Origin of the sequence: Vibrio sp. qd031 (assembly GCF_002100145.1) — a bacterium.
Lineage (GTDB): Bacteria > Pseudomonadota > Gammaproteobacteria > Enterobacterales > Vibrionaceae > Vibrio.
The window spans coordinates 1-57,671 of record NZ_JXQD01000030.1; the positions used below are offsets into that span (position 1 = coordinate 1).

The 57,671-nt window shown below is 45.0% G+C and carries 55 protein-coding genes (1 of these 55 running past the window's edge); 24 read left to right on the forward strand and 31 right to left on the reverse strand.

Features of this window, described 5'->3' with window-relative positions; genetic code table 11:
• The 3 genes from ST37_RS16490 to yeiP all read right to left on the reverse strand — a co-directional run.
• The coding region (locus tag ST37_RS16490) for a serine protease (protein ID WP_084888429.1) at positions 1–994 on the reverse strand (994 nt) is incomplete at its 3' end.
• 551 nt (positions 995–1,545) lie between these two features.
• Positions 1,546–2,457: a hypothetical protein gene (locus ST37_RS16495; RefSeq protein ID WP_143698233.1), complete on the reverse strand. Its 912-nt coding sequence runs from the start codon at positions 2,455–2,457 to the stop codon at positions 1,546–1,548.
• 132 nt (positions 2,458–2,589) lie between these two features.
• Complete coding sequence (yeiP, locus tag ST37_RS16500) at positions 2,590–3,156, reverse strand: elongation factor P-like protein YeiP (RefSeq protein ID WP_084888433.1); 567 nt, start codon at positions 3,154–3,156, stop codon at positions 2,590–2,592.
• A 254-nt stretch (positions 3,157–3,410) separates the two neighbouring features.
• On the opposite strand from yeiP, the gene ST37_RS16505 reads away from it, so the two are divergent.
• Positions 3,411–4,457 carry an MBL fold metallo-hydrolase gene (locus ST37_RS16505; RefSeq protein WP_084888739.1) on the forward strand — a complete coding sequence of 349 codons (1,047 nt, stop codon included), beginning with the start codon at positions 3,411–3,413 and terminating at the stop codon, positions 4,455–4,457.
• An 84-nt stretch (positions 4,458–4,541) separates the two neighbouring features.
• Here the strand turns inward: ST37_RS16505 and ST37_RS16510 are convergent, their stop codons facing one another.
• Positions 4,542–5,153: a TetR/AcrR family transcriptional regulator gene (locus tag ST37_RS16510; protein WP_084888435.1), complete on the reverse strand. Its 612-nt coding sequence runs from the start codon at positions 5,151–5,153 to the stop codon at positions 4,542–4,544.
• 113 nt (positions 5,154–5,266) lie between these two features.
• On the opposite strand from ST37_RS16510, the gene ST37_RS16515 reads away from it, so the two are divergent.
• Positions 5,267–6,124 (forward strand): SDR family oxidoreductase, encoded by an 858-nt coding sequence (locus tag ST37_RS16515; RefSeq protein WP_084888437.1) that lies wholly within the window; start codon positions 5,267–5,269, stop codon positions 6,122–6,124.
• Between the two features lie 72 nt (positions 6,125–6,196).
• Here the strand turns inward: ST37_RS16515 and ST37_RS16520 are convergent, their stop codons facing one another.
• The 3 genes from ST37_RS16520 to ST37_RS16530 all read right to left on the reverse strand — a co-directional run bounded on the left by ST37_RS16520 (position 6,197) and on the right by ST37_RS16530 (position 9,596).
• Positions 6,197–7,423, reverse strand: coding sequence for a M20/M25/M40 family metallo-hydrolase (locus ST37_RS16520; RefSeq protein ID WP_084888439.1), 1,227 nt, complete (start codon positions 7,421–7,423; stop codon positions 6,197–6,199).
• 285 nt (positions 7,424–7,708) lie between these two features.
• On the reverse strand, positions 7,709–8,827 hold the full coding sequence (gene gcvT, locus ST37_RS16525; protein ID WP_084888741.1) for a glycine cleavage system aminomethyltransferase GcvT: 1,119 nt from the start codon (positions 8,825–8,827) through the stop codon (positions 7,709–7,711).
• 145 nt (positions 8,828–8,972) lie between these two features.
• Positions 8,973–9,596: an XRE family transcriptional regulator gene (locus tag ST37_RS16530; RefSeq protein WP_084888440.1), complete on the reverse strand. Its 624-nt coding sequence runs from the start codon at positions 9,594–9,596 to the stop codon at positions 8,973–8,975.
• A gap of 217 nt (positions 9,597–9,813) precedes the next feature.
• On the opposite strand from ST37_RS16530, the gene gcvH reads away from it, so the two are divergent.
• Both gcvH and gcvP read left to right on the forward strand, forming a co-directional pair.
• Positions 9,814–10,194, forward strand: coding sequence for a glycine cleavage system protein GcvH (gcvH, locus tag ST37_RS16535; protein WP_084888442.1), 381 nt, complete (start codon positions 9,814–9,816; stop codon positions 10,192–10,194).
• 169 nt (positions 10,195–10,363) lie between these two features.
• Positions 10,364–13,225, forward strand: coding sequence for an aminomethyl-transferring glycine dehydrogenase (gcvP, locus tag ST37_RS16540; RefSeq protein ID WP_084888444.1), 2,862 nt, complete (start codon positions 10,364–10,366; stop codon positions 13,223–13,225).
• 361 nt (positions 13,226–13,586) lie between these two features.
• Here gcvP and ST37_RS16545 read toward each other — a convergent pair whose 3' ends face one another.
• The 3 genes from ST37_RS16545 to ST37_RS16555 all read right to left on the reverse strand — a co-directional run bounded on the left by ST37_RS16545 (position 13,587) and on the right by ST37_RS16555 (position 17,777).
• Positions 13,587–14,549, reverse strand: a complete 963-nt coding sequence (locus ST37_RS16545; protein ID WP_084888446.1) for a hypothetical protein — start codon at positions 14,547–14,549, stop codon at positions 13,587–13,589.
• Positions 14,550–14,582: 33 nt separating this feature from the next.
• Positions 14,583–15,730 (reverse strand): IS3 family transposase gene (locus tag ST37_RS16550; protein ID WP_143698234.1). Its coding sequence is split into 2 segments (ribosomal slippage): positions 14,583–15,493 and positions 15,493–15,730, totalling 1,149 coding nucleotides; the frame shifts between segments, so codons are not numbered across the junction.
• 1,327 nt (positions 15,731–17,057) lie between these two features.
• On the reverse strand, positions 17,058–17,777 hold the full coding sequence (locus ST37_RS16555) for an AAA family ATPase (protein WP_084888449.1): 720 nt from the start codon (positions 17,775–17,777) through the stop codon (positions 17,058–17,060).
• A gap of 5 nt (positions 17,778–17,782) precedes the next feature.
• Between ST37_RS16555 and ST37_RS16560 the strand changes: the two genes are divergently transcribed.
• On the forward strand, positions 17,783–18,115 hold the full coding sequence (locus ST37_RS16560) for a hypothetical protein (RefSeq protein ID WP_084888450.1): 333 nt from the start codon (positions 17,783–17,785) through the stop codon (positions 18,113–18,115).
• Positions 18,116–18,602: 487 nt separating this feature from the next.
• Here the strand turns inward: ST37_RS16560 and ST37_RS16565 are convergent, their stop codons facing one another.
• From ST37_RS16565 to ST37_RS16580, 4 genes are all read right to left on the reverse strand, one after another.
• Complete coding sequence (locus ST37_RS16565; protein WP_084888452.1) at positions 18,603–19,517, reverse strand: phosphotransferase; 915 nt, start codon at positions 19,515–19,517, stop codon at positions 18,603–18,605.
• A 288-nt stretch (positions 19,518–19,805) separates the two neighbouring features.
• Positions 19,806–20,453, reverse strand: a complete 648-nt coding sequence (locus ST37_RS16570; RefSeq protein ID WP_084888743.1) for a glutathione S-transferase — start codon at positions 20,451–20,453, stop codon at positions 19,806–19,808.
• Positions 20,454–20,943: 490 nt separating this feature from the next.
• A complete protein-coding gene (locus tag ST37_RS16575; protein ID WP_084888454.1) occupies positions 20,944–22,215 on the reverse strand; it encodes an OFA family MFS transporter in 1,272 nt (423 codons plus the stop codon).
• 408 nt (positions 22,216–22,623) lie between these two features.
• Positions 22,624–23,364, reverse strand: coding sequence for an RNA methyltransferase (locus ST37_RS16580; protein WP_084888456.1), 741 nt, complete (start codon positions 23,362–23,364; stop codon positions 22,624–22,626).
• Between the two features lie 146 nt (positions 23,365–23,510).
• Between ST37_RS16580 and rlmE the strand changes: the two genes are divergently transcribed.
• Positions 23,511–24,131, forward strand: coding sequence for a 23S rRNA (uridine(2552)-2'-O)-methyltransferase RlmE (gene rlmE / locus ST37_RS16585; protein WP_084888745.1), 621 nt, complete (start codon positions 23,511–23,513; stop codon positions 24,129–24,131).
• A gap of 147 nt (positions 24,132–24,278) precedes the next feature.
• Here rlmE and fdxA read toward each other — a convergent pair whose 3' ends face one another.
• Positions 24,279–24,602 (reverse strand): ferredoxin FdxA, encoded by a 324-nt coding sequence (gene fdxA / locus ST37_RS16590; RefSeq protein ID WP_084888458.1) that lies wholly within the window; start codon positions 24,600–24,602, stop codon positions 24,279–24,281.
• A 176-nt stretch (positions 24,603–24,778) separates the two neighbouring features.
• On the opposite strand from fdxA, the gene ST37_RS16595 reads away from it, so the two are divergent.
• Positions 24,779–26,386 (forward strand): NAD(P)/FAD-dependent oxidoreductase, encoded by a 1,608-nt coding sequence (locus tag ST37_RS16595; protein ID WP_084888460.1) that lies wholly within the window; start codon positions 24,779–24,781, stop codon positions 26,384–26,386.
• 80 nt (positions 26,387–26,466) lie between these two features.
• Here the strand turns inward: ST37_RS16595 and ST37_RS16600 are convergent, their stop codons facing one another.
• Positions 26,467–26,979: a hypothetical protein gene (locus ST37_RS16600; RefSeq protein ID WP_143698235.1), complete on the reverse strand. Its 513-nt coding sequence runs from the start codon at positions 26,977–26,979 to the stop codon at positions 26,467–26,469.
• A gap of 118 nt (positions 26,980–27,097) precedes the next feature.
• Positions 27,098–27,670 (reverse strand): phosphoglycerate mutase family protein, encoded by a 573-nt coding sequence (locus tag ST37_RS16605; protein ID WP_172401021.1) that lies wholly within the window; start codon positions 27,668–27,670, stop codon positions 27,098–27,100.
• A 279-nt stretch (positions 27,671–27,949) separates the two neighbouring features.
• Between ST37_RS16605 and ST37_RS16610 the strand changes: the two genes are divergently transcribed.
• The 3 genes from ST37_RS16610 to ST37_RS16620 are packed head-to-tail and all read left to right on the forward strand — an operon-like array spanning position 27,950 to position 31,606.
• Complete coding sequence (locus ST37_RS16610) at positions 27,950–29,677, forward strand: ATP-grasp domain-containing protein (protein ID WP_084888466.1); 1,728 nt, start codon at positions 27,950–27,952, stop codon at positions 29,675–29,677.
• 8 nt (positions 29,678–29,685) lie between these two features.
• Positions 29,686–30,654, forward strand: a complete 969-nt coding sequence (locus ST37_RS16615) for a hypothetical protein (protein WP_084888468.1) — start codon at positions 29,686–29,688, stop codon at positions 30,652–30,654.
• Entirely contained in the window at positions 30,647–31,606 is a 960-nt protein-coding gene (locus ST37_RS16620) for a glycosyltransferase family 2 protein (protein ID WP_084888470.1), read from the forward strand. Before ST37_RS16615 ends, ST37_RS16620 begins: the two co-directional genes overlap by 8 nt.
• Before the next feature lie 69 nt (positions 31,607–31,675).
• Here ST37_RS16620 and ST37_RS16625 read toward each other — a convergent pair whose 3' ends face one another.
• The 4 genes from ST37_RS16625 to ST37_RS16640 all read right to left on the reverse strand — a co-directional run bounded on the left by ST37_RS16625 (position 31,676) and on the right by ST37_RS16640 (position 36,114).
• The gene (locus ST37_RS16625) at positions 31,676–32,482 is read right to left on the reverse strand and encodes a Cof-type HAD-IIB family hydrolase (protein WP_084888472.1); all 807 of its coding nucleotides are present in this window, start codon (positions 32,480–32,482) and stop codon (positions 31,676–31,678) included.
• A 103-nt stretch (positions 32,483–32,585) separates the two neighbouring features.
• Complete coding sequence (locus ST37_RS16630) at positions 32,586–33,746, reverse strand: GNAT family N-acetyltransferase (protein ID WP_084888474.1); 1,161 nt, start codon at positions 33,744–33,746, stop codon at positions 32,586–32,588.
• Positions 33,747–33,940: 194 nt separating this feature from the next.
• A complete protein-coding gene (locus ST37_RS16635) occupies positions 33,941–34,870 on the reverse strand; it encodes an SRPBCC family protein (protein ID WP_084888476.1) in 930 nt (309 codons plus the stop codon).
• A gap of 125 nt (positions 34,871–34,995) precedes the next feature.
• The gene (locus tag ST37_RS16640; protein WP_084888479.1) at positions 34,996–36,114 is read right to left on the reverse strand and encodes a patatin-like phospholipase family protein; all 1,119 of its coding nucleotides are present in this window, start codon (positions 36,112–36,114) and stop codon (positions 34,996–34,998) included.
• A gap of 129 nt (positions 36,115–36,243) precedes the next feature.
• On the opposite strand from ST37_RS16640, the gene ST37_RS16645 reads away from it, so the two are divergent.
• A complete protein-coding gene (locus ST37_RS16645; protein ID WP_084888481.1) occupies positions 36,244–36,840 on the forward strand; it encodes a TetR/AcrR family transcriptional regulator in 597 nt (198 codons plus the stop codon).
• Between the two features lie 76 nt (positions 36,841–36,916).
• Here ST37_RS16645 and ST37_RS16650 read toward each other — a convergent pair whose 3' ends face one another.
• A complete protein-coding gene (locus ST37_RS16650; RefSeq protein WP_084888483.1) occupies positions 36,917–37,249 on the reverse strand; it encodes a TIGR01244 family sulfur transferase in 333 nt (110 codons plus the stop codon).
• A gap of 37 nt (positions 37,250–37,286) precedes the next feature.
• A complete protein-coding gene (locus tag ST37_RS16655; RefSeq protein ID WP_084888485.1) occupies positions 37,287–38,144 on the reverse strand; it encodes an MBL fold metallo-hydrolase in 858 nt (285 codons plus the stop codon).
• 120 nt (positions 38,145–38,264) lie between these two features.
• On the opposite strand from ST37_RS16655, the gene ST37_RS16660 reads away from it, so the two are divergent.
• Positions 38,265–39,029, forward strand: a complete 765-nt coding sequence (locus tag ST37_RS16660; RefSeq protein WP_084888487.1) for a sulfite exporter TauE/SafE family protein — start codon at positions 38,265–38,267, stop codon at positions 39,027–39,029.
• 67 nt (positions 39,030–39,096) lie between these two features.
• Here the strand turns inward: ST37_RS16660 and ST37_RS16665 are convergent, their stop codons facing one another.
• Together ST37_RS16665 and ST37_RS16670 are read right to left on the reverse strand one after the other, a co-directional pair.
• The gene (locus tag ST37_RS16665) at positions 39,097–39,954 is read right to left on the reverse strand and encodes an alpha/beta fold hydrolase (protein ID WP_084888489.1); all 858 of its coding nucleotides are present in this window, start codon (positions 39,952–39,954) and stop codon (positions 39,097–39,099) included.
• A 111-nt stretch (positions 39,955–40,065) separates the two neighbouring features.
• The gene (locus ST37_RS16670) at positions 40,066–40,500 is read right to left on the reverse strand and encodes a VOC family protein (protein ID WP_084888491.1); all 435 of its coding nucleotides are present in this window, start codon (positions 40,498–40,500) and stop codon (positions 40,066–40,068) included.
• A 184-nt stretch (positions 40,501–40,684) separates the two neighbouring features.
• Between ST37_RS16670 and ST37_RS16675 the strand changes: the two genes are divergently transcribed.
• Genes ST37_RS16675 through ST37_RS16685 form a run of 3 tightly spaced genes read left to right on the forward strand, consistent with a single transcriptional unit; the run spans position 40,685 to position 41,927 of the window.
• Positions 40,685–41,119, forward strand: a complete 435-nt coding sequence (locus ST37_RS16675; protein ID WP_084888493.1) for an Mpo1-like protein — start codon at positions 40,685–40,687, stop codon at positions 41,117–41,119.
• An 8-nt stretch (positions 41,120–41,127) separates the two neighbouring features.
• A complete protein-coding gene (locus ST37_RS16680; RefSeq protein ID WP_084888495.1) occupies positions 41,128–41,502 on the forward strand; it encodes a VOC family protein in 375 nt (124 codons plus the stop codon).
• A complete protein-coding gene (locus tag ST37_RS16685) occupies positions 41,499–41,927 on the forward strand; it encodes a GNAT family N-acetyltransferase (protein WP_084888497.1) in 429 nt (142 codons plus the stop codon). The genes ST37_RS16680 and ST37_RS16685 overlap by 4 nt, the downstream gene beginning before the upstream one ends.
• A 45-nt stretch (positions 41,928–41,972) precedes the next feature.
• Here ST37_RS16685 and chrA read toward each other — a convergent pair whose 3' ends face one another.
• Positions 41,973–43,118 carry a chromate efflux transporter gene (gene chrA / locus ST37_RS16690; protein WP_084888498.1) on the reverse strand — a complete coding sequence of 382 codons (1,146 nt, stop codon included), beginning with the start codon at positions 43,116–43,118 and terminating at the stop codon, positions 41,973–41,975.
• 89 nt (positions 43,119–43,207) lie between these two features.
• Between chrA and ST37_RS16695 the strand changes: the two genes are divergently transcribed.
• Positions 43,208–44,140, forward strand: coding sequence for a LysR family transcriptional regulator (locus tag ST37_RS16695; RefSeq protein WP_084888500.1), 933 nt, complete (start codon positions 43,208–43,210; stop codon positions 44,138–44,140).
• Positions 44,141–44,223: 83 nt separating this feature from the next.
• Positions 44,224–45,024, forward strand: coding sequence for a glycerophosphodiester phosphodiesterase family protein (locus ST37_RS16700; protein ID WP_242426342.1), 801 nt, complete (start codon positions 44,224–44,226; stop codon positions 45,022–45,024).
• 52 nt (positions 45,025–45,076) lie between these two features.
• Here the strand turns inward: ST37_RS16700 and ST37_RS16705 are convergent, their stop codons facing one another.
• Genes ST37_RS16705 through ST37_RS16715 form a run of 3 tightly spaced genes read right to left on the reverse strand, consistent with a single transcriptional unit; the run spans position 45,077 to position 47,151 of the window.
• Complete coding sequence (locus ST37_RS16705) at positions 45,077–45,691, reverse strand: alpha-ketoglutarate-dependent dioxygenase AlkB (protein WP_084888502.1); 615 nt, start codon at positions 45,689–45,691, stop codon at positions 45,077–45,079.
• A 9-nt stretch (positions 45,692–45,700) separates the two neighbouring features.
• Complete coding sequence (locus tag ST37_RS16710) at positions 45,701–46,234, reverse strand: GNAT family N-acetyltransferase (RefSeq protein WP_084888504.1); 534 nt, start codon at positions 46,232–46,234, stop codon at positions 45,701–45,703.
• Between the two features lie 38 nt (positions 46,235–46,272).
• Positions 46,273–47,151, reverse strand: a complete 879-nt coding sequence (locus ST37_RS16715; protein ID WP_084888505.1) for a LysR family transcriptional regulator — start codon at positions 47,149–47,151, stop codon at positions 46,273–46,275.
• Positions 47,152–47,360: 209 nt separating this feature from the next.
• Here ST37_RS16715 and ST37_RS16720 point away from each other — a divergent pair, with 209 nt between their 5' ends.
• Complete coding sequence (locus tag ST37_RS16720; RefSeq protein WP_084888507.1) at positions 47,361–47,834, forward strand: L,D-transpeptidase family protein; 474 nt, start codon at positions 47,361–47,363, stop codon at positions 47,832–47,834.
• A 158-nt stretch (positions 47,835–47,992) separates the two neighbouring features.
• Here ST37_RS16720 and ST37_RS16725 read toward each other — a convergent pair whose 3' ends face one another.
• Entirely contained in the window at positions 47,993–49,648 is a 1,656-nt protein-coding gene (locus ST37_RS16725) for an AMP-binding protein (RefSeq protein WP_143698237.1), read from the reverse strand.
• Positions 49,649–49,898: 250 nt separating this feature from the next.
• Here ST37_RS16725 and ST37_RS16730 point away from each other — a divergent pair, with 250 nt between their 5' ends.
• Positions 49,899–50,723: a LysR family transcriptional regulator gene (locus tag ST37_RS16730; RefSeq protein WP_084888509.1), complete on the forward strand. Its 825-nt coding sequence runs from the start codon at positions 49,899–49,901 to the stop codon at positions 50,721–50,723.
• Here ST37_RS16730 and ST37_RS16735 read toward each other — a convergent pair.
• Positions 50,720–52,429, reverse strand: a complete 1,710-nt coding sequence (locus tag ST37_RS16735) for an alpha-glucosidase (protein ID WP_084888511.1) — start codon at positions 52,427–52,429, stop codon at positions 50,720–50,722. The two genes, ST37_RS16730 and ST37_RS16735, sit on opposite strands and share 4 nt — an antisense overlap.
• A 272-nt stretch (positions 52,430–52,701) precedes the next feature.
• Here ST37_RS16735 and ST37_RS16740 point away from each other — a divergent pair, with 272 nt between their 5' ends.
• The 5 genes from ST37_RS16740 to ST37_RS16760 form a co-directional block, all read left to right on the forward strand.
• Positions 52,702–54,054 carry an ABC transporter substrate-binding protein gene (locus ST37_RS16740; protein WP_084888513.1) on the forward strand — a complete coding sequence of 451 codons (1,353 nt, stop codon included), beginning with the start codon at positions 52,702–52,704 and terminating at the stop codon, positions 54,052–54,054.
• A gap of 91 nt (positions 54,055–54,145) precedes the next feature.
• The gene (locus ST37_RS16745; RefSeq protein ID WP_084888515.1) at positions 54,146–55,156 is read left to right on the forward strand and encodes a sugar ABC transporter permease; all 1,011 of its coding nucleotides are present in this window, start codon (positions 54,146–54,148) and stop codon (positions 55,154–55,156) included.
• Entirely contained in the window at positions 55,156–56,331 is a 1,176-nt protein-coding gene (locus tag ST37_RS16750; protein ID WP_084888517.1) for a carbohydrate ABC transporter permease, read from the forward strand. Before ST37_RS16745 ends, ST37_RS16750 begins: the two co-directional genes overlap by 1 nt.
• 37 nt (positions 56,332–56,368) lie before the next feature.
• Positions 56,369–57,466 (forward strand): sn-glycerol-3-phosphate ABC transporter ATP-binding protein UgpC, encoded by a 1,098-nt coding sequence (gene ugpC / locus ST37_RS16755; protein WP_084888520.1) that lies wholly within the window; start codon positions 56,369–56,371, stop codon positions 57,464–57,466.
• 84 nt (positions 57,467–57,550) lie between these two features.
• A protein-coding gene (locus ST37_RS16760; RefSeq protein ID WP_084888522.1) for a DASS family sodium-coupled anion symporter crosses the window boundary here: on the forward strand, positions 57,551–57,671 show its 5' end (the start). It continues 1,268 nt past the right edge of the window; only the first 121 of its 1,389 coding nucleotides appear in the window; it begins with the start codon at positions 57,551–57,553; its stop codon lies off the right edge, out of view.

Below are 57,671 nucleotides of genomic sequence, written 5' to 3' on the forward strand. Positions count from 1 at the left end.
TCGGCTCTGGCTCTGGCGTCGGCTCTGGCTCTGGCTCTGGCTCTGGCGTCGATGAGCCGGTTGGCGAAACATTTACAATAGTATGATCAGGCGTCATTTTCCCATTCAATACGTCGGCGATCCAACCACGATAATCCGACACTTCAGTGTATGCAGAAGTAAAGCTTGCCGATGTAGAGCCGCACGATGATGGCCCAAAACTCGCTACACCAACTTGGATGTATTCACCGCCATCAAACCAATACAGTGGCCCACCAGAATCACCCGAACAAATAGAGTTCTTAAATCCGCTGTCCGCATCAATCTCTCCATCCATACACAACTGCTTATCGGTCATTCTCGATGTGCAAGATTTTTCATACTTATAGGTTAACGTGGTTTCCATAAGGTCATCGTCGAGCGCGCCACCAGCGCCAACGTACCCGAAACCGACCGCCATAAAATCATATGCATCTGAACGATAGAGTGAAGAATCACTGTTGCTTGCTAATGGTGAGAAATACTGTGATGACAAATCCAATGACTCTCTCAACTGGATAATTGCAATGTCATTTGGCCACGCTAATGACGAGCTATTTACATATTCAGGGTGGATGTAATACTTAGCCACCTTAACTTTTGGTATATACCCTTCCGAGTACTCGCTGCGTCTGCCCAATTGAACAGCGACTGCCGTATTACTACGAACTGAGCTATTGGCTTGAACGCAATGCGCTGCAGTTAATACATGCCAATTATCTAAAATAGTTGCGCCACAATAAAGTTGAAAAGATGAATCATTAATATTCGGGTCATAAGCGATCGCCGCCAATGAAGGGTAATCATTCACCGACGCAATTTGCCCATTAATAATTCTCGTAGAAATATTAGATCTTGATTTTACACTGCTTTCTAGATCAACGACGCTCGGGAAATGAACTAATTCTGAGCTTTCCCCTGCATTCACACCAGCACAAAAGCTAAACGCAAATAGGTGTGGAACATACTTGTACATGACTGTGTTTCCATTAATAGTAATAATTATTTTGTTACAACTTAAATTTTCAACACGCAGCGCTTCGTGTTAGTGACAGCGATACTAGCAACCAACAGCACGGGCTTGCAAACGTGAAAAGGTTGTTTTTCGGTCAGTGAATTGTCGGTTAAATGTCAGGGAATGTATCAATTTGTATCCGCCGGGACATCAACAAATTGGCTACATGACGCTACAAACAGTTTACTTTTATCGGAGGGCGTACCAAAAAAAATTAAGCAAAACAGGGGAATGCGAACGAGCTATTTTGTATTAAAAGTGTTCAAATTTTGCACGCTACTAGTACTAGATCGAATATTAACTAATGGACTGGGTTATTTTTTGAACCTGATATTTTGTGAAAATTCAAGTTTCAAAAATGAGAGATCGAGCAAGTTTATTTTTTCGACAAAAGATAGACGCGATGAATGCATAACTATAGTGCCATAATCGCGACTTTGTGATTTGGCACTATAGTTTATAAATTTAGTGGAGATTAATAATTATAAATTATTAGATGGAAGATGACTTATTTATGAAGTCGACTTATCACTGCTTTCAGCGTCAATCACAGAGTCGAACCATTCGTTACCATGGAGCGGCTCTAAGTCCGGTTCTTCTGCAAGACGCTCTCTAAACGAAGAGGAGTATTCCACAGCCTGTTGTAGATCGTAGATGGCTTGATTTTCAACACCGAGTTGAGCATACGCGCAAGCGCGTTGAAAGAAAGCGTGCGCATTCTTATCATCCACTTCCAATACCTTATTACAAATACTCATTGCCCAGTGGTATTCTCGCATCTCTATGGCGGCATCGGCCTTGTAGGTCAGCGCTTCTAAGTCACCAGGACGGATTTTAAGAAGCTCATCGTAGATGGCAATCTTCTGCTCTGGAGTCGGCGCATTTTGAGAGCGTAACCATAGCTTTTGCACTTCATTAATGATCTCAATTTCACGGTTGTTTTCGGTAATGATCCGAGTCTTTCTACGTAGCTCGCGCTCCAGAGACAAGAACTTTTTCTCATATTCCTGTGTCATTTGAGTTAATCGTTTATCTGCTAGCTCTTTAGTATTGACCTTAATATCCTTGATGGATTGCCAACCAATAACAGCAACAACTGACGCGACTGCGGCAATCAAATAGAAAAAGTAGTTGATAGTTACATTGGCGTAGTTGAGCGATTTATCTGCAACGGACAGCTCACGATCAGTGATCTCAACCACCATTCGACGCTCCAAATCTTGCTGTTCTGTCCGCAACGCCTTGAGTTCATCCAAAATGTAGCGCTCAAGCAAAGGCCTATCTAATAGAGGTTGTTGAGAGTGTATCGGCGAAGCTTGTGTCTGCTCTGGGGAGGCAATAACGGCTTCCTCGGCAAGGACGTTTGGCACCATGAATGTCCACGCTGCCAGTAGCAGCAGTAACGAGTGTATTGGTCGAGTCATACTATGAAATTCCGCAAAGGATTGAATTATTTGAACATATTGAGTGTATCAAGAAAATTATCGAACACCACTTTGAAGGTGCAAAAAAGCCCAGATTAATCTGGGCTTGTTGACGTTATTTTTGTTGGTTTACTAAGCGCGGCCCATAAACTTAGCTTCAACAGTATTAATCTTAATCTTGTCACCAGATGCTATATACTCTGGCACCTGAACGGTTAGACCCGTGCTTAATATCGCGGGTTTTGTACGGGCACTGGCTGATGCGCCTTTAATAGATGGATCGGTTTCTTCAATCACCAGCTCTACCGTTGCCGGCAGTTCTAAGGCTACTGGGCTATCGTCTACCAATACCACTTGTAGACCTTGGGTTTCTTCAGTCACAAATTGCAGCTCTTCTTCAATGGCGTCTTTATTGAAGTTGTATGGCGTGTAATCTTCATTATCCATGAACACGTATTCGTCTCCATCAACGTAAGAGAACATTGCATTGCGACGGCTTACGTCGGCCAGTGAAATAATCTCATCAGCTTTAAAGCTTTCGTCTGCTTTGGCGCCTGTCGCGACATCGTACATGCGCATACGATAAAGACTTGCACCTGCTCGTCCACTTGGAGTGAGCTTACTGATCTCTTTTACGAAGTAGACTTTACCGTTGTGCTCTATTGCGGCACTTTTTTTGATTTCACTTGCCTTTGGCATGGAATGTTCCTTTACAGGGGTAGATTACGTTATGGACAAAAATTATCACGCTAATTGGATAGATCAAGTGAAATCTCCCCTACATGATGCAATTGTCGGTTTTTCACCTCAACGGAGCCAATAGTGGCTAATTTTAACCCAAGGTAAACATCGCTGTTTACTTTCTGTAAGATTGCCTCTAAACTGCACTTGCAAGTTTACTTTTGTAAGGACACTGTGTGAAACGTATTGCTTTAGCTATTGGAGTGCTATTTATGACAAACACCCTGAACGCGACTGAGTCATCAATCAAAGTCGATGGCAAATTTCAAAATCAAGAAGTCAGCTACGACACTAAGCTCAGCCAATTGTGGGATATGACTAAAATGTACGCCAAAGCCAAGCGTAAAGAACCCGCACCGACAAAAGAAGTACCGTTTCTTAGCGTAAGCAAAGAACAGCTCGACAGTATCAACACAGACTCTGTAATTCGTCTTGGCCACTCGACAATGCTCATGAAAGTTGACGGTAAAACCATCATGGCTGATCCAGTGATGAGTGAGCGTGCATCACCTGTTCAATGGGCAGGACCAAAGCGCTTCCACCCTAATCCTATCGATATTGACGCATTACCAGTCATTGATGTGGTTATCATCAGTCACGACCACTACGACCACCTTGACCGTCCTGCGCTTAAGAAGTTAGACAGTAAAGTTACGCAATATATTGTTCCACTCGGTGTTGGTCAACGTATGATCAATTGGGGCGTCGACGCCGATAAAGTGACAGAGTTAGATTGGTGGCAAGAACACCAAGTCGACGGGATCAACTTTGCTGCAACGCCAACTCAGCACTTTTCTGGCCGAGGGTTGTTCGACAAAGACAGCACATTATGGGCTGGCTGGGTGATTCAAGGACAAAACAGTAACCTCTATTTTAGTGGTGATAGCGGCTATTTTGGTGGATTCAAAGCAGTAGGTGAAAAGTACGGACCTTTCGACATTACCATGATCGAAACCGGTGCCTATAACGACATGTGGAAAGAGATCCATATGCTTCCAGAAGAAAGCGTACAGGCTCATATCGACCTTAAAGGTAAAGCCATGATCCCTATTCACAATGGCACCTTCGATCTCGCATTACACGATTGGTACGAACCTTTTGAGCGCGCTCAATCGGCTGCAGTACAACATGATGTTCAATTGCTAACACCAAAATTTGGCGAGCAGGTCGAGATACACAGTCCTGGTATTTATACTGCATGGTGGCGTGAAGTAAGTGAAGCAGAAGAGTTAAAGCTTACCGCCGCTTCTGCTCAATAGTAAAAAGCAAAACCCCGCACATGGCGGGGCTTTGTTTATCCATATATTACTGATTATGCGTGCTGCTTGAGATCGACTTTGTCATCACGCACGGTAAGTATTTAGAAACATCCCAATCGCCGATTCAATTATGGACTTCTCTTCTTCTTCCAAAGGCGCTTTAGCGCGCAGCATAAGTTGAGGCCAATAACCAAACGCCTTGAGTAGTGCCGTAAACTGCTTACACGCTCGTGGGATGTCATCGATGTTCAATGCGCCCGCACTTACCGCTTCTGCCATCCAATCATTTAAGGTACTGTTACTTGCTGCAATGATATCCATAACATCACTCGACAGCTCTGATTGATGGAAGAACTCACCAAACAGCACTCGTGATAGATCAATGAATCGAGGCGCGCGCCACAACTCGAGTTCCATTTGAGCAATGTCAGTAAGTTGAACCGAAACACTCAACGCAGGATTGAAAGGGTAATGAGTGGCTGCCTTCCCCTGCTCCCACGTTTGTAGAGTGATTAGTTTAAAGAGTTCGTCCTTGCTTGAGAAATGATTGTACACGGTACGCTTAGACACGTTTGCTCTGCGTGCAATGGCGTCCATGTTGGCTTTTTGGAATCCTTTATCCAAAAACTCCTCAATGGATGCCTCGATAATAGCTTCACGCTTTAATTCGCTGACCGATTTCTTCTTAATTGTCATTTCTTTACTAAATTTAATTCAATGATTTCCATCTATTTTATACTTGTGAGTTTACTTTTCAATTCATATAAGTAAACTGCACAGTGTAGTTTACTTATGGAAAAGGATTTGTCATGAAAAAAGTCGCTATTGTTACGGGAACATCAACTGGTCTAGGGGCAAGCGTAGCCATCAAACTGGCTCAACAGGGTTACGTTACCTATGCCACGATGCGCAACCTTACAAAAAGCGCGGTGTTGGAAGAGTTGGCCAAAACAGCCAACGTTACCTTAAACATCACTCAACTTGATGTAGAAAGCAGCGAAAGCGTCAACAGCGCCATTGCGAGTATTATTGCGGATGAAGGTCAGGTCGATCTTTTGGTCAACAACGCAGGGGCAGGCTTTGTTAAAACCACAGAGCATGCGTCAGAAGAAGAGATCGAATGGGTAACCGATGTCAATTACCATGGCGTTGTACGCTGCACAAAAGCGGTACTTGGCGCCATGCGAGAGCGCCAAAGTGGTCATGTTATTAATGTCACGTCTGTGGGAGGCTTGGTTGGACAGCCATTTAATGAGCTCTACTGCGCGGCTAAATTTGCTGTCGAAGGCTATACCGAGTCATTAGCCTCGTACGTGACACCCTCTTTTGGAATCAAGTTTACTGCCGTTGAGCCAGGTGGTATTGCTTCAGAGTTTGCCAACAGTGTCCTCAAACAGCTCACATCAACTGGGGGCATGCCAGAAGACCAATACAAACCGATTTTGGAGAACTACATTGCAGGTGCCCAATCCCGAGCAGCGCAGCAAGGTGATGTATATCAAACCGCGGATCAAGTGGCCGATGTGATCATAGACTGTGCAAACATGGACTCTCCGCCAGTAAGAACCAGAACCTCAGCATGGGGTGAGGAATTTACCTCGTTGAAAACTCAAGCCGATCCAGACGGCAGCAAACTGCAAGCGAAGATCAGTTCGCAACTAATTTAAGCAGGCAATAACATTTTGCTCAAATCAAAAAAAACGGAAGCCATGCGGCTCCCGTTTTGTCATTTCTAACGCTTATAGTTGATCAAGTCGAATATGACTGTTCTTTAAATCGTCTTGCGTGATGCCAGTGCCATCGTTCAGTTGGTTGAACTGACGCAAAAGCGCCGCAATGGCATGAATAGACGACAATAAGTCACCGGTGTGCGCCGACTCTGACCCCGTGTGCATGTTGCGGATTGGGTAACCGATGCTAATAGCAGCACTGTCGACACCCGCGAGTGCTGCGGCCATGCCGTCGGTGCCCATATCGCGACCAGAAAAGTCGAGTTGGTACGGAATGTTTTGCTCGCGGCACACGTTCTCGATGCTTTTCACCAAAAACTCAGACGTTACCGAGCCGCGTCCAACGGTAAACCCTTCACCCATTTTCAATGGGTTCATGTTACGGCTGCCAATGCCCGGCGCCGCTTCATAATCGTGGTTAACGTCGGTAGCAATCAGCACGTCAGGTTTCAGCTCACCCACCAACTGCGTGGAGCCAAAGCGACCGATCTCTTCATGAGTTGCAACGGTGTACAACACGCGCACGTTGTCTAGCCCTTCTTTGGCGAGCATGCGGGCAATCTCAGTGACCGAGAAACAGCCTAAGCCGTTATCTAAGTACGCACCATAGAATGTGTCTGGTGATACGCCGCGTTTGATAGGGCGATCCAAAAGAATAGGATCGCCAACACGGATCCCCATCGCTTCCACTTGCGCTTTACGATCGTCACCGTGAGTGTGCAATTCTAAATAGATAGATTCAGGTTTAATGCCTTGCTCACCCGAGCGCTGCGCCGGAGTTGAGAAATGAATTGCACCCAACGCTTCAACGGTACAATGGTTGATCACTTTATATTTTGTGGCGTCGTCTGGATGTTGGCAAAAGACTTGGACTTCGTGTCCGATAAGCGTCGTCGGTAAAAATGAGTCGGTGTTGATCCACACCTTACCGTCACTGTCGATTTTGCGCACTTGCATGCGAATTTTATCGGCATGACCAACAATCATTACGCTAACAAGGTCATCACGGCCTGGGTGTGAGTCAAATACTAACCCTGCGTTTCCTTTAAATTGATGAATGCCCCACTCTTTTGGCATAAAGGATTCGAATTCTGGCTTGATGACGCCGTAAGTCATCGCAGCTTCAAATCCAATTGGGGAAGGTGCGGCTAAGACTTTTTTCATAAACTCAAATTGATCGCTCGGCATTTCTGTTTGCCAAACGGGTTTATTTTCCATGTCATTTGTAGAAGTCATGTTTTGCTCTTTCTCTTTGTGTACAACTGCCTCACACGTCAATAATCCACAAAATGCAGCGTTGCTGGATCATCGGCGGCAAGAGAAGCCGATACGCTATCGCTAGTTGCTATTAACTGCAAGTGCAATTGCCCCTTAGAGCAGCGATTTAGTTAGAATCCGGATAAGTCATTTTGTTTTAATAACTCATTTAATAAGAGAAGAAATACCATCAATCACTTTAGTTATATCAATACGATAGGCATAAAAAAGCCCTCCGAATGGAGGGCTACGTGCTAGTGTATGTTAGCCACGGTAATACCGCTGCGGCACAAACGGCATTTTACTTACTGTCATGGCTAGCATCTTACCGCGAACTTCCGCAAATACTTCGGTTTCAAGGGCTGCAAATTCAGCTTTTACATACCCCATAGAAACAGGCTTGCCCGCATTAGGCCCAGCGGTGCCACTGGTCACAACGCCAATTTCGTTGTTGTCAGCATCAAACAGTTTTGCCCCTTCGCGCACTGGCGCTTTTGTTTGCCCAATCAATCCGACGCGCTTTTTAGAAATGGCTTTGGTGGCAATTTGCTCGAGGATAATGTCAGCACCTGGGAAGCCACCTGGGCGCGCGCCATCTTGACGGCGTACTTTGCTAATGCCCCAAAGCAAACTTGACTCAACCGGTGTCGTCTCTGTATCCAGATCGTGCCCGTACAGACACAATCCACATTCTAAACGCAGCGAATCACGCGCGCCAAGACCAATCCACTCGACTTCATCTTCCGCCGTTAATACGTTGGCTAGCTCAAGTGCCTTGTCTTGTGGAACCGAAATTTCATAGCCGTCTTCGCCCGTATAGCCAGAGCGACTTACAATACAGTCCACACCCATTAGTGACACAGTGTCGACTTGCATAAACACCATATCGGCTACTTGAGGTGCAAGGCGCGATAGCACACTAGACGCTTTTGGCCCTTGTAGCGCAAGCAGCGCACGGTCGGTAATAACGTCTAGTGTGACATCTTCAGGCAGGTTTGCTTGAAGGTGTGCTATGTCTTGCTCTTTACACGCGGCGTTGACGACCACAAACAAATGATCACCCAAATTGGCAACCATCAAATCGTCCATGATCCCGCCTTGTTCGTTCGTGAAAAAGGCATAACGCTGCTGGCCTGCTGGTAAATCGATGATATCGACGGGTACAAGTGCCTCTAGTGCTGCAGCTGCGTTGGACCCTTTTAGTCGTAGCTGACCCATGTGCGATACATCAAACAGACCCGCATTGTCACGAGTGTGTAGATGCTCTTTCTTAACACCCAAACCATATTGCACTGGCATGTCGTAGCCAGCAAATGGCACCATTTTGGCGCCTGCGTCTACATGCGCTTGATATAATGGGGTCTTAAGTAATGTATCCGTCATCTGTTTTTCTCCTAGCGCGGCTTGGCCGCTCTTTTTTATTGTTTGGTTCATGAAGCTCCGCAAGTTTGCATGGGCAAAACCACGACATGCAAACGTTTGCGGACACTATAGGAAACTTTTGTTTTTTACTTTCTTTGGGTAATTGCTATTTCGCTGTCACCCAAAGTATCTGTGCATCTTCTGCACTAGTGGAAACCAGCATGTGCCCCATATTGGCATCGTAGTAGACACTGTCGCCCTCGCGCATCGCGAGCGGTTCGTAAAACTCGCTATAGAAAAGCACTTCACCGTCGAGGATTAAAAGAAACTCTTCACCGTCATGTCTAACCCAGTCTTGGTACTCATCAAACGCCCTTGCATGGATACGACTTTTAAACGGCATCATGCGTTTGTTGGACAGTTGAGTGGCCAAAAGTTCGTGCTCATAAGTGGGGGTTGGATGGGGTTTCCCCTCGCCCTTTAGGGTAATATCTCTGCGACCAGACGCCTGCTTTTTTACTGGCGGTTCAAAGAGTTGCGGCATATTTATACTTAAGCCAGTGGCCAACTTCTGCATAGCTTGAAAGGTCGGTGATATTTGCTCGTTTTCTATTTTACTCAACGTTGACCGAGCAAGACCTGTGCGCTGGCTTGCTTCTTCCAAAGTAATGCCCAATTGGGTGCGGATCTCTTTGATTCGAACCCCAAGTTTTAGCGGTTCTATCGAGGTGTCGTCCGACGCCTTTTCGAGCGTCATCGATGGATACTCATCAAAAATAGATTCAGACATTCATCCCTCTCGCCTGCGATACTTTGACTAAATAAGAAGCAGAATCTTGCCACAGCTTGACTATAAAAGGAAAGCACGAGGTTTATTTTAGTGGAAAATTGCGCCTTAAGTTGGCAAATATATTTCCTATAGGAAATTTTGCTTGAGAAAACGTTTGCTTCGGGCTATTTTACGCTCAATATAAATGAAAACTGTTCTGTTTTTCTGGAGACACACAATGGACATGACTCTTAAATTTACCGAAAGCCACGAGTGGGTTCGCGACAACGGTGATGGCACGGTAACAATTGGTATTTCTGATCACGCACAAGGCCTATTGGGCGACGTAGTATTTGTTGACCTACCGGACGTTGAAGACGAAGTAGAAGCTGGCGAAAGCTTTTCTCTTGTAGAATCGGTAAAAGCCGCCTCTGACATCTACGCACCAGTAACGGGTGAGATTGTCGAAATCAATGAAGAACTAGAAGACAGTCCAGAACTGATCAACGAAGAGCCGTACGAAACAGGCTGGATCGCTAAAGTGAAGCTAAGCGATGCCAGTGAGCTCGACGGACTCAAATCTGCTGAAGATTACCTAAACAGCATCGAAGACGAGTAATCGAAACGATTGAATAAAAGCAGCTTCGGCTGCTTTTTTCACTTTATATACCGCGTTTACCCACGACAAAGTTACGGGTATTCACGCACCGCTTTCCTCAACAAGGACGTATGAAAACACAAGCCCGCAGAGGCGTTTTTCTACTCAGTTGCTCAACAAGATAACGATTATGTCAAAATTACTTTCGCAATTAGGCACCGCCAACGAATTCGTGGCTCGCCACAACGGCCCAAATCAAGCTGATCAAAAAAGCATGCTTGATGTAATTAATGCAGACAGCCTGGATGCGTTAATTGACCAAACTGTTCCAGCTCAAATTCGACTCGAATCGCCAATGTCATTGGACAAGCCAATGAGCGAGTCTGACATGCTGGTCGCATTACGTAAGATTGCTGACAAAAATCAGGTCAAGCGTACCTTTATTGGTCAAGGCTACTACAACACCTTCACACCAAACGTTATCTTGCGTAACGTGTTTGAAAATCCAGGTTGGTATACCGCGTACACGCCTTACCAACCTGAGATCTCTCAAGGCCGTTTAGAGGCATTACTTAATTTCCAACAGATGGTCATGGACCTAACAGGAATGGAAATTGCCAACGCCTCTCTTCTAGATGAAGCGACCGCAGCGGCAGAAGCGATGACCCTTTGTAAGCGTGCCGGTAAAAGCAAAAGTAATGTATTTTTTGTTGCAGACGATGTTCACCCTCAAACACTAGAAGTAGTTAAGACTCGCGCCGAGTTTATAGGCTTTGAAGTGCTTGTTGCCCCAATGGAGTCACTGGCGAAACAAGATGTATTTGGCGCGCTATTACAATACCCAAGCACCACCGGTGATGTGCGCGATCTCACCGAGATTATTGCCGCAGCGCAAGCCAACAAAACACTGGTGACGGTAGCCACAGACCTACTCGCTTGTGCTCTACTTAAGCCAGCAGGTGAAATGGGCGCAGACGTAGTGATTGGTTCAGCGCAGCGTTTTGGCGTGCCTATGGGCTTTGGTGGCCCACACGCGGCGTTTATGGCCACTCGTGAGAAACACAAACGCACCATGCCAGGCCGCGTGATTGGTGTGTCGATTGACACCAACGGCAACCAAGCCTTACGTATGGCGATGCAAACGCGCGAGCAGCACATCCGCCGTGAAAAAGCGACGTCGAACATCTGTACCGCCCAAGCACTACTGGCCAATATGGCCGCGTTTTATGCGGTGTATCATGGCAGCGAAGGCCTTAAAACCATTGCGCGTCGTACTCACCACATGACCGCTATTCTTGCAGCAGGGCTGGCGAAAAAAGGCTTTGAACTTGCACACAACAGCTTCTTTGACACCATCACCGTAAACACAGGTTCAGAGACAGACACCTTGTATGAAAAAGCACTGCGCCTTGATGTGAACCTGCGTAAGTTTGATGAGCAACTAGGTGTGTCTTTTGATGAGACCACCACAGAAGCCGACATTCATATTCTGTTTGAAGTGTTTGATATTCATAACAAAGTCACCGAACTTTCGGATGCGATTTCGGCTAACGAATTTGCCGCTATTCCTGAAGCGTGTCGCCGTGACAGCGCGTTCCTAACGCACCCTGTATTCAACACGCACCACAGCGAAACGCAAATGATGCGTTACCTTAAGCAGCTAGAGAACAAAGATTTCTCGCTCACCCACGGCATGATCCCACTGGGCAGCTGCACCATGAAGTTGAACGCAGCCGCCGAAATGATCCCTGTTTCTTGGCCAGAGTTTGGTGCGATCCACCCGTTCGCTCCAGCGAAGCAAACCCAAGGTTATCAAATTCTCGCCGACGATCTTAAGAAAAAGCTGTGCGAAATTACTGGTTACGACGACTTTTCACTGCAGCCTAACTCTGGCGCATCGGGTGAATATGCAGGTCTTATTGCCATTCAACGCTATCACCAAAGCCGCGGAGAAGGACATCGTAACGTATGTTTGATCCCAAGTTCGGCGCACGGCACAAACCCTGCGACAGCATCAATGGTTTCAATGAAAGTGGTGGTGGTGAAATGTGATAACGATGGCAACATCGACATGGGCGATCTAAACACCAAAATTGAAAAGCACGCTGATAACCTTTCAAGCATCATGATCACCTACCCATCTACTCACGGTGTGTATGAAGAGCAAGTGAAAGAAGTGTGTGAGCTTGTGCATGCCGCTGGCGGTCAAGTATACCTAGATGGCGCTAACATGAACGCTCAGGTGGGCTTAACAAACCCTGGCATCATTGGCTCAGACGTGTCGCACCTTAACTTGCACAAAACCTTCTGTATCCCGCACGGCGGCGGCGGCCCTGGCATGGGACCAATCGGTGTAAAATCACACCTTGCCCCGTTCCTACCAGGACACATTGAAAATGGCGCTCAAGGTGAAGATTACGCCGTTGCCGCAGCCGACCTAGGCAGCGCATCTATCTTGCCAATCTCTTGGGCTTACATCGCCATGATGGGCGAGCGCGGCCTAACAGACGCCACCAAAGTGGCCATCCTAAACGCTAACTACCTCATGGAGCGTTTGCGCCCACACTACCCGGTACTTTACCGCGGCAGCAACGGACGCGTAGCCCACGAATGCATCATCGACATTCGCCCATTGAAAGAAGAAACCGGCATTAGCGAAGAAGACATCGCCAAGCGTCTAATGGATTACGGCTTCCACGCTCCAACAATGTCGTTCCCTGTGGCCGGCACGCTAATGGTAGAACCTACTGAATCGGAAGATTTGGAAGAGCTAGACCGTTTCTGCGAAGCGATGATCGCTATTCGACAAGAGATGGACAAAGTTAAACAAGGCGAATGGCCACTAGACAACAACCCACTGGTTAATGCACCGCACACTCAAGTCGACTTAGCAAAAAATGACTGGGAGCGTCCTTACTCGCGTGATCTTGCTTGTTTCCCAAGCAAAGCGACTAAGATTTCGAAGTATTGGCCTACGGTGAATCGAGTGGATAATGTTTATGGGGATCGGAATTTGATTTGTTCGTGTCCTAGTATTGGGGATTATGAGTAACGAAGATGCTGTGTGCCAGAGTATTTAAATTTTAGACAAAGTATTTAAAAAGTAGACAAACTGCCCTTTTTGGACGAGATCTGAACTTGGTGGATTTAAAAAATAGACAAACTTCGGTTTGTCTATTTTTTTAGGTACTCAACTGGTATCGAGTTGTCGATTTTATAGCGCTTGAGTCTACTTTTTGTCTAAATTTCTTGCCTAACGCAAGGAGATAGCACAAAACATTTTAAGTGGTTCAAGTTACATTTAACCTCAATCGTGGTTCAGTAAGAATCGGCCTAACTCACTATTGGACAAAAGCTTGTTAGAGGACTTAGCCCAATGCAATCGAGCCTGATGAGAAAAAGTATCTGAAGCCTTAAACGTTTTGCGTGCTTTTCTGAGATTTTTCCCATGCCTTTTCTAACTCTGAAACTAGCATAATTTGAGAGAATACCTTACTGTCAGTTTCATCACGGAGCTTTGCAAAGTGTTCATCCCCAGTAAGTAAATAATCGGCGTAATAACTATACAGAGCATGCATACAGTCATGCACAAGCCCTCGACTTTTACAATTTTCCATCGAAACTTGTGCTTTAGCCATTAGCGCCATTTCAAGTAACGGACCACCAACCATTAAAGATGGGTACTTACTAAGGATATAGTCAAATCGCTCGACAGGATCTAGGTCTGGATGTGACTCCCAAAACTGCCTCAATGGTTCATTTTGTAATTCAAAACCAATACAAATGAAGAAGAAAACGAAAATGAGAGCTATCTTAAATTCAACTTCATACTCAATGACCATTGTTTCAGAGAGCTCCAGCTTCTCTGATGTATTGAGCATAGCAAGATGGAACATATCTTTTTCATAGTCGTAAGTGCCATCTTTCTTACTGCACATACCCTCAATGATTCGCTTAAATTTCTTCGACAACTGTCTATGAGCTGCCGTAGCATCTTTCAATGCCTCCAAATCGATAGGTATCGTTAAGTCGAGGCGCTGATGGATATTTTCCCATGTATTGCCCATATCGAGAGAGGTGAATGGTTGTTTCCGAAAAAGCGATTTATCCGTTTTAGGGCATCCAGCCCCAATATAGTCAATTAGGATTTCTGTAGGGGATTTCAGTAGCTTCGAGCCACAGTTAAATTGAGCCCAATAAATTAGCTCATCTCGACGCTTTTCATTTGAGTTAAGTAATACTTCCCATAGGGTGACTGGTGACAAATAAAGCTCCATATCAAGATACTTTTTAGCACTTGTAATCAAGTTTGCATCTTTAGCTCTGTCTGCAAGGAAATTTAATCCTGATGTATCCAAATACAATTGTCTATTCATATAATCTCCGAAGTGTGAATAGCCACCACATCACTAGACGCTAGTTAGCCTTCTTTCATATTGCTTTTCATACTCTACAGGCGACAGTTGATTATTGGAACCATGTCTTCGATTCACGTTGTAGAACATTTCGATATACTCGAAGATATCAGTTCGAGCATCCTCTCTCGTTGAGTAGATCTTTCGCTTAACTCTTTCTCTTTTTAAGAGTTGGAAAAAGCTTTCTGCGACAGCATTATCATGGCAGTTCCCACGACGACTCATACTTCCTTCCAATCCATGTTGCTTTAAAAATGAACTCCAGTCATGGCTTGTATATTGGCTACCCTGGTCTGAATGCACTAGCACATTGTTTATCGGAGAGCGCCGCCAAATCGCCATCAGAAGAGCGTCTAATGCGAGCTCTTTGGTCATTCTGCTCTTCATAGACCAACCAATCACCCTGCGTGAATATAAGTCTACGACCACAGCAAGATAGAGCCAGCCCTCATGAGTTTTGATGTAAGTAATATCGGTTACCCAAGATTGATTTGGAGCTTGTGGATTGAAGTTTCTATCCAATTTGTTTGGGGTAACAATGTCCTCAGACCCCGCTCTGGCTCTTGGCTTTCGGTACCCTCTTTGGGATTGCAGTCCTTCTCGTTTCATCAAATGATGAATTTGATTGACACCACAAGTTTCGCCCTTATCTCGCAAGTCACAATGTATCTTTCGATACCCATAAACACAGCCAGATTCGAGCCAAAATTGCTTAATTAGTCCGAGAAGATACTTACGTCGCCTTTCTTGTTTGCATTCTGGATGCTTCAACCATGCGTAAAAACCACTTGGATGGACGTCAAGCACGCTGCACATTCGTCGTACAGCCCAGGTAGGCATATTGGCTTTGATAAAGGCATACCTCAGTCGGACTGACTTGCGAAGTACACCGCGGCTTTTTTTAGGATGTCACGCTCTTCAGTCATCCGTTGCAATTCTTTTTTTAGTCGACGGATCTCTGCGTTTTCATCGGACTTGGTTTGATGAAGAGAAGAGTCTGGGCCATACCGTTTGATCCAGGCATAGAGACTATGAGTAGTTGTCCCTAAACGAGCGGCAACTTCAGCCACACTGTGACCTTTTTCAGTCACTTGCTTAACGGCTTCAATTTTAAATTCTTCAGGATATCTTTTACTGTTCATAAGCACCTCTTGGTTAGTTATTTTGTCTAACTAAAAGGCGTCTATCAAGTCAGTGGCTATTCAGTTTTCGCTGCTTTAGTAAGAAAGATAACGGTGTAGTGGCTGAGTGAATTTGGCCACTCAATTAGAGGTTTAGCAATACCTGAAGTAATCCTTTAAATGCTAATTTAGCAAAATTGCTGACTCATTTATGTCCAATTTTGAGTTCAGACACCAGCAGCTCGATGTATGATTTTGCGTTCACAAACTGGCAGGTGGGTAAGATCTAGTATGGGTTACTACATTTTAAGTCACGTTACATAGATTGCGACTAGATCGTCCGGCTAATAGTGTTTCAGCCAACAACACCTTCAGCAACAGGACGTTCCAACCTACACCACTTCACTTGCAAAATCGCTGATAAGCTACATAACAATCCCCCCTTCTTTGAATCACGGAAAGGCTTTTCGCAATGTACGCGCCTAAAACTGATGCTTACAGTTTGAACTTCATTTAATGTAAGTTACCGAATTCGAAAGGCCTGAGCATTTCTCATAATGTAAGCTAAAATGAAAAGTAATAGCTATATTTAACAATATAGGAAACAGCGTCACATCGAAGCTCAGAAAAGACTAGTTTTACAAAATCTGAAATAACAGGAATTTGGGTCCCAGAATCAGACTACCGAAGCCGCGTTTCTAGTGTCGCTGGGTGGAATATCGAAAATGGTACGAACAACCTACTACTAGAGCTACCGAGGGCTGATTGATACCAACGCCTGCAATACCATTTTGTAGTAAATTTAAATACTTTAGAGGCTCAAAAATGTCTATTAAAACTTGGGGTAGGTGTCAAGTTTGTCTACTTTTTGAATACTTCAGTACAGCTGTTGACAACTAAAAATTAAGATTGTGACTACTTTAATTAAGTACGTGACCGCAATGAAGATTGTGACTTAAGAGCTTATTTAAAAAGCGAACCGTATAGGTTCGCTTTTTTACATTTAAGTACAAAGATAATAAACGTTCATTGTGGCAGAGTATTTAAAAGTACTCTGAATAGTAACCCGGCATATGCCCGCGACTATGTTAATTTAACCTAACTCATTTATGGACATAAGTGCGTTAGTGCAGTTAATCTAAAACTCTTCTGTCGGATAAGAGTAAGTAAGGTGACTTTGAGATTGCATGCCAAGAAAAAGTTTCGTGTTCTCGTTGCTCCATATACTAAAGTACAATGCCAAGTACTTCCGCGAAATCCAAAGGAGCTTAAAAAATGCCAGGAATGAATTTCTTATTAAGAAATCGCGTAATTAGGGCAAGTTCAACTCGCTAGAAGGGTGAAATAATTAAGATAATATACGTCGCATAAACCCTTTATAGTTATTTATAAAAGCCTTCATATTCTGAAATTGAGATGTTTCTTCATAGCTTAGTTCTTGATATCCTATTTCACTCAGTTCGTAAATATTGGCATGAGGGTAAGAAAGAAGTATAGGCGAATGGGTACAAATAATCATTTGAGATCCATGTTTAGCTAATTCATCAATACGTGATAACAAAGCCAACTGATAATTAAATGACAATGCTGATTCAGGCTCATCAAATAGATAAAATCCATGGCCTGAAAGTTTGTTATTAAAGATGGAAAAAGCTGCTTCTCCATGAGAACGCTGGGACATGGAACCATTATACCCATCAAGATAGCCTACTTCATCTATATACTTAGACAACTGATTCAAGCTTTCTGCCCTAAAGTAATACCACTCCTTTGGTGTACTAAATGTTCTTGTTATTTTGATGCTTTCTTTCAAACTCGATAAATCACTGTCGGCCGCGTCGGATACTGTGTTTTTAGTACCACCAAGAGTATTGAAACCTAAATTAGCTGCTATAGCCTCTAGTAAAGTAGATTTACCTACTCCATTCTCACCTGTAATGAATGTAACCTCGGATTTAAAGTGTAAGTCATCTATATTTCTAATTGAAGGAATATTGTAAGGGTAGTTGTCAGCGCTGCTTTCTTTTGTTATCGTAATGTTACTGACGTATATTTTTTTTGAGTGCATAGGATATGATTGGTCCACATGAGGGGATAGAGCTGGAATTAATGCTCTCTGGTAAAAAGAAATTAGCTTTTTTTCCACAAAAAGAAACATATCAAGCTTTTCCATCCGCGGTTAAGTCGGGAAAGGTCTTTCTTTTACCTTTTTACCACGAAGGTGATTGCTATCAAATATTTTACACTGCAGGAAATAAAGATAAAGCACTTACCTTAAAAAAGTTGATTTTAAAGCAGTATACAGTCCGCTCTATAGATGACGAAATAATGATTGGTAAGCTACTTGGTTATGACAGTGAAGATATTGAGCACTACGTGGAAGCAGTGCTCAAAAAGACTATGTGAAAATATTACTGTGCTTTCTTATAGCAGTCAGGACAAGCCTTTGCACTTGACGACCCTCCATGCTTTGCACCACATGTTTGGCAGGTGTACCTTGGACTAGAGGCTGCATCGGCTACGCTCATTAGCGGAGCTTGGAAAGCTATTATAGATAGGGTTACAACTAACATGTTTTTAAGTTTTTTCATCAAAAATATCCTTATATAATAATCACTAAATCAGTTTTTGGCTTCCTTGCTTTGAGCTATAATCATAAAAAGTCAAAGGGAAACGCAAGGGCTAGAATAGCAATTTGTGAGTGGTTTGTAGTCTCAGATATGAAACCAGGTGCGCACTCTGCTTCTTTTGACGATAAAAGCCTATTATCTAAATACTTACCTTGACTCTAAACATTAATTGCTTTTTATACGCCCGAACAAGCACCTCGCTTGAAATAGCAAAATCAAGCGCTAAATCATTTCGGGGCATAAATGAGTTACTGAATCGCTTTTTATGCTGCTTGGCTGTGTAGCTTGATCAACTGCCTAAGTGCATATGTTACGTAGAAGGGCTTTTTATCTAGAAGCTCAAAATACGTTCCATGATAGAGCATTGCCCTCTGAGCTAATCCAATGGACATTAGCTCTTTGGCTGAGCCAAACCTAGCTTCACCGTAAGCCGCAAGCTGATACTCTAGGCTCAGCCTTTCAATAAAGTCGTTTGTGGTTTCTATTTGAATACCGAGCTGTTTACGATCCGGTGTTAGCCACCACAGAAAAAATCCAAGATCACATACCGGATTGCCGATGTGTGCTTCTCTCCAGTCAAACCAGCGAACATCTTCGTCACTGTCTACTAAAACGTTTCTAGCGTGACTGTCGCCATGGCAGATGCTCAAAGTAGAAACGTCAAAAGGTGAATTTTTAAAGGATTGAGCGATATGGTCGGATATCTCTATCAGCTTTTGCTGGTCTAACTCGCTGATGTCCCAGTACTCCATTGCTGATTTGGACAAAACGAAGTCTCTAAAGTCATCAACAGAAAACGTGCTTACGGGTAGAGTTTGAAAATCTTGCGCCGTCAATTTCAAAAGATGTAAACGAGCTAGCGAAGTCATGGCTTGGAACCAATGCTTCTTTTGCCGCGCATTAAACACTTCACTACCAGCACAACGTGAAAGTAGCCAGTTGTTGCCACTAGATGCCCCGGCAATATCAATCGTGCTCGCCCCAAGGCGATTAGCAATATGTATAGTTTTTTTTATCTCACAGCCCAGTACCTCATCAGTTTTGAAGAAGAGAGTCTGAGATGGAGAAAGAACCTTTACCACCTTGCCAAATGGTGTCTTGCTAATGCTATCGAAACTCAACGATTCAGTTGGCAGATCTAGCATCTCTGATACCCACGACTTCTCAATTGCTTTCATTCACACCCCTTTAAAACTTCATATCGCCGATCATATAGACGGGAATAAAGCCTTGCCGTTTGCCCCATGCATCAGCTTTTCTAATGCGATTATGGTACAAGTGTAAGTATGCTTCTGTCGAGGCTGACGCAGTTTGGGGCATTTCTGAGCTAGAAGTGTCCGCCCTGAGAAAAACGTCTACGCGACAACCCAGTTGGGCACCATAGCAATATTTCCATTGATAAGTGGCTTCGGGCTTGTTCAACACTTGGTTTAAGTGCTGGCTGCGCAGCGTTTAAACCTTATTTGTTATGAGTATGATTTAAATGGTGTGAGGTCTATACCCTCTATGTCGCAAACCGCTTTAATAGTTGGATTCGAGCAAAGACGTTTCATATACGCTGCTAGGTGTTCAAACTTAAGTGGTGACTTCTCAATTGGCAACGACCATTCCGCAAGCATAAACAAAAAGTAGTCACATGCTGTTAAGGTGTCACCTATCAAGTATTCATGACGCTCTAACTGGTCGTTGATAATTGACAATGCATCAGCAATTCTTTCGTCCTGAGCCGCTATAACATTTGGAATGGTCGCTTCATCGTTAGTGTGGCGATGAGGGTAGTAGCGAACCATGAGCTCCGCTTGCAACGTATTATTAAGAAACGCGAGCCATTGGTAAAACAGAGGACGAGTCGGCTCACCTAACGATGGCATTAAATCTGATTCAGGGTGCAATTCGCAGATGTGTATGCAGATAGCTGGACTTTCGAAGATTGGCTGGTCATTAACAACTAAGGTCGGTATGCGCCCAGCTGGGTTAAGCTTAAGATAATCCGCTGATTTTTGAGAGTTTAATTTTTTATCAACTAACAACAGCTCATAGTCTGCTTTTAAATGATGAAGCAAAAAATGAGGAGCTAGACTCGCGTTATTTGGATAGTAATAAAGCTTGAACAAAGTTGCCCCCTTGTCTCTAAAGTTGCGGATACTCATAACATTTATCTTAGTAGGTGCACCGTTTAACCGAGACGTAGCTGTCGCGGCTGAACACTCAGTGTTACTAGTCCTGTTAACTCGCTACGGTATAGGGTAACCTTATATCTACAAAGACTTATTTTGTCACCTCCCTAAAAATAAGATGCTCGTCACAGGTTATTTCAGACATTAAAACAGAGCTAGGTCTTGCGGATCGCCGACTAGCTTCTTTTATGCGACTGTGGCGATAGAATATCCTTGTTGCTAACGGTGCTAACACACAATGGGGAAAAAGTTCTTCAGACTGAAATTCGCATCAGGCAGAGGCAAAGTTAGGGCCTTTAGGAGTAGTTGCAAATTCTGCAACTACGAAAGATTCCTGGCTAGTTGCTTAATGAGCAGTATCAGATGCCTCGCACACACTGATACTGCTAAAATGGAGCGTTTGGCTCAATGTATCAACTATTAGACGTTAAACTGGCTTAACCTGATTATGACTCTGAACAGCTCGAGCTTGCTGTACAAAACGTTTCATCAATATCGAAACCAGAAGCGCGAGAACGAAGGTTCCGGCAAAGATGTAAAGGGTCAATTCATAACTCCCCGTCGCCGTTCGGACATATGCCGCAATCTGTGGGCCGGCTAAGCCCGCTAAAGCCCACGCAGTAAGTACGTAGCCATGGACAGCTCCCAACTCTTTAGTACCAAAAAGGTCACCGATATAGGCAGGAAGAGTGGCAAAGCCACCGCCATAACACGTCAAAATGGCGTATAGCACAACTTGGAACATCAGCACACTGGTGATGTTAGGTAATGCATAAAAGGCCACAATCTGTAGCACAAAGAATATGGTATAAGTATTGGGTCGTCCTAAATAGTCGGATGCTGAAGCCCACGCAATACGCCCAAGTCCATTAAATAGAGACATCAAACCCACCACACCGGCGGCTTCAGCCGGGCTTAAGCCTATGCTTTCCTGCGCTAAAGGCGAAGCAGCATAGATCACTGCGATACCGCAGCTAATGTTAATGAACATCATCGTCCATAGGCCCCAAAACTGGGGTGTTTTTACCGCTTCATTGGCGGTGCTTTGACTCAAATCGGCAACGACTTCTTTTTCACCCGCATCGACTGCCGCTTTCATTGCCTCGGGCATCCATCCCTCTGGTGGTCGTTGTAGATAGTTAGCAGATACCATCATGATCACCAGATAACCAACCCCGGTAATAAACCAGGTATAGGCAATACCATTGCCTTCAACCGTGAACAACTCGATAATATAGTTAAACACCGGGCCACCAACCATTGCACCAAACCCAAAGCCCATGATAGCAAGGCCTGTGGCCATGCCTCGATGATCGGGAAACCACTTCACCAATGTTGAAACCGGAGTAATATAACCGATGCCCAGTCCAATACCTCCCAACACACCGTAACCAACCCAGATCACGTAGAGATTTTGGATTAATGCACCAAAACCAGCCAACAGTAAGCCACTTCCAAAAAAGGCCGCTGCGAGCATGCCAGAGGTGCGTGGACCACGCTTTTCAACAAAACGCCCCATGACTGCAGCTGACAGCCCTAAGAAGAAGATAGCAAAGCTAAAAGTCCATGCGATCTGATTATTTGATGCGCCTTCAAGTAACTGCCCTAGAGGTTTTTTAAACACACTAAATGCGTAGACCGAGCCAATGGAAGCGTGTACACCAATCGCTGATGCGGCGATGAGCCAACGGTTTTTCATGTCCCTACCTCATGCAATATTGACTATGAAATAGGCTACACGATGTTGCGCAATTGTTTCTTGATGTGTATCAATTGATATGCAGTAGTTAACACCTTGTTTCGCGGGCAATCTTTTGGAGCACTTTTAAGCGATGTTGTAATCTACGTCTGATTTATTGCGGCCAGCTCAGTATCGTCAATAGCCGGTGTTTGCATATAAAAAGGATGAGCAACTCGCTCATCCTAGGAGGGATACCACTCTTACATTGAGCTTTGCGTCAGTTAACCCGTACTTCGGTAATAGTTAAGATTAAGTCTATCTTCAGTGCCCAAGCGAGCGACTATCGAGAGCCCTTACTTTAATGCCATGCAGTACCATTGGAGAAAAGCTGGACAGCATTGCGTGATGAATTACCGCAATTACGCTTTATAGCGACAACTGATAAGCACAAATATTCACTGCACTCGCCAAATTCAACGAATCAATCTTCCCACTTCCCGCAATTGTAAACGGCTGCGCATTACAGTCTGCGAGTGCTTGCTTTGGCACACCACGGGCCTCATTGCCAAACAAATAACAATCGTAATCCGCAAACTGTGGTGAGTTAACTTTATCGCCTCGCATATCAAGGTACGCAAAGCGCTTAAAGCGTTGGTTGAGGTCTTCAAGCTCCACACCTTGCTCGATTGGAAGATGGAAAATCGCGCCCATGCTTGAACGAACAACTTTTGGGTTGAACGGATCAACACTGTTGTGGCTCATGAGCAAGCGGAACTGCCCAAACCACGCGAGGCTGCGCAAAATGGTGCCGAGGTTACCGGGGTCTTGTACTTCATGGAGATAGATACAACGCTCGCCTTTTTGCAGCGGTTGGCTCGCTGGTGCGGTTGGCAGCGGGACACAGGCAATGATGCCTTGTGGGGTTTTCGTGTCGCTGAGTCCTGCCATGCTTTTTTTGCTGATGGTGGTGATGGTGTAGGAGTGCTTAAGCTGCCCTACCCACTCTTGGTACTCTTCGGTCACATACAAAATAGTGTTTTTTAGGTAAGGCTGAGACTGGGCGGCTTTGTCGAGCTCGAGTATTAGGTGCTCACCTTCGACTAAATAGTGACCAAACTGCTCACGATATTTTTTTTGATGCAGCTTCTTTGCGTTGTCCAGTTTCATTTATTGTGCCTTACCTTGAATGTCGCGCCAGATTGTACCTTGTTGATTGGCAAAATGTCACCATTAGTGCGCTGCAGAGATTGGCAAAACAAAACGACGCGATTACAATAGCGCTCCCTTTATTCCGCGAAGATGGCGAAGATCCTATGGCACGTTCTAAAACCAGCAAAAAATGGCTCGATGAACACGTAAACGACCCTTATGTAAAGAAAGCTCAAATTGATGGCTATCGTTCGCGTGCAAGTTACAAGCTAATAGAGATCAATGAAAAAGATCAGCTGATTAAGCCAGGTGATATCGCGATGGATCTGGGTTCTGCGCCGGGTGGTTGGTCACAAATTGTGGCGCCTATGGTGGGAGACCACGGTAAAGTGATCGCGTCTGACATATTGCCGATGGATGGCATTGTTGGGGTGACCTTTATCCAAGGCGACTTCACTGACGAAGCGGTGTATGAACGTATTTTGGAAACCATCGACGGTGAAGGGGTCGACGTGGTGATTTCGGATATGGCACCCAACATGAGTGGCGTGAAAACCACCGACCAATACAGCTCTATGTATTTGGTCGAGCTGGCGCTGGATATGGCGCGTAATGTGTTAAAGCCAGGCGGTAATTTCTGTGCCAAGGTGTTTCAGGGTGTTGGCTACGAAGAGTATGTAAAAGACGTTCGCAGCTCTTTTAATAAAGTGATCATTCGCAAACCTGCGGCATCACGTCCTCGTTCACGTGAGGTGTATATCGTCGGTAAAGGCTTTAAAGGCTAGCGCGTCCAATGACTCCCTTTTGCAAATTGGCGAAGGGGAGGCGGTTCACTTACCGAGTAATACCACTCTACCTAACTGTCTGTTCAGATTACTGTTTGGCCGTTGTTGTTAGCGCCACTGCCTGTTGAGAAGTGGCGTCATAGGCTGCTACTTTTCAAGCATTGAGAGCTTATTCTCTACCCCATTCCACTTGTCGGCGTCCTCGGGTGGTTCTATCATCTCGGTAATATTTGGCCACTTCTTACTTAGCTCGTCATTGAGCTCGATAAAATGGATCTGATCGTCCGGTATATCGGTATCTTGGCAAATGGCATTCGCGGGACATTCAGGCTCACACAACGAGCAATCGATACAGATATCGGGGTCGATCACTAAAAAGTTAGGGCCTTCAAAAAATGCATCGACTGGGCACACGGCAACACAGTCGGAATACTTGCATTTGATGCAGTTCTCGGTCACTACAAAAGTCATTTATACGCTAATTCTTCTTCAATCATTTACTGTGGCGTAAGTTTAAAGTAGAACCCTCAAAACACAAGTTTCTTTAGGGGCAATATGGTGTAAAATCCAGCCACTAATTTCGAAGTATCGATCTTATCCTGCCCTGACGGAGAGGCCGTCCGGCAATATTAAAGAGTAATTTACCTATGCTACGTTTAACCGACATCAAACTGCCCCTAGATCACGATGAGCAAGCGCTCGAAAACGCCATCTTGGAAAAACTAAACATCAAAAAAGCGCAATTGTTGTCCTTTACCATGTTCAAACGTGGCTACGATGCCCGCAACAACAAAAACATCCAGCTTATTTACACATTGGATATCGACGTCGAGAACCAACAGCAGCTACTTGAGCAATTTGCCGATGATCATCGAGTCAAAGAAACGCCTGACATGAGCTACAAATTTGTCGCCAAAGCGCCAGAAAACCTAGAAGAGCGACCAGTGGTGATCGGTTTTGGCCCTTGTGGACTGTTTTCTGCACTTGTTCTGGCGCAAATGGGCTTTAAGCCAATTGTTCTTGAGCGTGGCAAAGCGGTACGTGAGCGTACCAAAGACACGTTTGGCTTTTGGCGTAAGCAGCCGCTTAATACCGAGTCCAATGTACAGTTTGGTGAAGGCGGTGCGGGCACGTTCTCAGATGGTAAACTGTACACTCAAATCAAAGATCCAAACTTTTACGGCCGTAAGGTAATCAAAGAATTTGTGGAAGCCGGCGCACCTCAAGAGATCGAATACGTGAGTAAGCCGCACATCGGTACTTTTAAACTGGTGGGCATGATTGAAAAAATGCGCGCCAAGATCATTGAGTTGGGCGGTGAAATTCGCTTTAGTACTCGTGTTGATAAGTTCGACTTAGTCGACAACCAAGTACAAGGTCTACACCTTTCAACGGGTGAGTATCTAAAGAGTAAACACGTGATCTTGGCTGTTGGCCACAGTGCGCGTGACACCTTTGCCGAACTGCATGAGCAAGGCGTGTATATTGAACCAAAGCCGTTTTCTGTGGGCTTTCGTATTGAACACGAGCAAAGCGCGATCGACCGTTGTCGCTTTGGTGACAACGCTGGGCACCCTCTTTTGGGCGCAGCCGACTACAAGTTAGTCCACCACTGCAAAAACGGTCGCAGCGTATACAGTTTTTGTATGTGCCCAGGCGGCACTGTTGTGGCAGCAACGTCCGAAGAAGGGCGTGTTGTCACTAACGGCATGAGCCAATACTCGCGCCATGAGCGCAACGCAAACAGCGCCATTGTCGTCGGAATCTCTCCAGAAGAAGACTACCCAGGCCACCCATTAGCGGGCATCGAATTGCAACGTAAGCTCGAAGCGTTAGCCTTTAAAGAAGGCGGTGAAAACTACCATGCTCCGGCTCAGCTTATTGGAGACTTCCTTGCAGGCAAATCAAGTAAAGAGATTGGCGACGTTCAGCCTTCTTACACGCCAGGTATCACCCTTGCCGATCTAAGCAAAGTCGTTCCAGATTACGTTACCGAAGCCATTCGCGAGGCTATTCCTGCGTTTGAGAAGAAGATTAAAGGCTTTTCAAAACCTGATGGCATGCTAACTGGTGTTGAAACTCGTACTTCTTCACCTATCTGCATCAAGCGTGGCAAAGACTACCAAAGCATCAATACCCCTGGCCTATATCCTGCGGGTGAAGGTGCGGGTTATGCGGGTGGTATTCTTTCTGCGGGGATCGACGGCATCAAAGTGGCCGAAGCCGTTGCACTTGCCATGACTGAGCAAGCGTAAGTACGCACCAGAATATAGATATTAAAGCCTTATCCTTGGGCACCCTTTATACAATGGGGTGTTCAGGGGTAGTGGCACGATTAATACTTATTTTGACAAGCTATCTCGTCATAGCTTGAGCTTACACCGTTTATTATAGTCGCCTGATATTGTTTGTATTTTTCAACCCGCTGAGGCGTGTTCATCGTATAAAGAATCAAGCTATCGACGATGCTTCCCGCTTTTTCGACATCTTGCATAGACTCCACAAAACAATATAGATGGGATACGTAATCCTGATGATTTTTTTGTAATGTGGGTTGGCTGTCGAGGCTTCTCTCAGGGCCTGTTTCAAGGTCAGTTTCAAGGCTAACTTGCAGCGACACCGCCAATCGATTTAGCGCTTTTTGCTGAGAATCATTTAGATCTATAGTCCCTAAGTAACGCTCAATATCGTCCCTTATACCATTGCCGTCAGTATCTATGCCTGCGAGAGTCGGAGAGTTATCTTGCTCAAACTCAGGTAAAGGATTGCTGGGATACAAGGAAAAGCGGCATCCACTTACTAGCAGTAACAACATACCCGTCATCAAAAAGCGTTTAGCGTTTTTCATAGAAAATATAAGTCTCGTCGTTCAAGTAGTCGAAAAAAATTAGACAATTTATCGCTTAATCGTCTCATTTGACGTCGCGATTGTTGTGTGTTTTTAGCGCTCGCCTTATAAACAAAGCTCACTCAAACAGGACACTAATCTCTGGCTCAATCGCATCCTGCAAGTGTGAAGAGTGATTAAAATACTCAAAATCCCACTCATTTTCAAAGACCAACTTGGTCACCCCTGTATGGGTCATATCGTGTCCAAAGGATTTACCAATAAGCTGCTTTAGCAAATAGAGGATAAAGCATCCGTGCGCCACAATTAACACTGTTTCCCCATCGGCTATGCGCAAAAGATGAGTTTCAATAAAGCGCAGCACACGTTGTTTCTGCAGTTTAAATTCTTCAATGTCTGTGTTGCCTAAGTTTTTACCTATGCACTCACAATACAACTCTCTAATATCGGCAAGCTCAAAAAGCGCATTCGACGCAATATTAAGTTGAGCAAAGGTTTCTTTAGCTCGCAAGTAGTCGCTGGTGTAGCTGCGATCGATGGAGATTGAGTCAAACACCGTGTTTAACTTAATGGATTGTTCAATACCCCGTTGGGTGAGCGGCTTGTCGTATTCATTTATCGCGGAGTAACTTACCTGCTCAATTCTGTCGTCTCCCGCTTCACCATGCCTAACCAAATACAGTGTTTTCATTCGCATCTCTACTCATTGTGGTTTTTCTCATATTGATGTGCGTTACCAACGCTCTCGCACCTTAGATTATCATCGCGCTATTTAGGGACAATTGACGAGCAAAAGCTTGAATGCTTTCAATATTTCAGCCACAACGTGTCACCTTTGAGACCGTAATAAGGGAACACTTCTTTATCTTAAGTTTGCAACACAGACCAGTAATCCGTTCGCGTAGTATGAATGAAGGTGTAATTGGTGATTATTTGCAGCGTAAAGCAAAGCGGAGTTTAGGCTAAAAGGATGAGCAAACGTAAACGCGTTTTAGTGATTGGCGAAGATTCGAGGAGCTTTCTTAGCTCAATTCGTTCGCTGGCTAAAAATGAGTATGAGGTCCATGCCATTTCGCTCAATGCGCAGTCTATTGCACTGCGCAGCCAATACCTTCACGCCTTTAAATGCGTCAGTCAACTAGCCAACACGGAGTCTGCGTGGTCACATGCCATCACGCAATACGTTACCGAACACGCCATTGAGCTGATTTTTCCGTGTGATGAGCGAGCGATTTTCCCGTTGCTTGAATTACGAAAATCTCACCAAGACTTCCCACCTTGCGCCATCGTTAACGAAGATGCGTTCTACGTCTTTTTGGACAAGTGGAAAACTAAATCTGTTGCCATGGAATGTGATGTTCCCGTGGCAGATGCACACCATGTTGATAATTCATCACAGATAGACCTTGAAGCCATTGAGCTGCCTGTTGTGTTTAAGCCGCTGCAATCCTACCGCGAAGACGACATTCACAACCGTGGTAAGGTCGCAATAGTGCGCAATACCGAACAACTAAAAACGTTATTAGACGGACAGCATCAGCCTTTTATTCTAGAGCAATATTTTGAAGGCACAGGTGAAGGCCTGTCCGTGTTTGCTATTGAGGGCGTGGTCAAAACCGCGTTTGCTCATCAGCGGCTTTGGGAGTCCGCCGACGGGGGTGGCAGCTCCTACCGTAAAAGTGTCGAGGTCGACCCCGCGCAGCTTGAAGCCGTTAAAAAGCTGTGTGCAAAGACCCACATGACCGGTCTGGCGATGTTTGAATTTAAAAGAAACCTCAATAATGGCAAATGGATCCTCATCGAAGTAAATGCTCGTGTATGGGGCTCAATTCCATTGGCCGTGCAATCAGGAATCGACTTTCCAAGCTACTTTGCCAACTACTTGACCGAACCTCAAAGTGTTCACAGCGATTTGTATCCCAAAGACTATCGTGTCGATCAATACGCTCGTAATCTTACGTCTGACTTTAATATGGTAAGAAGTCAGTTTCAGGGCATTCGTCGACGCAAAGGCATACTAAAAGCGTTTAAGTTTTTAGCAGTTAGAACCTTTGAAGCAAGAAGAATGCTGGTAGGTAAAGAGCGAATAGACAGCTTCGAGTTGAAGGACACAAAACCTTTTTTTGCTGAATTGATGGGTATCGTTAAGCTGATTAGCTCGTTCATCAACCGGAAAGTACCGCAGCTTAGGCTTTTTTACCGCCCATTTGTACGCGCAACCTTACGTAAAAAACTAGGGAATGGTTACTACAACTCGATCTACTTCTTATGTTACGGGAACATCGTGCGCAGCTCATTCGCAGAGTTCGACTTAAAAAAGAAACTGACCGAAGACACTACGTTATCTATTCACTCTGTAGGTATCCATGATCCAACTGGACGTCAGTCCCCCGATATGTTTATCGAGGCCGCCAAGCAGTTTGATGTGGATTTGGCGCCGCACAGATCTAAACATATCCGAGATTTTCAACTTACCGATAGAGACTTGGTTTTGTTTTTTGATGAGAAAAATCAACTGTTTTTTGAACAAAACTTGGCTCCGGCAGAAGGCGTTAACATGACAGATTTGGTTGGCCCTTTGTGGTTTGGCCGAGCCAATATTGACGATCCGTATGGCAAAACCACCCAAGACGCTAATGACAGCTATAGCATGATTAACGCCGCTGTCGAGCGACTCTACAACGATATTAGTCGATAGGTACCACAATGGAATGTGCGGTAGTCATTCACACAGAAGAAGAGTTTGATTGGAATGGTGGGTTTAATCGTTTCAATGATAATGTCTCGCATCACACACAGTTCACAACTACGGTTAAACAGCTTGTCGACATTGGAGCAAAGGTCACGTTGGCGCTTGATTACGCGTTTATAAATAACCTACAAGGTCGTCAGGCCATAGAAGAACTGGTCGGGTTAGCCTCTCCAAACATCGAATTTGCCAGTCACCTGCACCCTTGGGTCACTCCGCCGTTTAGTGAGTCAGACTCCGAAGGCAACGTGGATGAGTACCACACCTTTGCTGGAAACTTGGCGCGCGACCTTGAGTTTGCCAAACTAAAGACACTGACAGACGCTATTGAAGCATTAACCCATCACGCACCGACAACTTATTTGGCGGGTCGCTATGGCATTGGCAAAAACACCTACGAGATTTTGCACGCCTTGGGCTACAAAACAGACATCAGTCCGAGCGCATTCAGTGACTTTACCTCAATAGGTGGCCCAGATTTCTCGTCTACAACCAACGGACACTACATCAAACAAGGGATAGAAGTATTCCCTCATAGCAGCGCCTTCTTGTCTGTGGTTGCGCCACTGGCGAACTACCTCAATAAAAAGCCTGAGCTGTTTGCCCGCATTCAAAGCTCACCACCACTTAAGCTGTTGGGTAAAATAGCACGGCTAAAAAAATTACGCTTTAGCCCAGAAGGTGTTCCCATCTACGAACTAAAACGCATCTATTCGAGATTGCAGCAAACGGGCCATCAACACCTCATTTTGTCACTGCATTCTTCCAGCTTAAAATCAGGGTTAACTCCCTACTCAACCGGTAATACGGCTGCCGATATTGGTGAAAGTACTGTTGAGATCATGACTTGGCTACTTAATAACAATAAAGTAACCCCTAGTCTGGTTTCGGAGTTTTCTAGGTTAGAGAAGGCGAACAATGACTAACGTTTCGATAATTATCCCAACTAAAAACAGGGTTGGTCTATTTAGCAAAGCCTTGGATTCCGCACTCACCCAAAGCTACCCGCATACTGAAATTATCGTGGTTGACGATGGAAGCTCGCCCGATGTCCAACGCCAATATCAACAGTTGATCGCCACACACCCAGATAAGATTCAATACTTTCACTTGATAGAAAAACGCAACGGTCACGGTCCAAACTATTGCAGAAACTACGGCGTGGCTCAGGCAACAGGAGAGTATGTCGCGTTTCTTGACGATGACGACTATTGGACAGACCCACACTATCTATCAAATGTGGTGCGCGATCTAGAGCAATACCCTTCTAGTGTGGATGTCATCTACTCGAATCAAATCGCATATGAACCTAACGGGACATTGAAAGAGGCCGTGATTTGGATTGAAGACATAGCCAAAACATTTCAATGGAGTGACACTCAACCTATCAACGTTGATCAACTGCTTACCAGTAACGGATTTGCGCACATGAACTGCACATTTATGCGTCGTGACTTTTTCTTGCAGGTGGGTGGGATGGATGAATCTCTCGCTTACGAAGGGGATAGAGATTTTTACTACCGAAGTATCGACCAAGCCGTCTCGATATTGTACAACCCAGCCATAGTATCAAGGCACAACATTCCTGATCGAGGTAAAGCAGACAACGTTTCTACGGCGGTAAACGCGGTTGGAAAGATCCTTAACCGCCTCTGCTACATTGAGAAGAACATCACCAATGTAAAACACCTTCAAATTAGGCAGCGGTTTATTCAAGCTAAAGTATACGAATACAAACACTTAGCTAGTATCATGAAACAGCAACAGTCATACAAACTGGCCAGCATTTACGCTAATCAAGCACTGGCCAATCAGTTCACCCTAAAGTGGTCGCTTTATGCGGTGTACTTGTCGGTGCTGGCATTAATAAAGCGCTAAATATTCTGCTTTGCACAATGGGCTTACTCGTGCTCTAGCGGCATTAACTGTCAACTTAGTAACCCAACGCTATTGAGAAAGAGAAAAAAGGCGTTTAATTGTGGAAAGAACACCCGACTGCGCATTACTTGGCGCAATGTGTTTTGCGTGTTGCTTTACCTCTGGATGAGCATTTTCCATGGCATAAGATTCACCGCTAACTTGAAGCATTTCAACGTCATTAAAGAAGTCACCAAAGCTCATGGTTTGCTCATAACCAAAGCCCATCGTACTTTGTAAATGCTCGATCGCTGCACCTTTTGAAGCGCTTTTATCCATCACGTCGAGCCATATTTTGGCGCTGACGACCACTTGGTGAGTGCCACCGAATTCAGCATTAAACGTCGGTGCTACATTAGCCTCAGTGCCACCAAAATGCAGCAGCGCCACTTTAATAAACTGATCATCTACGCTGAGCAAATCTTCCACCTGAGTACGTTTGGCGTAGTATTTTTGAATTTCTTGGTGCGCATTAGGATCTGTCGACTCAATGTATGCACCCGACTTACCGCACAGCACAATGTGCACACCATCTATTTGTCTCGCGACCTCAATCACTCGAGTAATATCCTGTCGTTCGATAGTATTGCTGTACAGCTCTTGTCCTTGGTGCATCACCATGGTGCCATTTTCGGCAACAAACAGCATCCTATCTGCGATAGGAGCGAAGGTATCTTGCAAGCTGTAATACTGCCGACCCGACGCTGCTGCAAATAGAACATCTTTTTTTGCCAACTGTTCAAACACATCAAAAAAATCAGGGTCCAAATTACCAGAAGGATCCAACAGTGTGCCGTCCATATCGGCAGCAATAAAACGGATATCAGGGGTAGTCATTACGAAACTCACTAGAGATTGAAGCGCATTCATGCGCGATGAGATGGAGTATAGGGGGTGTATGTCAGAAAAAAAAGGGTACGAAATGGCAGAAAATATTTCCTCAATTCTTCTTTTTTCGGCTTTGAGTTGGCGTAGAGGAGTGTGTTAACCGATCACGTAGTACTGCAGCATGATCAATGGCTAACTTAATCGAATTAGCCAAATTGATGTTTCGGTAAACCCGCATTTCCAGCGACATCTCTTCATCGCTTAATGTTCTTTTGTATTGCAGCTCCCCACCCATAAAATCGTAATACTCAAAACCACTTTTTTGAGCAGCCTCAATCAACATATGGTGGGTGACTAGACCTGGTTTTAGGTGCTTATCGGTAAAGGTGTAGTTAAATGCGCTCAAATAGAAATACGCACATCCTTTGAAGTGAAAGTTATAGATATAACCAAGGTGATGCTCACCTGCAGACACTTTGACTAACTGAACAATGCCTTGTGGGACGCCTTTCATCGCTAGGCGATGATGAAAATCTAAGAACTTGGGGTTATTGAAGCCACTACTTTTTCCCCAGCGCTCTAAGTGATACGGGGCGCAGTCGTTAAAAAACTGATCAATGTTTTCGACATTGTAGTGAGTAAACTCAACGCCTCCCATACCCTTATACCGTTTTTTACTGCGCCGGATCTGATAACGGGCGTTTTTTGATAAAGTCTGTTTTTCATATTCTGAGAAGCTATGATAGCGATGCAGGTTCACTCGATAAGCCATCGTACTCCATATTGTGCGCTGACTGTGCTTAAAGAGACCAGAATGGGCAAGTACCTCCTGTTTCGATACGCCTATTGAAAAGCCACCGCGCTTTACTACATTGTCCATAACGTACTGATTCAGCAGTGGCCTTAGTTGGTCCGCTAGCTCGGTATCCAGCAAATAGTCATTATACTCGATCCAGATTTGATCAAGATCTCGCTGGCCAGTGCGATGGAGATGATAATCTTCAAATCCGGGCAATGGTGAATTCGAAGGCGTCTTCACAATAATGCCAAGACCGACTGGCACACCGTGATCGCTCTTTGCAACCACCAAAATAAAATCAGTGACGAACACCTCAAGCCAGGTTCCGATCCAAAACCAACTTAAAAACACATTACTTGGCGCTCGATTTTCGAGCTCGCACCACAACTCCCGCACGAGGGTTAAATCGGGCGTATCAATATGTTCAATAGTCATTGAGGTTGATAGGTCAGTTTGTGGTGAAGCCAGTTCCATTAGCTCTACTCATAATTGATGTACTGAATAGAGTAAAAGAGCCGCATCAGAAGTCTTGTAACATTTATAAGATCGAGCAAATTGAAGCCGCATATAGCGATTTAAAATGTGCACGTCTCAAAAGTGTGAGGGCAATTTTAAACGCACAAGCAAATGGTCAAATATATTGGCCCATTTCCCAGACTACTCAAACTCTATTTTTTAAACACCATCACTTGTGTTCGCAGTTCACCTTCAGGCACTGTGTTTGGCGAATCCAAAAATCGCTCCATGCCTAAAATGGCTTTAGATGTTTTCACCTTATAATGACGTGATGCCATCATCACCATCGACCAAGCATTGCCCAAATAATTGTACGCCCCTGTATGCTCAACCGCATAAGCCTGTGTGGTAGGAAGTTGTTTCACTACAAATGGCTCAGAGAGATCAACTGGGGATTCGATTGGCAAACAGGTTTCGAACTCAGAGTAACTGGTGTTCATGTCCATTTTGGTATAAAGCGCAAACAATGGGCCATTCGGCACCACTTTTTGCTCGGTTACCAGCTGAGTTAGCGAGTCGATATGACCTGGCATCACCTCTTTCATTTGTTCAATGGTTGCCCCGCCGCGTAAAGAGACATAATGCGTCGCATCTATCGTTAGATCACCAAGTAAACTCAGCTTACTCTCCACCTTCCCAGTCTCTATTTTTGCCTTAAGCATTCCCAGGCCACGGTCGTAATCCATGCCAATCATGTTCTTAAACAAGTTTTTTAAGAAGAATAAAAACCAAGGAACTTGGCTGCCCATGATCCACGATACTTTACAACCGCCATCCACTGCGTCAAATTCAAAACCCACTTTAGCCTGCGATTTAAAAGGACGAAGAAACCTTAAATCCATGTTAAGTGTGCCTGGCTTGACCTCGACCAACTGCATTTCACCAGAGCCAACTATCTCTCCATCCCATGTGTAACTGGCTCCTTCACTGCCTTGATCTCCGCTATACACTAACGGGCAATCTGGCTCGGTGATTAACCATGGCGACCAACTTGGCCAATGGGTGAAATCTGCAACAAACTGTTGAACCTGCTCGGGCTCTGCATCGATAACAATAGACTTTTTAACCTGGTACTTTAGCATCGAATTTCCTTATTCTTTGTTTCTTAACCTTGTTTTTACTTTGGCGCGTCGCTCTGTAACCGCAAGTATAGACGCTCATGGCACACATACTATGATGACTGAGTCTGCTCAAGCTTGCGCTTAGATTACCCTTGATTAAACGCTTCAAGAAACTCAGTTCCAGCTAGCAAGCCCAACTCATAGTCATGCAGAATGTCCGTTTTGCTGCTCATCAAGCCTTTGCTTTTTAGTGGAACCGTCGGCGATATCTCATGCAATGTGACTCCTTCTGGTGGAGTCTGAATGAACTGACGCACAGCGTTATGACTCACGTAATGTTGCACAAGCATATCCATATTTTTATTGCCAGTAGATGTTTGCATCAACCGTTGTTGCTGCTGAGCAACCAATTGCGTCAACGTGTCTTTGTCGGGCAGCCAATCAGGGGTCACAGAGTCAAAATTAGGCAACTTAATTTCGTGGCTAAGTTCTTCTATTTTTTTAGAAAACTGCTTTTGAAAGTCGAGCAATTTATCACGATGACCGTGCAGTTTGTATTTGTCGACATACGGAGCAAGGCCTTCTTCTAATTCTTGACGAAAACGACCTAGTCTCAGATCTTTTTCTGCCTCTTCAACCGCAGAAGTCGCAACCGTAATTTGTTCTGCCGCAGACTGCTGTGATATAGGCTCTGTAGAAATAACAACAATGTTTTTGAAGCCCCTTCGATACGCTTCCTCAACGGGTATGGTCGCAGTTACGCCACCATCTACCCATTTGGCGCCATCAAATTCGACGTCACGGAAGTAGAGCATAGGAATCGCGCAGGTCGCTCGCAACACATCAAACCAATCCTCAGAAAAAATCGGGTAATAGTAATCCTTTACCTCATCGACATTAGTAATACATGCGAGTGCCTCACGGTCACCGCCAAGGTGGCGCCGGCCCTTTTCGATGTCGAGTGGAAAGTCGCCGCTATTTACAAACTCAAACGCCCAATCAAGATCCATCGGCTGCTCTTTTTTCACAAACTTATTGAAATCAAAGAAGCGCTCACGCGTGGTGTAATTAAGAATGAAGTCGAGGCCTAACCCAGGCTGCCCTGCCACAAATGCCGCAACGTTTAGAGCGCCTGCACTAGTGCCTAAATACAATGAAAATGGGTCAAAGTTTTCTTTTTTAAACTTATCTAATACCCCAGAAGCAAAAGCGCCTTTTTGACCGCCACCTTGAACGGCGAGCGCGTATTTAATGTGTTGATCCATTGGGTAACTGCCTATTTATAATTAGTATTCGACTCTAAAGTAAACGATAGTGTACACTTTAGAATTCCAGTCAGTAAAGCTTGTAGAATGAAATGTTGGCAAATTTGAGAGGCATTTACCTTGAGCAAAATGAGAGAAGCAAAACAGCACGATATCTTCAATGCTGCCATGACGCTATTTTCGGAAAAAGGATTCGATCAAGCGAGCATGGATGGGATTGCAAAGCTTGCTCGAGTGTCTAAACGTACACTGTACAAATACTTCCCAACCAAAGATAAGCTGTTTGAAACAATTGTCGACTCACTGATGAGCAATTTTGAACAACATTTGCCCGTCGACTTTGACCGCAACACGTCCATCTCAGATCAGCTGTTTGCGATTTTGAGTGAACGCATGTCGTATTTGCTAGATCCACAGTTCATCCAGCTATCGCGGCTGGTCAGTGTCGAGTGCATGAAACAGAAACGATTTGCAGAAATTGCGTTAGCGCAACTGCAAACGATTGAAGGTGGGTATGGGCTACGGCATTGGGCTAAACAAGGCGTAGAACAAAACAAACTCTCATTGTCGGAGCCGTTACTGGCTATTGAGCAGTTAATCGGTTCAATAAAGGGGACGTGCTACTGGCCATCATTAATGACCCATCAAGACCCTGTCACCAGAGCAGAGCTTGATCAAGCTATACGATTTGCCTGTGATAGCTTTGAGTCTGCACATAGTCGCTAACGCGATAACGCGATTAACATTTGCAAAGAGGTTTACACCGGTAAACCTCTTCAAAATGTATCAGCAACGAGACCTATTAATTCACTGCTAAAGCAGCTTTCCAAATTATCGACGAGCGATTGCCTGTTCTGCAAAAGGCAAGTACGCGCTGATGCTGCTGCATAAATTGATTGAACTGTTCAACCATTGGCATGGTGACTTCGGGGCCATTCATTGGGATGGCGACAATGTCGATACCTTGGTTAGCGGCCTCTAACATAAGTTCATCAAATAGCGGCTGTCCCTGTTCTTCCCCATTGGGTCGATTACACACGATACCGTCAAAGCCCATCTCTTTTATCGTCGCAATATCTTGCACCGCAATTTGTGGGCTGACTGAATAATTTTCTGCAATTTTAGTAATGTTCATCCATGTTCTCCTGCTTGTTCAAATAATGTTCTGCAATTTACAGGGCATTAAGTGGAATCTTTAGATAGCTTACACCATTATCTTCTGCTGGGGGTGTCTCACCTGCTCGCATATTGATCTGGACCGAAGGCAATAAGAGAACCGGCATAGCTAATGTGGCATCTCGCTCGCTGCGCATGGCAACAAAGTCACTTTCCGCTGTCCCATTGGCAACATGGATATTACGTGCTCTTTCATCACCCACTGTCGTGACAAATTGGTGCTCACGTCCACCCGGAGCATAGTCGTGACACATATATAATTGAGTCTGCTCGGGTAGCGATAAAATTTTGCCAATGGACTGGAACAGCTCTTCTGCACTCCCCCCTGGGAAATCACAACGCGCCGTGCCCATATCAGGCATAAATATCGTATCTCCCACAAACGCAGCTTCCTCTTCTACAATGTAAGTGGCGCAGGCAGGGGTATGTCCAGGAGTGTGCCAAGCTTTTGCGGTTAGCGAACCTATGTTGAAGGTTTCGTTATCATCAAACAGGTGATCAAACTGGCTGCCATCGGTTGCAAACTCGGGTTCGGCATTAAATACACCTTTGAATACGGCTTGAACCTGATTGATTTTAGAGCCAATGGCGACTTTGCCACCCAATTTTGATTTTAGATAAGGTGCCGAAGAAAGGTGATCTGCATGAACATGCGTCTCCAATATCCAGTCAACCTTAAGTTGATGGCTATTAATGTATTCGATCACTGCATCTGCAGATTGAGTGCTGCTTCGTCCAGACTTAGGGTCATAATCAAGGACGGGATCGACAATAGCACAATGCTGCGTCTCTGGATCGATAATCACATGAGTATAGGTTGAGGATCCTTCATGGAAAAACGTTTCAATCTTCATAACACTTCCTTTCATTGAATTAATCTAAATTAGCGTTTGCTAATCAATGAAAATAGCGTAAGATAAAAATCAAATATTAGCAACATCTAATTTAGAAAAAACTTAATACGGGAGGCAGGGATGATTCATGTAGTCGCAGGAGCAATGAGCATTGGCATAACTCTAGGCTTGTTAGGTTCGGGAGGCTCTATAGTGACAGTGCCTGTGTTGGCCTATTTAGTTGGCCAAGAGCAAAAAGTGGCAATTGCAGGGTCATTAGTCATTGTAGGCTTAATCAGCTTTATCGCTTCTCTGCCGCTTATTAAACGTAAGCAGGTCGATTGGCACAGTGTGCTCTACTTTGGTGTCCCAGGCATGATAGGGACGTACTTAGGAGCATGGGCGGCGGGATTTGTTAATGGTGATGTGCAGTTTATCGCCTTTGCTGGGGTGATGGTGATTGCCGCCTACAAAATGCTGCAACCAAAACAACAAAGCGAGTCCGATGGCGACACAAAACGCTCAATAACAAAAATTGGTCTCGACGGTATTCTGGTGGGCTCAGTTACTGGGTTTGTTGGCGTAGGTGGAGGGTTTTTAATCGTTCCCGCGCTCGTCATCCTCGGCGGATTAACCATGCAGCGCGCTGTCGCCACCAGTCTTGTCATCATTGCAATGAAATCACTGTCTGGTTTTATTAAATATCAGCAAGTCCTTGATGCTAATCAACTGCACTTAGATTGGTCTGTCATCGCATTGGTGACCATCATTGGTATCGTTGGTAGCCAAGTAGGAACGCAGCTTAATCAGCGCATTCCTCAGCAAGCGCTAAAAACTGGATTTGGCATTTTCTTGGTGCTAATGGCAGGCTACATAAGTTGGCAGACTGTACCAGCACTCATCTAGCACGAAGCTCAAGTAAAAAAGTCCCTATCTAGTCCGACTAGGTAGGGATTTTTTGTTGCGTTTGCGCCTATGAATTGCTGTGGATTAAACGAGCGAATGCATCATAGGTTTCTTGGCATGACATGATGCGACCATGTCCTTTACCTTGCGTCGTTACTAGCTCGACATTGTTGGAGCTTTGACTGGCTTGTTCTGAAACGCTATGACTGGCAAAACGGTCATTTTCGTCATGTACAATAATGGTCTTCGATGCTCGACGCTTTAAATGTGCCTGCGGATCAATCGAATTGAGTGGGTAACTGTATTCAGCTTCAATTTCTTCTACCACGGCGGTAAATAGCTTTATCGAGTATCCTGAGCGGGCAACACTGCCAAATAAGTTTTCGAGATAATTAAGAACAGGTGCAACCAACAGTAAAGGCACGTTTTGCATTTTTGCATGTCGACACTCTAACGTCGCAGCAGCACCCATACTATGAGACACCACGCCAGCCAATTCATCTACGCTATCAAGTATCGTTTCCAGTCCATGCACAAAGGCTGGAATGTGCCCATAGGCTCCATCACTTTGCCCATGAGCAGGCTGATCATAAGCCAGTGCCGTAAAGCCACTTTTGGCGATTTGTTCCATTAAAGGAAAAAACTGGCTGGCACTACCGGACCACCCATGATTAAGTACCCAAACAGGACCTTGGCCTAGTGAGTAGGTTGTTAAAGCACCGTATTGACTCTGCACAGAAGCAACCTGCAAGTCCTTCGGTGATTCGTTCTTCGGCTTGGCTCGAACCGGTGTTAACAACAATTTTCTGGCGGTTTTCTTAGCGTGCTTAGGAGCTAAGGTATGATGTAATCGTGTGGTTGCATTGATCAATTGTTTCTTGAAGTTAAATCGATTCGAAGTGTTAAAGTAGATTTTGTCGCTCATCCGTACTGCTCTTATGTGATCCTTGGTACAACATGCCACTGTTGCTCAAAAATAACAACTTATGGATGGTTTCTCATACATCTAATTTGATGAACGAGTTCCCCTGAAAGATTACTCGATAACCAAACTGCCATCATCGTTAAACTGCCATGAGTCCGCATAAGCAACTTCCCACAAATGACCATCAGGGTCTTGAAAATACCCACTAAACCCACCCCAGAAAACCAACTGTGCTGGCTTGATGATGGTGCCACCCGCTGCCTCCGCTTGAGCCAACACCTGTTCGACTTCGTCTTTGCTTCTCGTATTATGGGCTAAAGTAACCGGTGAACCTTGCGCATTGCCAATAGACACCGCTCTGTCGGGAAACTCTTCAGCAAGTTTGTCTAATGGATACAGCGCTAAACAGGTTCCAGCGGTTTTAAAAAACGCAATCTCAGCGCCATATTCGGCAGAGGTATCCAAACCTAACCCTTCTTTGTAGAACTTAATTGAACGATCTAAATCCTTCACGCCAAGAGTGATGATACTGATTCTTCCTTCCATGAGATGTCCTATCGTCTATGTTTATCTGGCCCATTTTACAGGCCTGACTCAGCCTCAAACCATAACATGTTTTAATTCAGCCTGCCCGACTTAACAATTTGATAACAAATCTGTTCTGGTAGGCTGTTGTTTTCTGTTATAAATCTCTCACGCAGTCTATTGTCATCTTATACAAGGAGTTACTATGAGAACGCTGCAGCAATGGCTAGACGCCTATGGTGAGAGTCACCAAAATGGCACCAATCGTAAAATCCATAAAGTAGCGGTACCCGGCATTTTCTTATCCATCGTCGGCCTCATTTTTTCTATTCCGCCTCTAGAGCTTTTTGGCCTGAGCTTAAACTGGATTTGGATAGTGTTGCTGCCCGTTATGGCGTTCTATTTAAGCCTGTCAATGAGTGTTTTTCTTTCAATGCTGAGCTTTAGCTTACTGTGCATTGGTATCGTATTTGTGTTGCAAGAGCAGATCAACATTTTCAACTGGTCAGTCGGTTTATTTGTGGTGTTGTGGATTTTTCAGTTTATAGGTCACAAAATTGAGGGGAAAAAACCTTCCTTTTTCGATGATGTTCAATTCTTATTGATAGGACCAATTTGGGTGTTTAAACAAAAGGTATAGGTGTAGTTATGGATCTCGGTGCATTTTCAGTCAGTCTCAACGTAAAAGATATTCATCAATCTTTTGATTTTTATCAAAAATTAGGGTTTTCAGTGTTTGGTGGGGATATTGACCAAAACTGGCTTATTCTGAAGAATGGAGAAACCGTCATTGGACTATTCCAAGGCATGTTTGACAAAAACATGCTCACCTTTAACCCTGGTTGGGACAGCAACGGTAAAGATACCGAAGCATTTGACGATATACGAGCTATCGAAGAGTTATTGCTTCAACGCGGTATTGCGCTAGATGCGACTACAGCTGCGGCCACTGGACCCGCGCACGTAATGCTCACTGATCCCGATGGTAATCCAATCCTCATTGACCAACATCGAGCCACATGAACATAACACTAGATTTAAATCCAAGTGCCCAAGATATCGAAGAGATCCGGTTAGGGCTTGTTGAGCATAATAAACCTCATTTAGGAAACTTGAGAGAGCAACCCGTTGCCTACTACTGCTACCACCCAGACAGCGCTAAGCAAAAAGTTGCAGGGGTGTGCGGTGAAATTAGAGGCAATTGGCTGATGATCCAATTCTTATGGGTCGCTCCAGACTTTCAGCTTCAAGGCTTAGGCTCACAATTGCTCACTAGTATCGAAGGCTACGCACAGTCATTAGGGTGCCATTCAGTATTGCTTGATACTTTTAGTTTTCAAGCTCGTCCTTTTTATGAAAAGCACGGCTACATCGCTCAAATGACATTAGAAAACTTTCCTGAGAATCACGAAAAATATTTCTTAATTAAGAGCTTGTCGTCCAAATAGACTAAAGCCGACACAGTCATGTCGGCTTTTCTATCTTTGCTAATTTTAGGCCACAAATGACAGCACTGGCCCTAGTAACATAAACAACGACACTAACCCAACAATCGGTAGTTTCAACTGTTTTAGTAGCAAAAACCCAAGCAGTACCGCAGCCATATCAAGCCCGCTGAACACCGCGCTAGAAACGACTGGCTGATACAGCGCAGCGGCAAGTAATCCCACAACCGCCGCGTTAACTCCAGCAATCGCTCCAGCAACCTTAGGCCGCTTAGCTAGCTGCTGCCAATGGCTCAATACACCAAGCAGCAGTAAAAACCCTGGCAGAAAAATAGCCATGGTTGCTAACAATGCACCTGCGATTGGGCTGTTTGGCAACAAATGAAAGCCTAAGAAAGTCGCGAGCGTAAACATAGGTCCCGGCACGGCTTGCGCGGCTGCGTACCCCGTCAGGAAGGTTTCGGTTGTCACCGCATCGCCCAAGCTATTTTGTAGTAGCGGGAGCACCACGTGACCACCACCAAACACCAAACTTCCTGCCTGAAAAAACTGTGAAAATAGGTTGATGCTTTGGGATGCAGCGCTCACCAGCGGTAATACCAATAGAAGGCCCAAAAATAGTGCCAGCGGCCAAGGGTTTACCTTTATAGGCGCGTGGGCTGTTTTGTCCGTTGACGAGAGCGCAGACATGCCCACCAGGGCCGCCACTACGAGCACCAACATTTGACTGACTAACGACGGCGCGATAAGCAACACTATAGCGGTGCCGAAGGCGACAGCAATAGAGGTGCTTTGCTTACAGAAGTTTTTATACATGCCCCATGTCGCATCGGCGACCACCACCACGGCGAGTAATTTAAGTCCATGGACAACTTGTTCAAACAGTGGCACACCCATAAGCTCGGCACTTGCCGTCGCAAGAGCCACCATTATTGCAACCGACGGTAAGGTAAAACCTACAAAGGCTGCTATCGCACCGGGTAAGCCACCACGGTGATAACCCACCGCAAAGCCAACTTGGCTTGATCCTGGCCCCGGTAAAAACTGGCTTAACGCGACAATTTGCGCGTAATCACTATCGGTTAACCAGCCACGTTTTTCTACAAAAGCTTGGCGGAAATACCCTATGTGCGCGGCAGGCCCACCAAAACTGACCCAACCCAAAAAGAAAAAAATCTTAAATATCTGAAACATCGGTATCCATCAATTGACTATTGAATTTGTGTGAGGCTAGAGTAAGCTGACAGCAATAATGACTCAAATTGATAGTAATAATACTTAATATGAATAGTATTGATAGTGTGGAATCTAGAAACTGGCGAAATGTTGATTTGAACCTCTTGATCGCGTTTCACTATTTGTTTAGCAGCCAATCTGTCTCTCTGGCTGCACAGCAAGCTCATGTGAGCCAATCGGCGATGAGTCACAACCTAGCAAAACTCAGAACGTTATTTGACGATCCTCTTTTCTATCGGCGCGGCCATCAAATGCTGCCAACAGAATACGCGGTCACGCTCGCCCCAAAGATCAAACATATTTTGAGCCACATTGACCAAGAGTTATCTCACAATCATCAATTTATTCCGTCTCAATTTGATGGGCAGTTCAAAGTTGGGCTGACAGATTACGCGGAATGGCTATTCGCCCCAGCCATTTACGACCATCTGCGCCAACTCGCTCCTTCGGCACAAATCCTGTTTCATACTATCAATCGAGATAATTATCAGGCTTTGTTTGATAAACAACGTATTGACGCCGCGATAGTGGGATTCACCCCAGCGTCGACGGGCTTCCTGCGTCACACTTTGTACACTGAAGACCATGTTGTTTTGTTCGATTCGACGACCGTAGATCGCCAGCAGCTTGCTACTGCTAAAGGGTTTGCTCAACTTCCGCACGCATTGGTAAGTCCCGACGGTAGCGTAGCAACCAAAGTCGATACGATATTGAACGACCTTGGGCTGACTCGACAAGTAACAACAACCTCTGCAAGCTTCATGTCTATCAGTCGAATGTTACAAGGTCGCAGCATCGTCGCTACACTACCTTCTCAGCTGGCCAAAGCCCTTCAACAGCATAACCAGTTAAGTTACTGCAAGCCGCCCATAGAAATGGGTGGGTTTGACGTTTCTCTTATTTCGGAGCGGCACCAACACACCACACAAAAGGTACAATGGCTAACGGGTGAGCTATTAACGCTATTTAAAAAAAACTGACCCAATACTGAAACATTGCCCTTTTAGACTTAGCTGAAGTTTTTACACATTTTAGCTTTGAAAAATTATCAAGAGGTGCGAGGATGAGCGAAATTGTTACCAGCATGTTGGAAGTTAGTGTAATGCCCATTCATTCTCCGTTGTTAGTTGTCGGTCATCGTGGACTTTCTGGTCACTATCCTGAAAATACCGCAAGCAGCATTAAAGCGGCTGCAGAAGAAGGACTCTCTTGGGTCGAAGTAGATGTCCAACCCACAAAAGAAGGTGCCTTGGTGGTCACGCATGATCACACCTTAGAGCGCTGCAGCAATGGAACAGGTCGTGTCGACGAACATACCTTGTTGGAATTATACGAGTTAGACTTCGGGGTATGGAAAGGCCCTCAATTTGAAGGGGAGTCTATTTTAACCTTAGAAGCGTTACTGCATCTCGCCCAACAGTACGATTTAGGCATCAACTTAGAAATTAAACTGGATCGTTCTCAGCAGTCTGATGACACCATTAACAGTGTGGTAGATAACTTGCTTAGTACTCTTGAACATTGCGAATTTTCCAGCGACAAAGTAGTGATATCGAGTTTCTGCCAAGCAGCACTTCGCGAAGTTCGTCGTCAGTCAAGCAGCGTGTGTATTGGTGTGTTAGCGGATCGGTTAGGTAAAGATCATCTTCAGCTAATCGAAGAATTAGGTGCCTACAGCTGTCATTTGAATCATTTTTGGGTGACCGAAACTCAGATTTCAAAACTAAAAAAGCTAGGGGTTAAAGTTTGGTGTTACACCGTAAATAAACCGCACAAATTCAAACACCTAGATCAAGTTGATGGCATTTTTACAGACTACCCAGAACGCTTTGCAGGTATCATATCAACCAAAGCAATTACCTGATCACCCTTGCTCGTTAATTACTACGATTGGTATCAATGGCCGATAGCGCTACCTAGGCGACGATATTTCTAAACGTAAAGTTGAGTCTCAACTGTTGCGCCACTTTCGTCTTTGGCAAGGCGTGCATCCAGTGATGTTGAATGGCGCCTGCCATCACTAGCAGGCTGCCAGATTCTAGCCAAAGCTCGTGTTTAGCACTTGTCTCCTTGTGTTTGAACACAAACTTTCTGCGTTGTCCTAAAGTGACGGAAGCAATTGTCGGCTCCTTACCCAAAGCGGCTTCGTTATCTTGATGCCATCCCATGTAGTCGTCGCCATTGCGATAGTAGTTACCCAACACACTGTTAAACTCTGTTCCGCACACAGACGATACAGCTTGTCGCATCATAGCAAGCGATGTAGGAAGCTCGCGCGGCTCTATAGTAAGACCTGAATATTGATAAGCGCGGCTTCCGTAACCACAAATTAGCCTAGGCTGATCTATCCATCGGCCAAATAACCGAATTTGCTTTTGTTGCCAATCCAATTGCTCAACACATTCGTTCGTCAACGCCTTAGCGCCAGTAGGCGAAATGAAATTAGGCAATACCGCAATGCTACACCGACTCTCATCATCAACCTGTTTCGGCAAGGTTAACCACGCTAACGGGCTGTTCAGGTTATACATTGTGGCTAATTACCAAAGATTTGGGTCATCAAACGCTGCAACCGCCTTTAGGGTCATGCTCATGTCGGCGATATTCTCAGCAGCCAAGCTTTGCCCAAGCCACCCCATAGGGTGACTTAAGGGCTGAGGTGCAACAATCTTGTTGTTATCGATTTGCTCAAAGCCGACTTTTCCATAAAAATTAGGGTCCCCATACGTAAAGAGAAGCTCGACACCCTGTTCGGCCAATGCTGTGCGAGCAAATTGAATCAACGCCTGTCCCACACCTTGCCCTTGCGCCCTAGTAGCTACAGCAACAGGAGAAAGTAGATACGCACTCTGTTGAGTCGAGGTTTCGAGCTTAGTCAAAATGATCGCGGCTTGTAATTCAGACTCTGTTGCGCCAAAAACTTCAACCAACGACGGTTCGGTGGTGCTGAGAATTGCGGCAACTAAACCGCTGACGACCTGCCCTTCTTCGGCACTTTCTGAGTCGGTAAAGGTCTCTAGAAATAGAGTTTTAAGTGATTCAATGTCTGGATGACTAATGTGAGAATAGTCCATACTCACTCCTTAGTGGATTTGTTTCATTGATTATACTATCAAAGAGAAAGTCTAGGCCGAATAAAGTCAATAAACGCGGTGATCCGTTTAGACAGTGTAGACGACTTATAGTACACCGCATTAACGCGCTCTCTGCCTGTATTACTGATAACGAAAGGGTGAAGTAAGCTCACCAGCCGACCCTGCTCGATGTCTTGGTTAACCATAAAACCCGATAAACACGCTATTCCATTGCCAGCTATTGCCAGTTGACGCAAGGTTTCACCATTGCTCACCATCAATTTGGGCACAACCGTTTCCATTGGCAATGGCCATTGATTTAAGGTTTTACTCTCAGTAAAGCCGAGCAGTTTGTGCTGAGACAGATCGCTTACCTGTTTTGGCACGCCGTTGATGTCCAAATAAGAGGGCGAGGCGACAATAAACAGTGGACTTTCGCCTAGCAACGTAGAGTAAAGCGTAGAATCTTGCAATTGGCCGATGCGGATCGCAATATCGGTGCGTTTTTCCAGTAAATCGACAATACCTTCATTAGAGGTTAATTCTAATTCTATCTCGGGGTACGCCGCATTAAATTCGGCCACTAGAGGCACAAGTTGATGCAATACAAACGGGCTAGCAGCATCGACTCTTAAACGTCCTTTAGGCTGGTTTTTACGCTCAACGATCTCTGCTTCTGCCTGCTCAAGGTACGACAGTCCTTGTCTAATTTGCGCGGCAAACTGTCGCCCTTCTTCAGTCAACTCTATGCGACGAGTGGTTCGATTAAGCAAAGTAACCCCGAGCTGTTTTTCAATTTTACTGACGGTACGGGACACCTTGGCAACCTGAATATTTAACATCGACGCGGCGGCAGAAAACCCTCCACTATCGATAACGGTTAGTAAGATATTCAGTTCATCTGAGCGTGTGCGCATCGCTATCCGCCTCGTTCATGGGTTGAGTTAGGTTTAACTTCAAATATAGCAATAATCGACGAGATCTAGTGCAATATTTAGCAACAATAATTTGATGGCACCAACTTTTTATGAACAGCGTACGTAAAAACAGTGCACAATTTCTTCAAAGCCGCTAAAATCTCGCCAATTATCCCGACACATATGAACACCGCGTTACCGCTACTATCATGAAATTTTTGATTGCCTTTATTGCTCTATTCAGTCCACTTGCCAACGCCAGCGTTGACCTCGTCAAAGTGGTTAAATCGCAAAACCGTATGTTTCTTATTTACGATGGGCAAGTCGTCAAAGAGTATCATGTAGCGTTTGGTCAAAACCCTAAAGGCCATAAACAAGAGGCCGGCGATCAACGCACTCCCGAGGGTAATTACACCTTAGATTTTAAGAAAGAAGACTCCGAATTTTACCGAGCAATGCGCATCTCCTATCCAAACAATTACGATAAGATCATTGCTAAAAATAGAGGGGTGTCACCAGGTGGACACATCATGGTGCATGGACAAAAAAATGGTTTTGAACATTTAGAGTCATTTACTCAAACTGCAAATTGGACCGACGGTTGCATCGCACTTACTAATCGTGAAATGGATGAGTTTATGGGGCTAGTGACTATTGGTACCCCTATTGAAATTCGTTGGTAATTCTTTCTTAACCGGTGACATTTGGCCCAAAAAAGAAGGCCAGCCTAAGCTGACCAATATTTGTCGTGCGACCGCACAAATGCCTTTAACTTTTAGACAGTAAGTGGTCGTAAATCATCCCTGTTTGCTTAATATCGGCGTCACAGGGACCCAGCGAACTATCGCAGATCCTTACGCAGAATCTTACCTACCACCGATTTTGGCAACTCATCACGAAACTCCACTTCCTTTGGCACTTTGTAGTTGGTTAGGTGCTTCTTGCAGTGCTTACGCACTTCCTCAACGCTGATTGGCTGATTGGTCACTACGACAAGTTTTACGCGCTCCCCTGTTACGTCATCGCTCACGCCAATAGCACCGGCTTCAACAATGTTTGGATGCAACGTAGCAACGGATTCGACTTCACTTGGGAAAACATTAAAGCCCGATACCAAGATCATGTCTTTCTTGCGGTCCTCGATATAAAAGAACCCGTCTTCATCCATACGACCGATATCACCTGAGCTAAACCAGCCGTCCTCAGTCAATACCTGCTTTGTCTCTGCTTCTTGATTCCAATACCCCTGCATCACTTGGTCACCACGAATCTGGATCTCGCCAATGCCCCCCAGTGGCATAGGAACCCCTGAATCATCGACAATTCTGAGCTCGGTACTTGGAAGCGGAACGCCAATGGACGGCTTAAAGTGCTGCTGAGTGTGAATACCACCTGCTACAACAGGGGAGCATTCTGTCAGACCATAGCCTTCTACCACCGTCATTCCTGTTATCGATTGCCACTCTTCTGCAACATGTTGCTGCGTCGCCATACCACCAGCAATGGTTAAATTGGCACTGCTAAAATCTAGTTTTTTGAACCCTTCGTGACGATTGAGTCCATTAAGCAGAGTGTTTAAACCAAAAAACGTAGTAAATGGGTAGCGGCTCAGATCTTTCACAAACGCGTCCAAATCACGAGGATTGGTAATCAGTAAGTTGGTTGCACCCATGTGCATCATCAGCATCATGCTGACTGAGTTAGCAAAAATATGATAAAGAGGAAGTGGCGTAACCACATGTTCTTTGTCGCGCAACGTACGTGGAGAAAAGTGCGCATCGACTTGCAAGACATTGGCAACAATATTGCGGTGAGTTAAAACTGCACCTTTTGCCACACCGGTCGTTCCACCAGTGTACTGCAGGTAGGCTATGTCATCACCCGACAGTTCTGGCGCATCAAACGGCAGCTTTTTACCGTTAGTGATCACTTTTTTCAGTGAGATCGCATTGGGTAGGTGATAAGCAGGCACCATCTTTTTAATGTATTTGACGGCAAAGTTCACTAACGTACGCTTGTAGGGTGCAAGTTCATCACCGATGTGGGTGAGTATTACGTGTCGTAAACTGGTTTTACTGATCACTTTTTGTAAATTGTTGCCAAAGTTAGTCACTGCAACAATGGCACTGGCACCAGAGTCGCGCAATTGATGCTGTAGCTCTGTTGGCGTATATAGAGGATTCACATTGACAATCACTAAGCCTGCTTTTAATGCACCAATCAAACAGATTGGGTATTGCAGCAAGTTTGGCATCATCAATGCTATTCGCTCACCTTTTTTCATGCCCAATTCATTTTGCATATAGGCAGCAAATGCGTCACTCTTTTCGTTTAGCTCTTTGTAAGTCAAACTCTGCCCCATATTGACGAAGGCAGGCTTATCTGGATAGGTTTCAAAACTACGATCGAACATCGACAGCGCATTGGGGTATTTGTCTGCGTCGATCATTGCAGGGACATCTTTCGGGTAACTTTTCAGCCAGAGTTGTTCGATCATGTATATTCCAAAACAAGTAGTCATTTTTTCGAGCAATAGAATACTCTATATCTAGGTAGATCGACCTCAAATGACCGAAAAATTGCGATCAATTGCTAGTTTTACACGCACATTGTGCAACTTTCATCCAGCGACCTACTGCAGTAAGTCGCACCGCTGCCGTCTATTAACCTCCACACTTTCAGCGACTATGGACAATATGCAATGCCACCGCTATCGTAAACAAAACCGTTACTAACCTTGGATCTAGATGAAAGACTACAATGCGTTACAAGTTTTTTTGATACTGATGCAAACCCATTCAACGAAACGAACGGCGCAGCGACTAGGTCGCTCTCAATCATACGTCTCCAAAGTACTGGCTCAACTCAGAGAGAGTTTGGACGATCAGCTTTTTATCAGAAGCGCAGACGGCCTATTGCCAACAACCTACGCTAAGAATATAGCGCCTAAGTTGCAGGAAGCGTTTGATCAAATTGGCGTTGCTCTATCGCCGGAAGTCTTCGACCCTAAACAGGTAAATAAAGTCACATTGCACATTGTAGACATTTACCTCACCCAGATCGGTAAAAAGCTCATTCAAGCGATTCGAGCCCAAACCGATGCGATTATAGAGATTAGAACCTGGACAAATGTCACCGAATCTCTTATCGAGCAGGGAGACGTTGATATGGGCTTACACATTTTAGGGGACAAGCCACAAAGCATTTATCAAAAGCGACTGCACAGTGGCGTTGGAGTCTTTGACGGCAATCGCTCAGGCGAATACGTAAAGTACATCGTCAACGCCGTAAACGACTACCGAAATCACTACAAAACGATTGATCCTAGCATTGAAGCAACATTGATCATTGATAACCACCATTTAATGACTCAATTACTCGATAACTGTTTTACCCTTCGCTACCAGCCCACAATTGACGATGTCGATGGTGTAAAACTGTCGCTCGATGTTGCACTTATCATGAAATCCACCAAGCGACAGTCACCCAAAAGCCTCTGGCTAATGAGCATAATCGAGCCGCTGGTGCTCGACTACATTAAAGATTGGAACGAGAAAGACGGCTTTTCTTAGTCGCCACTTTTCAGTTCAATCACCAGTGCTTGATAGGGTTGCAGCGTTATCGATGCTAAACTGGTCGGGTCGAGGTCATAGTTATTTAACACAACCGACCCAAGTTCGCCCTGATATTGCCTCTCAACGGTATCTTCACTGAAGTTTGCAATGACCAAAAGCTGCTTACCATGAAAACAACGTAAATAGGCGTACACATCGCTGTCATTCGGGTCAAGCAAGGTGTAACGTCCATACACAATCACATCACCATATTGGCCGCTTTTACGTAACTCAATCAATTTGCGGTAGTGATGGTAGATAGAATCTTGGTCACCTACGGCTTGTTGGGCATTAATGGTCGAATAGTTATCGTTGAGTGGAAGCCAAGGCTGACCATCGGTGAACCCCGCATGCTCAGAGTCTTGCCACTGCATAGGCACGCGCGCGTGATCACGTGAATAACGATTAAGAAAGTCGAGTGCATCTTGCGGTTTTACCCCTTTATCCATAAGTTTTTGATAATGGAACTTCGCCATTAAATCGTTAAACTCATCGATAGAGGTAAATTGTTTGTTGGTCATGCCTATCTCTTCACCTTGATAGACATAGGGTGTACCACTCATCATGTGGAGCACTGTCCCCAACATTTTAGCGCTTATAACGCGATACTGTTCGTTATCGTTACCGTAACGGCTGACCGTTCGAGGTTGGTCATGGTTGCTCCAGTAGACCGAGTTCCAGCCTTTTTGGTAAAGGTCAATTTGCCAGCGGCTCATGATCTCTTTGTACTGAACGAGATCGAAAGGCTTAGCGACAGCGTTGTGTTCTTCACGATCAATACTCACGTGTTCAAACTGAAATATCATGCTGATTTCTTTGCGATCAGGATGCGAATAATAACGACCATCTAACGTGGTAGTAAAGGGGGTTTCCCCCACGGTCAGGACATTATAATCTTGCAACACCCGCTGGTTCATTTCACGCAGGTATTGATGACAAAGATCGTTATTAGCCCAGTGCTCCCAACCCGCGACACCGGAGTCAAAAATTGTCGCGTCGGGGAAATCGGCAGGTTTACCGATCATATTGATGGTGTCCATTCGAAAACCACCTACGCCTTTATCCAACCAAAATCGCATCATTTGATAAATGGCTTCTCTTACTTCTGGGTTTGCCCAGTTAAGATCAGGCTGCTTATTGGAGAAAAGGTGCAGATAATACTGACCAGAATCTTCATCAAAGGTCCATGCTTTGGGTTTAAAGAAGGATTCCCAATTGTTAGGCTCGCTACCATCTTCCTTAGGATCTTTCCAGATATACCAGTCGCGCTTCGGGTTATCCATACTGCTTTGGGATTCTATAAACCAAGGGTGCTCGTCCGAGGTATGGTTTGCCACTAGATCCATAACAATTTTTATTCCGCGCGCATTGGCTTGTGCGATCAGTTCATCCATATCTTGCATTGTGCCAAACTCTGGAGAGATCGCTAAATAATCGGAAATATCATATCCATTATCGTCCATTGGGGACTGATACACAGGGCTCAGCCAAATGACATCCGCACCGAGCTGAGCAATATAGTCTAACTTTTGAATGATTCCTCTCAAATCACCTACACCGTCACCATTACTGTCATTAAAACTGCGCGGATAAATTTGATACACCACGGAGTTATGCCACCACTTCCTCATAACTTGTTGTTTTGTAGTAATTAGCTCGCTCATACGTGACCTACTGTGCATTGAGAATATGCGCTTTAGTCTAGCGTTTTAAAACGTAGCTGTAACAAAGGTTGGTCACCAAACGTGCGGAAAATTGACTATCATCAAATTTATTGTTTGTTTTTCAGCCAAAAAGCGAGATCGCGCACACATCGGTACTTTTTGCACAGCAAACTTTTTACAGGGGTATATGGTTATTGGGGAAGTATATAATTAAGCAAATCAGAAGTTTGCATTCCTAGCACTTATGTAACATCACTTACATGGAGTTGACGATGAAATCTACCCTACTCTCTACCGCTGTAGCACTCGCTATAGCCTCTACCTCTACCTTTGCTGCCGATCTTATGTTTGCCCCTGGCGAAGACGATCGTTTTAACTGGCAAAGTTTTGAAGAACTAAAAGCAATGGATCTAAAAGGTGAAACCATCACTGTCTTTGGTCCATGGCTAACTGCCGATAAAGATTTAGTTGAAAGTGTCATCGCTTATTTTGAGGCGGCTACTGGCGCGACCGTAAATTACTCTGGCTCTGACAGCTTTGAGCAACAAATTGCCATTGATGTGCAAGCTGGTAGTGCACCTAACATTGCTATTTTCCCTCAGCCTGGTCTTGCGGCTGATCTTGCGTCAAAAGGATTCTTGACTCCATTAAGCGACGAAACTGCACCATGGCTAGAAGCCAACTACGCCGCTGGCTCTTCATGGGTCGATCTTGGCACCTTTGCAGGTAAAGATGGTAAAGATGATCTGTACGGCTTTTTCTATAAAGTCGATTTAAAATCACTCGTTTGGTATGTACCGGAGAACTTTGAAGATGCCGGGTACGAAGTGCCTGAGACTCTAGAAGATCTTAAAGCACTTACTGAGCAAATGGTCGCAGATGGTGAAACGCCATGGTGTGTTGGTTTAGGTTCAGGTGGTGCTACAGGTTGGCCTGCAACCGACTGGGTTGAAGATCTCATGCTTCGCACACAGTCTCCACAAGATTATGACAAGTGGACCACCAACGAGCTTAAATTTAACGATCCTAAAGTGGTTGAAGCTATCGACGAGTTTGGTTGGTTTGTACTAAACGACAAATTTGTCGACGGCGGTTCTCGCGCTGTTGCGGCAACCGACTTCCGTGATTCACCGAAAGGAATGTTTACATCACCTGCGAAGTGTTACATGCACCGTCAAGCGTCGTTTATTCCTAGCTTCTTCCCAGAAGGTACTGAGCTAGGTATGGATGCAGACTTCTTCTACTTCCCAGCGTACGAATCTAAAGACTTAGGTAAACCGGTTCTAGGTGCGGGTACTATGTTTAGTATTACTAAGGATTCTAAAGGTGCACGTGCCTTTATGGAATTCTTGAAATCGCCTATCGCGCACGAGGTATGGATGGCTCAATCGGGCTTCTTAACTCCGTACAAAGGCGTGAACATGGACGCTTACGGTAACGATACGCTTAAGAAACAAGGGGCTATCTTACTTGATGCAACCACATTCCGCTTTGACGGTTCAGACCTAATGCCGGGTAAAATTGGCGCAGGCGCATTCTGGACAGGCATGGTGGACTACAGTGGTGGTAAACCTGCTAAACAAGTGGCCGATGAAATCCAGAAAACATGGGATGCACTGAAGTAATTCCATCGACAATGGGCTCCTTTTGATATGACAAAGGAGCCTTTCTTGATTGATCAGCTCGTCAATAACTAACGAATAACGCGAGGTCACGATGGAGCAACTCTATACATCACTGATTATTATGGTCATAGGTGTCGCGACCTGTGCGTTTTACTATGTTTTTTCTAATTGGCTACTGACTGTATTTTTCCCAACACGTAACGTCGCCAATGCAAAGATGGCCAAAAATATACGCCGCGCGGCGGCTATTAGACCTTGGCTGTTTCTCTTTCCAGCACTGGCCTTTCTTACCCTTTACTTGATTTACCCTGTATTTGAATCGTTTTACTTATCATTGCATGACCGCAATGGTGACCAATTTGTCGGACTCTCTAATTACACATGGCTATTTCAAAACCCTGAGTTTCAAGAGTCTTTGGTCAATAACTTGTTGTGGCTGTTGGTTGTACCTGCCGCCTCTACCTTCTTTGGGCTCGTGATCGCCGCACTGACCGATAAAGTCAGCTGGGGCAACATTGCCAAGAGTCTTATTTTCATGCCGATGGCCATCTCGTTTATCGGTGCATCCATCATCTGGAAGTTCATCTACGACTACCGAGGGCCAGGCTCTGAGCAAATTGGTCTTCTCAACGCCTTCGTCGAATTTTTAGGCTTTGCTCCTCAAGCGTGGATCACCATTCCGTTTTGGAACAATTTCTTCTTAATGGTGATTTTGATCTGGATCCAGACGGGTTTTGCAATGGTGATTTTGTCAGCGGCGCTACGCGGGATCCCAGAGGAAACCGTCGAAGCGGCTGTCCTTGATGGCGCTAATGGCGTGCAGATTTTCTTTAAAATTCTCATCCCTCAAATTTGGGGCACCATCGCTGTGGTATGGACCACGATTACGATTTTGGTTCTCAAAGTATTCGATATTGTACTGGCCATGACCAATGGTCAGTGGAGCACTCAGGTTCTCGCCAACATGATGTTTGATTGGATGTTTAGAGGGGGCGGTGACTTTGGACGTGGCGCAGCGATTGCGGTGATTATCATGATTGCCGTTATTCCTGTGATGGTTTGGAACATGCGCAATGCCAGCGCTGAAATGGAGGATAGATAATGAGCTCAGGGACTCCAAAAGCAGCGAGTTTTAGCTTTAGTGCAATGCGTCGCTCGCCACTCACTATACTGGTTCATGTGTCAGTATTGCTCATTGTCATAATGTGGACTCTACCCACTGCTGGCTTGTTCATTTCGTCATTTAGAGACAAAGACCAACTTGCTCTTTCTGGCTGGTGGACCAGCTTAAGTGCTTCCGAGCAAAACTTAGTAGCGCGTACCGAAGATCCTGACCAACAACGTGAAATGGATGGGAAGTTTATTTTAGAAGGGCAATTACTTGTCGCAGATAAGCCCACTGAAGTGATGGCGTTTGGCTTTTCGTCGCGTGAACCCAGTAAGTTCCTACCGGGTGAAACCGCAGAGATGAAAAATGGCACACTCACTGTGACTGAAGACGGGCACTATCAAATGATCCAAGAGGAGCCCTTTACAGGCTCACGAGGTAAGCGGGTATTCTATACCGCGGTCGTTCCGCCAAAGTTTGGATTGGATAACTACCGAGAGGTACTTACTTCAGAAGGGATTGGCCGCTCATTCATCAACTCACTGACCGTTACCATTCCTGCGACTGTTATACCCATCTTAATTGCGGCCTACGCAGCCTACGCGTTGTCGTGGATGAAGATGCCTGGTCGGAGCTTATTGCTGGCGGTTGTGGTTGGCTTGTTGGTCGTGCCACTGCAAATGTCACTCATACCGCTATTGAGATTATACAACGATATTGGCGCCGTTTTCGGTGTAGGGGCTAAGACGTACCTGGGGATATGGCTCGCGCATACAGGGTTTGGCTTACCCTTAGCCATTTATCTGTTGCGTAACTATATATCCAGTTTACCGCGAGAAATTATTGAGTCGGCCAAAGTTGATGGGGCAACAGACTTCGAAATATTTATGCGGATTGTATTGCCACTATCGTTTCCTGCTCTGGCATCGTTCGGCATATTCCAGTTTTTGTGGGTTTGGAACGATCTGTTAGTCGCCACAGTATTTTTGGGAACCGGAGAAGAGCATATGGTGTTAACCGCTCGTCTAAGAGAGTTGCTCGGTTCGCGTGGTGGTAACTGGGAAATCTTGACTGCGTCGGCGTTTGTGTCGATAGCCGTACCTTTATTAGTCTTCTTCACACTGCAGCGCTACCTCGTTAGAGGACTGCTCGCTGGCTCTGTGAAATAGATACTTTTTCGTTGTACCTGATTAAAGAGAACAACCTATGACAGGATTAAGTCTTAAAAATATTAAAAAGGCCTACGGAAAAACCGAGGTTATCCATGGGGTTGATTTGGACATCGAACAAGGTGAGTTTGTTGTCTTTGTTGGACCTTCCGGCTGCGGTAAGTCTACTCTGCTTAGAATGATAGCGGGGCTTGAAGACATCACCTCGGGTGACATGTTCATTGAGTCGGCACAGGTCAATGATATGCCAGCGGCTATGCGCGGCATCGCCATGGTATTCCAGACCTACGCTCTCTACCCACACATGACCGTTTATGACAACATGGCATTTGCGATGCGGATTGCCAAGCAAGACAAAGAAACCATCCATGAACGTGTTATGGACGCCGCAAGAATGCTGCAATTAGAGCCCTATCTAGATAGGCTACCTAAAGCCCTATCAGGCGGTCAAAGACAGCGCGTTGCGATAGGCCGAGCGATTGTCAGGCAGCCCAAAGTGTTCTTGTTCGATGAGCCTTTATCTAACTTGGATGCGGCCCTTCGTGTACAAACTCGAATAGAAATCGCTAACCTTAACGAACAGTTACCGCAAACCACCATGATTTATGTTACCCATGATCAGGTAGAAGCAATGACACTGGCCGACCGCATCGTGGTTTTGTCGGCGGGAATTATTGAGCAAGTGGGAACCCCGCTCGAGCTGTATACGAGTCCGGCAAACGTATTTGTGGCTCAATTTATTGGCTCACCGTCGATGAATATTGTGACCTGTCAATGTCTAAAAAGCGGCGATACGACCCATCTTAAGGCACCAAGCGGTCTAGATGTAGCAGTGCCTATTTCGTCTCACAATGAGTTAGTAGGCCAGCCATTAAGTCTAGGTGTGCGACCGGAAGATTATCAACTGGCAGATCAACACAATGCCATGATCAGTGGCGAAGTGATGTTTGTCGAATCACTTGGTGAAGTGACGCTTTTGCACATCAATGTTGAAGGGGTTGAGCAAGCCATTATTGCGAAGTTACCTGGTATTTATGACTTTCACAAAGGGGAGACTATTCACCTAACTGCCGACTTAGAGAAGGTTCACCTATTTAACGAAAAAGGAATATCGCTCAAACACTTAGTTAATTAACCACAGCAATATGATAGTTATCACAACAGCCCTCTGATCCCTGAACCATACTCACACTAGGTTTACGGAAATAGGGGGCTATTTATGTCGGCACCGCATCGCGCCAGTTTATCCATCGACAACCACCCCTGGTTCGAACATCATCGTAGCAGCGTAATATTTTGCCTCGACGTTATGATATTCGCGCTACTTTATACCTATTTAC

Bases quoted from the DNA above. Each gene is read 5' to 3' on its own strand.
- ST37_RS16670 (WP_084888491.1), bottom strand. From the start codon at position 40,500: ATGGAAGGAAGAATCAGTATCATCACTCTTGGCGTGAAGGATTTAGAT.
- ST37_RS16605 (WP_172401021.1), bottom strand. From the start codon at position 27,670: ATGAAAACACTGTATTTGGTTAGGCATGGTGAAGCGGGAGACGACAGA.
- ST37_RS16705 (WP_084888502.1), bottom strand. From the start codon at position 45,691: ATGTATAACCTGAACAGCCCGTTAGCGTGGTTAACCTTGCCGAAACAG.
- gcvH (WP_084888442.1), top strand. From the start codon at position 9,814: ATGGACATGACTCTTAAATTTACCGAAAGCCACGAGTGGGTTCGCGAC.
- gcvP (WP_084888444.1), top strand. From the start codon at position 10,364: ATGTCAAAATTACTTTCGCAATTAGGCACCGCCAACGAATTCGTGGCT.
- ST37_RS16725 (WP_143698237.1), bottom strand. From the start codon at position 49,648: ATGATCGAACAACTCTGGCTGAAAAGTTACCCGAAAGATGTCCCTGCA.
- ST37_RS16555 (WP_084888449.1), bottom strand. From the start codon at position 17,777: ATGCACTCAAAAAAAATATACGTCAGTAACATTACGATAACAAAAGAA.
- gcvT (WP_084888741.1), bottom strand. From the start codon at position 8,827: ATGACGGATACATTACTTAAGACCCCATTATATCAAGCGCATGTAGAC.
- ST37_RS16530 (WP_084888440.1), bottom strand. From the start codon at position 9,596: ATGTCTGAATCTATTTTTGATGAGTATCCATCGATGACGCTCGAAAAG.
- chrA (WP_084888498.1), bottom strand. From the start codon at position 43,118: ATGTTTCAGATATTTAAGATTTTTTTCTTTTTGGGTTGGGTCAGTTTT.
- ST37_RS16740 (WP_084888513.1), top strand. From the start codon at position 52,702: ATGAAATCTACCCTACTCTCTACCGCTGTAGCACTCGCTATAGCCTCT.
- yeiP (WP_084888433.1), bottom strand. From the start codon at position 3,156: ATGCCAAAGGCAAGTGAAATCAAAAAAAGTGCCGCAATAGAGCACAAC.
- ST37_RS16750 (WP_084888517.1), top strand. From the start codon at position 55,156: ATGAGCTCAGGGACTCCAAAAGCAGCGAGTTTTAGCTTTAGTGCAATG.
- ST37_RS16720 (WP_084888507.1), top strand. From the start codon at position 47,361: ATGAAATTTTTGATTGCCTTTATTGCTCTATTCAGTCCACTTGCCAAC.
- ST37_RS16645 (WP_084888481.1), top strand. From the start codon at position 36,244: ATGAGAGAAGCAAAACAGCACGATATCTTCAATGCTGCCATGACGCTA.
- ST37_RS16625 (WP_084888472.1), bottom strand. From the start codon at position 32,482: ATGACTACCCCTGATATCCGTTTTATTGCTGCCGATATGGACGGCACA.
- ST37_RS16630 (WP_084888474.1), bottom strand. From the start codon at position 33,746: ATGGAACTGGCTTCACCACAAACTGACCTATCAACCTCAATGACTATT.
- ST37_RS16520 (WP_084888439.1), bottom strand. From the start codon at position 7,423: ATGACTTCTACAAATGACATGGAAAATAAACCCGTTTGGCAAACAGAA.
- ST37_RS16560 (WP_084888450.1), top strand. From the start codon at position 17,783: ATGATTGGTCCACATGAGGGGATAGAGCTGGAATTAATGCTCTCTGGT.
- ST37_RS16600 (WP_143698235.1), bottom strand. From the start codon at position 26,979: ATGAAAAACGCTAAACGCTTTTTGATGACGGGTATGTTGTTACTGCTA.
- ST37_RS16655 (WP_084888485.1), bottom strand. From the start codon at position 38,144: ATGAAGATTGAAACGTTTTTCCATGAAGGATCCTCAACCTATACTCAT.
- ST37_RS16565 (WP_084888452.1), bottom strand. From the start codon at position 19,517: ATGAAAGCAATTGAGAAGTCGTGGGTATCAGAGATGCTAGATCTGCCA.
- ST37_RS16515 (WP_084888437.1), top strand. From the start codon at position 5,267: ATGAAAAAAGTCGCTATTGTTACGGGAACATCAACTGGTCTAGGGGCA.
- ST37_RS16620 (WP_084888470.1), top strand. From the start codon at position 30,647: ATGACTAACGTTTCGATAATTATCCCAACTAAAAACAGGGTTGGTCTA.
- ST37_RS16735 (WP_084888511.1), bottom strand. From the start codon at position 52,429: ATGAGCGAGCTAATTACTACAAAACAACAAGTTATGAGGAAGTGGTGG.
- ST37_RS16745 (WP_084888515.1), top strand. From the start codon at position 54,146: ATGGAGCAACTCTATACATCACTGATTATTATGGTCATAGGTGTCGCG.
- ST37_RS16665 (WP_084888489.1), bottom strand. From the start codon at position 39,954: ATGAGCGACAAAATCTACTTTAACACTTCGAATCGATTTAACTTCAAG.
- ST37_RS16675 (WP_084888493.1), top strand. From the start codon at position 40,685: ATGAGAACGCTGCAGCAATGGCTAGACGCCTATGGTGAGAGTCACCAA.
- ST37_RS16495 (WP_143698233.1), bottom strand. From the start codon at position 2,457: ATGACTCGACCAATACACTCGTTACTGCTGCTACTGGCAGCGTGGACA.
- ST37_RS16715 (WP_084888505.1), bottom strand. From the start codon at position 47,151: ATGCGCACACGCTCAGATGAACTGAATATCTTACTAACCGTTATCGAT.
- ST37_RS16580 (WP_084888456.1), bottom strand. From the start codon at position 23,364: ATGAAACTGGACAACGCAAAGAAGCTGCATCAAAAAAAATATCGTGAG.
- ST37_RS16545 (WP_084888446.1), bottom strand. From the start codon at position 14,549: ATGAATAGACAATTGTATTTGGATACATCAGGATTAAATTTCCTTGCA.
- ST37_RS16695 (WP_084888500.1), top strand. From the start codon at position 43,208: ATGAATAGTATTGATAGTGTGGAATCTAGAAACTGGCGAAATGTTGAT.
- ST37_RS16680 (WP_084888495.1), top strand. From the start codon at position 41,128: ATGGATCTCGGTGCATTTTCAGTCAGTCTCAACGTAAAAGATATTCAT.
- ST37_RS16710 (WP_084888504.1), bottom strand. From the start codon at position 46,234: ATGGACTATTCTCACATTAGTCATCCAGACATTGAATCACTTAAAACT.
- ST37_RS16595 (WP_084888460.1), top strand. From the start codon at position 24,779: ATGCTACGTTTAACCGACATCAAACTGCCCCTAGATCACGATGAGCAA.
- ST37_RS16615 (WP_084888468.1), top strand. From the start codon at position 29,686: ATGGAATGTGCGGTAGTCATTCACACAGAAGAAGAGTTTGATTGGAAT.
- ST37_RS16510 (WP_084888435.1), bottom strand. From the start codon at position 5,153: ATGACAATTAAGAAGAAATCGGTCAGCGAATTAAAGCGTGAAGCTATT.
- ugpC (WP_084888520.1), top strand. From the start codon at position 56,369: ATGACAGGATTAAGTCTTAAAAATATTAAAAAGGCCTACGGAAAAACC.
- ST37_RS16685 (WP_084888497.1), top strand. From the start codon at position 41,499: ATGAACATAACACTAGATTTAAATCCAAGTGCCCAAGATATCGAAGAG.
- ST37_RS16575 (WP_084888454.1), bottom strand. From the start codon at position 22,215: ATGAAAAACCGTTGGCTCATCGCCGCATCAGCGATTGGTGTACACGCT.
- ST37_RS16505 (WP_084888739.1), top strand. From the start codon at position 3,411: ATGACAAACACCCTGAACGCGACTGAGTCATCAATCAAAGTCGATGGC.
- ST37_RS16700 (WP_242426342.1), top strand. From the start codon at position 44,224: ATGAGCGAAATTGTTACCAGCATGTTGGAAGTTAGTGTAATGCCCATT.
- ST37_RS16640 (WP_084888479.1), bottom strand. From the start codon at position 36,114: ATGGATCAACACATTAAATACGCGCTCGCCGTTCAAGGTGGCGGTCAA.
- ST37_RS16730 (WP_084888509.1), top strand. From the start codon at position 49,899: ATGAAAGACTACAATGCGTTACAAGTTTTTTTGATACTGATGCAAACC.
- rlmE (WP_084888745.1), top strand. From the start codon at position 23,511: ATGGCACGTTCTAAAACCAGCAAAAAATGGCTCGATGAACACGTAAAC.
- ST37_RS16650 (WP_084888483.1), bottom strand. From the start codon at position 37,249: ATGAACATTACTAAAATTGCAGAAAATTATTCAGTCAGCCCACAAATT.
- ST37_RS16660 (WP_084888487.1), top strand. From the start codon at position 38,265: ATGATTCATGTAGTCGCAGGAGCAATGAGCATTGGCATAACTCTAGGC.
- ST37_RS16635 (WP_084888476.1), bottom strand. From the start codon at position 34,870: ATGCTAAAGTACCAGGTTAAAAAGTCTATTGTTATCGATGCAGAGCCC.
- ST37_RS16610 (WP_084888466.1), top strand. From the start codon at position 27,950: ATGAGCAAACGTAAACGCGTTTTAGTGATTGGCGAAGATTCGAGGAGC.
- fdxA (WP_084888458.1), bottom strand. From the start codon at position 24,602: ATGACTTTTGTAGTGACCGAGAACTGCATCAAATGCAAGTATTCCGAC.